Annotated in this window: 61 protein-coding genes, 1 tRNA gene and 1 pseudogene (2 of these 63 running past the window's edge); 41 read left to right on the top strand and 22 right to left on the bottom strand. The window is 70.1% G+C overall.

The genetic code is table 11. The annotated features are described in order from the left end of the window. The 6 genes from EDC02_RS38435 to EDC02_RS38410 all read left to right on the top strand — a co-directional run. Positions 1-806 carry the 3' portion of an APC family permease gene (locus tag EDC02_RS38435; RefSeq protein WP_305036232.1) on the top strand. The gene continues 715 nt to the left of window position 1, outside the view, so the window shows 806 of its 1521 coding nt (coding positions 716-1521); its start codon lies beyond the left edge, outside the window; the stop codon is at positions 804-806. Beyond that, entirely contained in the window at positions 803-1438 is a 636-nt protein-coding gene (locus tag EDC02_RS38430; RefSeq protein WP_123606973.1) for a GNAT family N-acetyltransferase, read from the top strand. Before EDC02_RS38435 ends, EDC02_RS38430 begins: the two co-directional genes overlap by 4 nt. A 62-nt stretch (positions 1439-1500) precedes the next feature. Then, positions 1501-2298, top strand: coding sequence for an SAM-dependent methyltransferase (locus EDC02_RS38425; protein WP_123606972.1), 798 nt, complete (start codon positions 1501-1503; stop codon positions 2296-2298). A gap of 118 nt (positions 2299-2416) precedes the next feature. Next, positions 2417-2716 carry a hypothetical protein gene (locus EDC02_RS38420; protein ID WP_123606971.1) on the top strand — a complete coding sequence of 100 codons (300 nt, stop codon included), beginning with the start codon at positions 2417-2419 and terminating at the stop codon, positions 2714-2716. A 226-nt stretch (positions 2717-2942) separates the two neighbouring features. Further along, positions 2943-3626: a hypothetical protein gene (locus tag EDC02_RS38415; RefSeq protein WP_123606970.1), complete on the top strand. Its 684-nt coding sequence runs from the start codon at positions 2943-2945 to the stop codon at positions 3624-3626. A gap of 109 nt (positions 3627-3735) precedes the next feature. Then, positions 3736-4353 (top strand): hypothetical protein, encoded by a 618-nt coding sequence (locus EDC02_RS38410; protein ID WP_148083819.1) that lies wholly within the window; start codon positions 3736-3738, stop codon positions 4351-4353. A gap of 765 nt (positions 4354-5118) precedes the next feature. On the opposite strand, the gene EDC02_RS38400 is transcribed toward EDC02_RS38410, so the two are convergent. The 5 genes from EDC02_RS38400 to EDC02_RS41155 all read right to left on the bottom strand — a co-directional run bounded on the left by EDC02_RS38400 (position 5119) and on the right by EDC02_RS41155 (position 10456). Beyond that, the gene (locus EDC02_RS38400) at positions 5119-6099 is read right to left on the bottom strand and encodes a hypothetical protein (RefSeq protein ID WP_148083818.1); all 981 of its coding nucleotides are present in this window, start codon (positions 6097-6099) and stop codon (positions 5119-5121) included. A 63-nt stretch (positions 6100-6162) separates the two neighbouring features. Next, positions 6163-6729 carry a DUF6262 family protein gene (locus tag EDC02_RS38395; RefSeq protein ID WP_123606966.1) on the bottom strand — a complete coding sequence of 189 codons (567 nt, stop codon included), beginning with the start codon at positions 6727-6729 and terminating at the stop codon, positions 6163-6165. Further along, the gene (locus EDC02_RS38390) at positions 6726-9287 is read right to left on the bottom strand and encodes a site-specific integrase (RefSeq protein ID WP_123606965.1); all 2562 of its coding nucleotides are present in this window, start codon (positions 9285-9287) and stop codon (positions 6726-6728) included. The genes EDC02_RS38395 and EDC02_RS38390 overlap by 4 nt, the downstream gene beginning before the upstream one ends. Continuing rightward, positions 9284-10114 (bottom strand): tyrosine-type recombinase/integrase, encoded by an 831-nt coding sequence (locus EDC02_RS38385; protein ID WP_199758065.1) that lies wholly within the window; start codon positions 10112-10114, stop codon positions 9284-9286. The genes EDC02_RS38390 and EDC02_RS38385 overlap by 4 nt, the downstream gene beginning before the upstream one ends. A gap of 27 nt (positions 10115-10141) precedes the next feature. Then, entirely contained in the window at positions 10142-10456 is a 315-nt protein-coding gene (locus EDC02_RS41155) for a hypothetical protein (protein WP_199758064.1), read from the bottom strand. Positions 10457-10681: 225 nt separating this feature from the next. Between EDC02_RS41155 and EDC02_RS38380 the strand changes: the two genes are divergently transcribed. The 3 genes from EDC02_RS38380 to EDC02_RS38370 all read left to right on the top strand — a co-directional run bounded on the left by EDC02_RS38380 (position 10682) and on the right by EDC02_RS38370 (position 12772). Further along, complete coding sequence (locus EDC02_RS38380; protein WP_148083817.1) at positions 10682-11395, top strand: hypothetical protein; 714 nt, start codon at positions 10682-10684, stop codon at positions 11393-11395. A gap of 400 nt (positions 11396-11795) precedes the next feature. Then, a complete protein-coding gene (locus EDC02_RS38375; RefSeq protein ID WP_123606963.1) occupies positions 11796-12083 on the top strand; it encodes a hypothetical protein in 288 nt (95 codons plus the stop codon). 296 nt (positions 12084-12379) lie between these two features. Beyond that, a complete protein-coding gene (locus EDC02_RS38370) occupies positions 12380-12772 on the top strand; it encodes an Imm1 family immunity protein (RefSeq protein WP_233606741.1) in 393 nt (130 codons plus the stop codon). Between the two features lie 169 nt (positions 12773-12941). On the opposite strand, the gene EDC02_RS40655 is transcribed toward EDC02_RS38370, so the two are convergent. The 6 genes from EDC02_RS40655 to EDC02_RS38340 form a co-directional block, all read right to left on the bottom strand. Continuing rightward, positions 12942-13211 carry a DUF4180 domain-containing protein gene (locus EDC02_RS40655; RefSeq protein ID WP_233606740.1) on the bottom strand — a complete coding sequence of 90 codons (270 nt, stop codon included), beginning with the start codon at positions 13209-13211 and terminating at the stop codon, positions 12942-12944. A gap of 193 nt (positions 13212-13404) precedes the next feature. Beyond that, a tRNA-Lys gene (locus tag EDC02_RS38360) sits at positions 13405-13480 on the bottom strand. A gap of 193 nt (positions 13481-13673) precedes the next feature. Beyond that, complete coding sequence (xerC, locus tag EDC02_RS38355) at positions 13674-15173, bottom strand: tyrosine recombinase XerC (protein WP_123606960.1); 1500 nt, start codon at positions 15171-15173, stop codon at positions 13674-13676. An 86-nt stretch (positions 15174-15259) separates the two neighbouring features. Beyond that, a complete protein-coding gene (locus EDC02_RS38350; protein WP_199758063.1) occupies positions 15260-15562 on the bottom strand; it encodes a helix-turn-helix domain-containing protein in 303 nt (100 codons plus the stop codon). A gap of 390 nt (positions 15563-15952) precedes the next feature. Beyond that, positions 15953-16672: a hypothetical protein gene (locus EDC02_RS38345; RefSeq protein ID WP_233606739.1), complete on the bottom strand. Its 720-nt coding sequence runs from the start codon at positions 16670-16672 to the stop codon at positions 15953-15955. Positions 16673-16709: 37 nt separating this feature from the next. Further along, on the bottom strand, positions 16710-17255 hold the full coding sequence (locus tag EDC02_RS38340; RefSeq protein ID WP_123606959.1) for a DNA cytosine methyltransferase: 546 nt from the start codon (positions 17253-17255) through the stop codon (positions 16710-16712). Positions 17256-17340: 85 nt separating this feature from the next. Between EDC02_RS38340 and EDC02_RS38335 the strand changes: the two genes are divergently transcribed. The 5 genes from EDC02_RS38335 (at position 17341) to EDC02_RS38320 (ending at position 20116) form a co-directional block, all read left to right on the top strand. Further along, positions 17341-17856 carry a DUF2199 domain-containing protein gene (locus EDC02_RS38335; RefSeq protein ID WP_123606958.1) on the top strand — a complete coding sequence of 172 codons (516 nt, stop codon included), beginning with the start codon at positions 17341-17343 and terminating at the stop codon, positions 17854-17856. A gap of 338 nt (positions 17857-18194) precedes the next feature. Next, on the top strand, positions 18195-18389 hold the full coding sequence (locus EDC02_RS42190; RefSeq protein ID WP_233606656.1) for a hypothetical protein: 195 nt from the start codon (positions 18195-18197) through the stop codon (positions 18387-18389). Between the two features lie 3 nt (positions 18390-18392). Continuing rightward, positions 18393-19268, top strand: a complete 876-nt coding sequence (locus tag EDC02_RS38330) for a site-specific integrase (protein WP_233606655.1) — start codon at positions 18393-18395, stop codon at positions 19266-19268. Between the two features lies 1 nt (position 19269). Then, positions 19270-19602, top strand: coding sequence for a helix-turn-helix transcriptional regulator (locus EDC02_RS38325; protein WP_123606957.1), 333 nt, complete (start codon positions 19270-19272; stop codon positions 19600-19602). A gap of 70 nt (positions 19603-19672) precedes the next feature. Beyond that, complete coding sequence (locus tag EDC02_RS38320) at positions 19673-20116, top strand: hypothetical protein (protein ID WP_148083816.1); 444 nt, start codon at positions 19673-19675, stop codon at positions 20114-20116. Between the two features lie 60 nt (positions 20117-20176). On the opposite strand, the gene EDC02_RS38315 is transcribed toward EDC02_RS38320, so the two are convergent. Both EDC02_RS38315 and EDC02_RS38310 read right to left on the bottom strand, forming a co-directional pair. Further along, a complete protein-coding gene (locus EDC02_RS38315; RefSeq protein WP_123606955.1) occupies positions 20177-21103 on the bottom strand; it encodes an IS3 family transposase in 927 nt (308 codons plus the stop codon). Continuing rightward, the gene (locus EDC02_RS38310) at positions 21100-21459 is read right to left on the bottom strand and encodes a transposase (protein ID WP_123606954.1); all 360 of its coding nucleotides are present in this window, start codon (positions 21457-21459) and stop codon (positions 21100-21102) included. Before EDC02_RS38310 ends, EDC02_RS38315 begins: the two co-directional genes overlap by 4 nt. A 437-nt stretch (positions 21460-21896) precedes the next feature. Here EDC02_RS38310 and EDC02_RS38305 point away from each other — a divergent pair, with 437 nt between their 5' ends. Further along, a complete protein-coding gene (locus EDC02_RS38305; RefSeq protein WP_123606953.1) occupies positions 21897-22589 on the top strand; it encodes an integrase in 693 nt (230 codons plus the stop codon). Between the two features lie 231 nt (positions 22590-22820). On the opposite strand, the gene EDC02_RS42185 is transcribed toward EDC02_RS38305, so the two are convergent. From EDC02_RS42185 to EDC02_RS42180, 5 genes are all read right to left on the bottom strand, one after another. Beyond that, entirely contained in the window at positions 22821-23000 is a 180-nt protein-coding gene (locus EDC02_RS42185) for a hypothetical protein (protein WP_233606654.1), read from the bottom strand. A 407-nt stretch (positions 23001-23407) separates the two neighbouring features. Continuing rightward, the gene (locus EDC02_RS38300) at positions 23408-24055 is read right to left on the bottom strand and encodes a hypothetical protein (RefSeq protein ID WP_148083815.1); all 648 of its coding nucleotides are present in this window, start codon (positions 24053-24055) and stop codon (positions 23408-23410) included. A gap of 98 nt (positions 24056-24153) precedes the next feature. Beyond that, positions 24154-25449: a hypothetical protein gene (locus EDC02_RS38295; RefSeq protein WP_123606951.1), complete on the bottom strand. Its 1296-nt coding sequence runs from the start codon at positions 25447-25449 to the stop codon at positions 24154-24156. 323 nt (positions 25450-25772) lie between these two features. Next, positions 25773-26000 (bottom strand): hypothetical protein, encoded by a 228-nt coding sequence (locus EDC02_RS38290; RefSeq protein WP_148083814.1) that lies wholly within the window; start codon positions 25998-26000, stop codon positions 25773-25775. A 93-nt stretch (positions 26001-26093) separates the two neighbouring features. Next, the gene (locus EDC02_RS42180) at positions 26094-26483 is read right to left on the bottom strand and encodes a hypothetical protein (RefSeq protein WP_233606653.1); all 390 of its coding nucleotides are present in this window, start codon (positions 26481-26483) and stop codon (positions 26094-26096) included. On the opposite strand from EDC02_RS42180, the gene EDC02_RS38285 reads away from it, so the two are divergent. Genes EDC02_RS38285 through EDC02_RS38270 form a run of 4 tightly spaced genes read left to right on the top strand, consistent with a single transcriptional unit; the run spans position 26475 to position 30293 of the window. Continuing rightward, the gene (locus EDC02_RS38285) at positions 26475-27386 is read left to right on the top strand and encodes a tyrosine-type recombinase/integrase (RefSeq protein ID WP_233606652.1); all 912 of its coding nucleotides are present in this window, start codon (positions 26475-26477) and stop codon (positions 27384-27386) included. The two genes, EDC02_RS42180 and EDC02_RS38285, sit on opposite strands and share 9 nt — an antisense overlap. Continuing rightward, the gene (locus EDC02_RS38280) at positions 27387-27713 is read left to right on the top strand and encodes a helix-turn-helix transcriptional regulator (protein WP_123606948.1); all 327 of its coding nucleotides are present in this window, start codon (positions 27387-27389) and stop codon (positions 27711-27713) included. It abuts the gene before it with no gap. Positions 27714-27719: 6 nt separating this feature from the next. Then, positions 27720-29333, top strand: coding sequence for an integrase (locus EDC02_RS38275; protein WP_233606651.1), 1614 nt, complete (start codon positions 27720-27722; stop codon positions 29331-29333). 54 nt (positions 29334-29387) lie between these two features. Further along, the gene (locus EDC02_RS38270; RefSeq protein WP_233606650.1) at positions 29388-30293 is read left to right on the top strand and encodes a DUF1768 domain-containing protein; all 906 of its coding nucleotides are present in this window, start codon (positions 29388-29390) and stop codon (positions 30291-30293) included. Here EDC02_RS38270 and EDC02_RS38265 read toward each other — a convergent pair. Next, positions 30198-31391 carry an ISAs1 family transposase gene (locus EDC02_RS38265; RefSeq protein ID WP_123606894.1) on the bottom strand — a complete coding sequence of 398 codons (1194 nt, stop codon included), beginning with the start codon at positions 31389-31391 and terminating at the stop codon, positions 30198-30200. The genes EDC02_RS38270 and EDC02_RS38265 overlap by 96 nt on opposite strands. Positions 31392-31529: 138 nt before the next feature. Here EDC02_RS38265 and EDC02_RS38260 point away from each other — a divergent pair, with 138 nt between their 5' ends. Continuing rightward, a complete protein-coding gene (locus EDC02_RS38260) occupies positions 31530-31949 on the top strand; it encodes an NADAR family protein (RefSeq protein WP_370461631.1) in 420 nt (139 codons plus the stop codon). On the opposite strand, the gene EDC02_RS38255 is transcribed toward EDC02_RS38260, so the two are convergent. Together EDC02_RS38255 and EDC02_RS38250 are read right to left on the bottom strand one after the other, a co-directional pair. Further along, positions 31865-32860: a TRM11 family methyltransferase gene (locus EDC02_RS38255; RefSeq protein WP_123607470.1), complete on the bottom strand. Its 996-nt coding sequence runs from the start codon at positions 32858-32860 to the stop codon at positions 31865-31867. The two genes, EDC02_RS38260 and EDC02_RS38255, sit on opposite strands and share 85 nt — an antisense overlap. A gap of 7 nt (positions 32861-32867) precedes the next feature. Continuing rightward, positions 32868-33722, bottom strand: coding sequence for a hypothetical protein (locus EDC02_RS38250; RefSeq protein WP_123606946.1), 855 nt, complete (start codon positions 33720-33722; stop codon positions 32868-32870). A 929-nt stretch (positions 33723-34651) separates the two neighbouring features. Between EDC02_RS38250 and EDC02_RS38240 the strand changes: the two are divergent. The 13 genes and pseudogenes from EDC02_RS38240 to EDC02_RS38180 form a co-directional block, all read left to right on the top strand. Further along, positions 34652-35533, top strand: a pseudogene (locus EDC02_RS38240) (hypothetical protein); the annotation flags it as partial. Positions 35534-36027: 494 nt separating this feature from the next. After that, positions 36028-36408, top strand: coding sequence for a pilin (locus tag EDC02_RS38235; protein WP_123606944.1), 381 nt, complete (start codon positions 36028-36030; stop codon positions 36406-36408). 12 nt (positions 36409-36420) lie between these two features. Continuing rightward, entirely contained in the window at positions 36421-37335 is a 915-nt protein-coding gene (locus EDC02_RS38230) for a conjugal transfer protein TrbL family protein (protein ID WP_123606943.1), read from the top strand. Continuing rightward, a complete protein-coding gene (locus EDC02_RS38225; protein ID WP_123606942.1) occupies positions 37332-38288 on the top strand; it encodes a PrgI family protein in 957 nt (318 codons plus the stop codon). The genes EDC02_RS38230 and EDC02_RS38225 overlap by 4 nt, the downstream gene beginning before the upstream one ends. A 15-nt stretch (positions 38289-38303) precedes the next feature. Then, positions 38304-40103 (top strand): VirB4 family type IV secretion system protein, encoded by a 1800-nt coding sequence (locus EDC02_RS38220; protein WP_233606649.1) that lies wholly within the window; start codon positions 38304-38306, stop codon positions 40101-40103. Positions 40104-40200: 97 nt separating this feature from the next. Then, the gene (locus tag EDC02_RS38215; protein ID WP_123606941.1) at positions 40201-42687 is read left to right on the top strand and encodes a type IV secretory system conjugative DNA transfer family protein; all 2487 of its coding nucleotides are present in this window, start codon (positions 40201-40203) and stop codon (positions 42685-42687) included. Positions 42688-42896: 209 nt separating this feature from the next. Next, positions 42897-43817, top strand: a complete 921-nt coding sequence (locus EDC02_RS38210) for a replication-relaxation family protein (protein ID WP_123606940.1) — start codon at positions 42897-42899, stop codon at positions 43815-43817. Positions 43818-44240: 423 nt separating this feature from the next. Next, a complete protein-coding gene (locus tag EDC02_RS38205; protein ID WP_123606939.1) occupies positions 44241-44993 on the top strand; it encodes a hypothetical protein in 753 nt (250 codons plus the stop codon). A 146-nt stretch (positions 44994-45139) separates the two neighbouring features. Further along, positions 45140-45649 carry a hypothetical protein gene (locus tag EDC02_RS38200; protein ID WP_233606648.1) on the top strand — a complete coding sequence of 170 codons (510 nt, stop codon included), beginning with the start codon at positions 45140-45142 and terminating at the stop codon, positions 45647-45649. Next, positions 45646-45954 (top strand): hypothetical protein, encoded by a 309-nt coding sequence (locus tag EDC02_RS38195; RefSeq protein ID WP_123606937.1) that lies wholly within the window; start codon positions 45646-45648, stop codon positions 45952-45954. Before EDC02_RS38200 ends, EDC02_RS38195 begins: the two co-directional genes overlap by 4 nt. Positions 45955-46111: 157 nt before the next feature. Continuing rightward, positions 46112-47269, top strand: coding sequence for an FAD-dependent monooxygenase (locus EDC02_RS38190; RefSeq protein WP_123606936.1), 1158 nt, complete (start codon positions 46112-46114; stop codon positions 47267-47269). A gap of 131 nt (positions 47270-47400) precedes the next feature. Further along, positions 47401-47751 (top strand): Lsr2 family protein, encoded by a 351-nt coding sequence (locus EDC02_RS38185; protein ID WP_123606935.1) that lies wholly within the window; start codon positions 47401-47403, stop codon positions 47749-47751. A 177-nt stretch (positions 47752-47928) separates the two neighbouring features. Next, positions 47929-48885, top strand: coding sequence for a MarR family winged helix-turn-helix transcriptional regulator (locus tag EDC02_RS38180; RefSeq protein ID WP_123606934.1), 957 nt, complete (start codon positions 47929-47931; stop codon positions 48883-48885). A gap of 155 nt (positions 48886-49040) precedes the next feature. Here the strand turns inward: EDC02_RS38180 and ltrA are convergent, their stop codons facing one another. Beyond that, complete coding sequence (ltrA, locus tag EDC02_RS38175; RefSeq protein WP_123603984.1) at positions 49041-50843, bottom strand: group II intron reverse transcriptase/maturase; 1803 nt, start codon at positions 50841-50843, stop codon at positions 49041-49043. 655 nt (positions 50844-51498) lie between these two features. Between ltrA and EDC02_RS38170 the strand changes: the two genes are divergently transcribed. From EDC02_RS38170 to EDC02_RS38135, 8 genes are all read left to right on the top strand, one after another. Then, entirely contained in the window at positions 51499-52236 is a 738-nt protein-coding gene (locus EDC02_RS38170) for a GGDEF domain-containing protein (RefSeq protein WP_123606933.1), read from the top strand. 162 nt (positions 52237-52398) lie between these two features. Beyond that, positions 52399-52791: a hypothetical protein gene (locus tag EDC02_RS38165; protein WP_148083813.1), complete on the top strand. Its 393-nt coding sequence runs from the start codon at positions 52399-52401 to the stop codon at positions 52789-52791. Continuing rightward, positions 52791-53066, top strand: coding sequence for a hypothetical protein (locus EDC02_RS38160; protein ID WP_123606931.1), 276 nt, complete (start codon positions 52791-52793; stop codon positions 53064-53066). Before EDC02_RS38165 ends, EDC02_RS38160 begins: the two co-directional genes overlap by 1 nt. Before the next feature lie 94 nt (positions 53067-53160). After that, positions 53161-53352, top strand: coding sequence for a hypothetical protein (locus EDC02_RS38155; RefSeq protein ID WP_123606930.1), 192 nt, complete (start codon positions 53161-53163; stop codon positions 53350-53352). Positions 53353-53546: 194 nt separating this feature from the next. Further along, entirely contained in the window at positions 53547-54074 is a 528-nt protein-coding gene (locus EDC02_RS38150; protein ID WP_123606929.1) for a hypothetical protein, read from the top strand. Positions 54075-54163: 89 nt separating this feature from the next. Then, complete coding sequence (locus EDC02_RS38145) at positions 54164-54577, top strand: hypothetical protein (protein WP_123606928.1); 414 nt, start codon at positions 54164-54166, stop codon at positions 54575-54577. A gap of 89 nt (positions 54578-54666) precedes the next feature. After that, positions 54667-55761, top strand: a complete 1095-nt coding sequence (locus EDC02_RS38140; protein WP_123606927.1) for a M23 family metallopeptidase — start codon at positions 54667-54669, stop codon at positions 55759-55761. 89 nt (positions 55762-55850) lie between these two features. Beyond that, positions 55851-56348, top strand: the beginning of a protein-coding gene (locus EDC02_RS38135) for a hypothetical protein (protein ID WP_123606926.1). It continues 597 nt past the right edge of the window; only the first 498 of its 1095 coding nucleotides appear in the window; it begins with the start codon at positions 55851-55853; the stop codon falls past the right edge of the window.

Raw genomic sequence — 56348 nt, 5'->3', positions numbered from 1 at the left:
GCCGTACGGTCGCGCACGCCACCTACACCGCGATCGCCGTCACCGCGATCCTGTACGCGGGGTCGGCGTGGGCGATGCAGACCGCCGCCGGCCCCGATCGGATCGTCGACGCCGCCGCCCGCCATGGGCCGGAGTTGATGTTCGTGCTGGTCGACGGCCACCTCCCACGCCTGATCGTCGACGTGGGCCGGTTGCTGCTGGTGACGAGCCTGTTCGCCGCGCTGCTGGCCTTCCACAACATGGTCGCCCGCTACCTGTTCGCGTTGGGCCGCGAACAGGTCCTCCCCACGAGCCTGGGGCGCACCCACGGCCGGACCGGGGCGCCGAGACTCGGCTCCCTCACCCAGACCAGCGTGGCCGGCCTCGTCATCGTGGTCTACGCGCTGGCCGGCCTGGATCCGATCGTTCATCTGTTCTTCTGGTTGACCGTCACCGGCGGGCTGGGTGTGTTGATCCTGATGACCGCGACCAGCCTCGCCGTCCTCGTCTACTTCCGTCACGACCGCCGGGGTGAGTCCCGCTGGTCAACCGCGTTCGCTCCCGGCGTCGCGCTCAACCTGCTGGTGTTCATCCTCGGCGGCACTCTCATCGGTTTCGGTGACCTCCTCGACGCCCCGCCCGGCTCCCCGGCCCGGTGGGCGCTGCCCGGCCTCTACGCCGCCGCCGTCACCGCCGGTCTGGTCTGGGCCGCCGTCCTGCACCGCACACGCCGCCATGTCTACGCCACCGTCGGCGCGGGCGCCGACGCCGCGACCCGACCCACCACCCACCCGACCCCCGCCGCACGTAAGGAGATCCGTCGGTGACCACCACCCCCACCACGACCGTGATCCGTGTCGCCGACCGCCACGACATCCCCGCACTCACCGCGACCCTGGTCGAGGCGTTCGTCGACACCCCCGACGCCGCCTGGCTCATCCCCGACCCCGGCGAACGCCGACACGTCTACCAGCGACTCTGCCCGGCGATCCTCACCCACACGATGACCTCGGGCACCGTGTACACCAGCGACGACCACGCCGGCGCCGCAGTCTGGCTGCCCCACACCGCCGCCGGCACCCCCGACCCCCACCACACCGCACTGGTGGACCGGGTTGCGGGCCCGCACGCCGGACGGTTCGCCCACCTCGCCGCGCTCCTGCACGAACACGCCCCGCGCCGCCCGCACACCTACCTGGCGTACCTCGGCGTCGCTTCCGACCGGCGGCGTCAGGGTGTCGGCACCGCCCTGCTCGCGCACCGGCACGCCACCTGCGACACCGCCGGCACCCCCGTGCACCTGGTCGCCACCAGCGGCGACGCCCGCCGCCTTTATCAACGGCACGGCTACTACGACACCGCTCCGACGCCGGTGCACCTGCCCGACGGTGGCCCGCCCCTGTGGCCGATGTGGCGTCAACCCCGCACCCGCGGTGTCGGCTCCGGCCGGGAGTCGTGACAGCCGTGCCCGCCAGCGCCGTACGCAACCCGTTCGACCCATCCGGAGAGGCAAGCCCGGTCATGAGCGACACCGCGCCCACCACGAGGCTGGGCATCGACACCAGCGTCCCGCAGTCCGCCCGGGTCTGGAACTACTGGCTCGGCGGCAAGGACAACTTCGCCGCCGACCGCCAGATCGGAGACCGGATCAGAGCGGCGAACCCGCACATCGCCGAGATCGCGCTGGCGCAACGCGCGTTCCTCGTCCGGGCCGTCACCCACCTCGCCCACGCCGGTGTCCGCCAGTTCCTCGACATCGGCACTGGCCTGCCCACCGCCGACAACACCCATCAGGTCGCCCAGACACTCGCACCCGAATCCCGCATCGTCTACGTCGACCACGACCCCCTCGTTCTCGCCCACGCCCGCGCCCTACTCACCAGCACCGCCGACGGTGCCACCGACTACATCGACGCCGACCTGACCGACCCCGAGTCGATCCTGTCCCGGGCCGCCGACACCCTCGACTTCGACCAACCCGTCGCCCTGATCCTGCTCGGCGTCACCGCCCACCTCACCGACGACATCCAGGCGTACGCCATCGTGCGCCGCCTCGTCGACGCCGTCCCCGCCGGCAGCTACCTCGCCCTGTGCGACGACACCAACGTCATCCACCCCGCACCGATGGACGACATGGTCCGCCAATGGAACGCCAGCGGCGAAAACCCCCGCGTCAACCGCACCCCCGACACCATCGCCGGCTTCTTCCACGGACTCGAACTCCTGGAACCCGGCGTCGTGTCCGTCACCCGCTGGCGACCCGACACCGCCCACACCGTCGACGTCGACGACTTCGGAGGACTCGCCCGTAAACCCTGACCAACATCGACCCACCCGGGCCCTCACGCACCCTTCCCCCGTACCCGTACCCGTACCCCGCCCCGCCAAGCCCATCCGCCGAACCGCAGACCCCATCAGCAAGGACGGAGCACCACCCGTGACCATCACACCCATCTACCCGCCCGTACCAGCACGGGCCCACCCGTCAGCGAGCCTCACCGCCGACGCCATCCTGGCCCTGCACACCCCCGACGACACGCTCATGTGCGCGCAGTGCCGCTTCGAGGGACGACTCACCCCACACCCCTGCACCCACCGTCGATGGGCCGACGCCGTCGACCGCTCCACACCCACCCGCGACACCCTCATCGTCCTCGGACTCCTCGGCCGGCCACCGCAGTTGGCCGGCACCACGCCCACACCGGACCCGCCGACGGAAGGCACCCGTGATGGCTGACGAAACTCCGCCTGATCCGCGCCGCCGCCATCGCCCCGGCCGAGGCGCTGGAGATCGTCCGGCCGCCGCTCGGGGCCGAGCCCGTCAACGGGGGACCCGCCCGCGACCGCCACCGGCTCACCGCCGACGCCGGGACCGTCACCGACTTTCGCGTTCCCGACGCCCGGCTGACGCTGGTAGCCCGCTTCACCCCCACCGCCGGCAACGGCCACCCGACGACAACACCTTGAACACCTTGCGCGACATCCTCGCCCTGTCCCACGTCGGCCGCGCGGCCCTGCCTCGCCGCAGCATCTGGCCCGGCTCCCTGCTGATCAGGAGTTTTTCACCCGTGCCCAGTTTCATCTTCGACCTTGCCGGCACCGCGCCGCTGCTCATGCACAACGCACGCCTGGTCGATCCCCTCGACACCATCGTGCGGCAGATCCGGCCCATCTCGGCGAAGACGAAGAAGACTGACGACGACCACGCCGAGATCGCCCAGCTGGAATGGCTCGGCGGCCTCTACCACGACCCCGACGTCGGTCCGTTCATCCCCGCGCCGAACCTGACCAAGTGCCTGGTCGAGGGCGCCCGCCTGTCACGCGACGGCAAGAAGGTCGAACGCGGTGTGCTGATCGAAACGATGAAGGTCCCGGTGCTGTACGAGGGTCCCCGGGAACCCGCCGCCCTCTACGCCGACACCCGCCACGTCCACCGCGCCCCCGTCAAGGTCGGCAACGCCCGCGTCATGCGCACCCGACCGGTGTTTCCCCACTGGCGGTTACAGGCCCGCGGCGTCTACGACCCCGCCGTCATCAACCTGGCCGATCTGCGTAACGCCGCCCACACCGCCGGCGCGTTGATCGGACTCGGCGACGGACGACCCACCTACGGCCGTTTCGTCGGCACCCTCGACGGCACGGACTGACATGGACACCACCCGCCCAACCCCACCCCCGGACGATGACCGCCGACCCACTCGCCGACCCGGCCAGCCGGTGGGCTCAGCCCCCCGATGGCAGATCCTCGCCACCGCCATGTCGCGGCTCCAGCCCGGAGACATCCTCAGCTACGACGAGATGGGACAACTGCTCGACCTCGACCCCGCCGACCACACCGGTGGCCGGCAGGCCATCCACGCCGCCGCACGCAAGGCCGCGGAGGTCCTGCTCACCCAGCGCCGCACGGTGTTCACCGTCGCGCGGGGGCGGGGCTACCAGCACGCCCGCCCCGACCAGGTCCTCGACCTCGCGCACCGCCACCAGGCCCGCGCCGTCGCCGAGGTCACCGACGCCCACACCAAGGTCGACACCATCGACCTCACCAGCGTCGACGTGACCACCGCCCGGCTGGTCCAGGCCACCGCCACCGGCCTCGCCCACCAGGCCGCGATGATGCGCCAACTCGACGTCCGCCAGAACCGGCTCGACACCGCGATGGCCGCCCTGCAGCAAATCCCCCGCACCGGTGACGCCGAGACCGAACCCCACCAACCCCGGCACACCCCCGGCGTGTGGGATCGCCGCGACGGCCCCGCCCCCTACCGGCAGCCTTCCGTCGTGTCCCGGGCCGACCCGCGGGTCACCGAACTCGACACCGGCCAGCGCGGCACCCCGCCGCCACTGAACTCCCCACACCCCGAACCAGGGGCGTAGAGGGGGAACCCATGGCACGCCTGCGTCGCGGCGCGCCGAGCCAAGCCGCCCGCTCGGCTCGGCAGGGCAGCGCACGGCATGCCAGGGCCATCCAGGGAGGAACACCTCCGGGGTCCGACCCGACACCGGGCCGGACCCCGGAGCACCCACCAGCCACGACGACACGAACCAGCGCAACCCAGCCCGCCCACACTCTCCCCGGCCGGCCGCCCGCAGAGGTGATGCCGCCGGCATCAGAATCCGGCACCCCCGACGAGGTACCAGTGACTCCACACCAGCCGGCGACAGCAGATGCGCCGTAGCGCCCTGACCGCCCGGCTCGACCGCATGCGCGACAGCCAGGTCCGTGTCCGGGTCGGCGACCACCAGGGCGAGATCGTCGACGTCGACCGCATCGTCATCGGTGGCGACCCGGCGGCGACCGCCACCGGAGCAGACACGACACCCGGCCATCACGGCCAATACGCACGAGAGGAGCGAGCAGTGATCGACATCGCCCTGTTCAACTACCACAACGGCGGCCGGACACCGGACGGCCGCTACGACTTCTCCCCGCTCCAACAAGCGTTCGCCGACGTCACCGCGGCGCCCGCCCTGATTCTGTTCTGCTTTTCCGACCGGCGGCGGCACCTCGAGCCTCTGACCTGGGATTACGCCCGGCGTACATGTTCGCCACGACATATCGGGCAATGGCGCTCCGGTGTCAGCGGATCGGGTGGGTTGAGTGCCGGTGCTGGGGCGTCGGCGTGCTGCCGGATTGCGACGTCATGGCGTCTTGAGGGCTGCGATGGCCGCGCACAGGTGTCGTGTGTCCTCGATTGCCTGACGGCACTCTCGGTCGCTGATCCTGAGTCGCTGTCCGAGCTTCGCGCTTCCCGTCGGGTCGTTCTCCAGGTACGAGGAGTCAACCACGCCGTCGTTGTGGACGAGCAGATGGCGCTGCTGCCAGGTGACCTTCAGCCGCTGCCATATTGCTTCGTTGACGCGTTGTCGCAGGTCAGCAAACCCGGCGTCGACGAACCGGTCCGCCATGGGTTCGAGACGCTGGAAGACGTTGCGGTCACGCCTTGGAACCGGCCTGCCGTCGATAGCCTTGGCCAGCGTTTCCACCAGACTGACCAGAGCGATCAGGATGTCCGTCCGAGTCTGGTCGAACACCCCTTGCTCGCGCAGCGCCTTCGCTTCGGCCCCTGTCCGTCGGGTCAGATCGTCGAGGCGATCGGTCGCGGCGTCGAGCGCGTCAGCCGCGACGATGTGGGCGGGCAACTGGCCGCATGCCGGACAGTATCGATGTTGGCCGAACACGGCGTAGCGGAGGCGGCAGCTACCGCAGTTCCGCACGCGGACCAGGCGTTCCTCGTCGATGGGAGGAAGCGGCTGCGGACGGTACGGACGTCCACCGAACAGGATTTCGCCGTCAGGCGACAGGCCGTTCGTCATGCGCAGCGCCACCTGCGCCCCGAAGTCCCGGACAGCCACTAGGAAACGATCATGCTGTTGGACGGTCTCGAACCAACCCTTGTGGCTGCTCAGGCCGCAGTACACACACCAGATGCTCTCGGGCAGGCCCTCGTAGTCGTCGTTGTGGAGACGGAAGTCTTCGCCACACTTCGGACACCGCATGCCGATGAAGCCGTCCTCGTCGGCCGGCAGGCTGACCCACAGCCGAGGCATACCGCCGACTTGCCCGACGATCTCTGCCCCGTCCGGCACTCGGATTCCTTCGCCGCCTTGCATGGCGGTCATTGTGCCCCCGTTGGACGCTGGCGGTCATCGAGATTCAGCCGGGCCAGGGGCGGGCAGTCGATGTCATCGCCGCGAGTGTTCGGCGAGTTGCGCTTCGAGGTCGGCGACGTGCTTGTCCAGGAACCGGTTGTTGGTGCGGGCTGCGGTCAGCTTGTCGTCGAGTTGCCGGTTGGCCGCCGACAGTTGCCGGATCTGCTGTTTGAGCTGGGTGTTGGCGGAGCTGACCGCTTGGACGCTGTCGACGGTGTGGGCCTGGGTGAGGTCGTCGAGCTGGCCCATCAGCTCGCCGATGCGGGCGCGCAGGGCGCGGATCTCGCTATGGCTGCGGTGGAGTTGGTCTTCGGCGTTGAGCGCGCGTTCACGCCAGGACGCTTCCTGCTGGCCGCTGGTGTACTCGACCTGCCGGCTGACGCGTCGTTGGTCGCGGTTGGTGGCGGTGGCCTCGGCGAGCAGACGCCGCGCGTCGGGGTTCTGGTAGAGGAAGGTGCGGGAGACTCCGGCGAGATGCGCGACGCCGCGCACCGTGATACGGCTGCCGTCGCGCTGCATGCGGCGCACCGCGGTGCGGACGGTGTCCAGGAGGCGCTGGACGTGGGCGCGACGGGCGGCGACCGCCGCTTCGGTGCTCACAGTTCGGCCTCCTTCGCGGGGTGTTCGTCATGAGCATCGGCGAGCTGAGCGACGCGGAACGCGGTGCTCCAGATGCGATGGAAGTAGTCCTGGGGGCGGCGCAGGTCCAAGGCGAGCGCGTCGTCGAGCAGGCCGAGGCCGGCGAGGGCTTTTTCCAGGCCGTCGATGGCGCGGGCGGTGGGTGCGAACACCTGGTGCAGGTAATCGGCGGTGGCGTCGTCGGGGGCGCGTTCCGCGATGGCCATCCACTGCTCACGTTTGCGGCGCCAGTAGAGCAGGTCGGCGCCGGACATGACGAACTTGGCGCAGCCCTCGCAGTTCAGTTTCCATGGGCAGGCGCCGCCGTCGACGACGGGTTGGAAGGTGCAGAAGCCGCCCTCAGTGGGGGTGCTGCGGCGGGACAGGTCGATCGCGAGGGCTTCGGCCCGCTCCCGGCTCAACCCGGCCGCGCCGTTGGTGAGCAGCTCGCCGGGGTTGGGCGCGCCGGGGCCGGCGACCCACACGCGGCCGAGGACGTCGTCGATCTCCGACAGGGCGATCTTGGCGTAGTGCTCGGTCATCCGGGTGGAGACGTGGCCGAGGTAGCGGCGGATGTGGTGCAGCGCGGCGCCGTTGGCCAACAGTCTGGTGGCCAGGGTGTGCCGGGCCTGGTGCGGCACCCACGCGCCGAGTTCCAGCCCGTCGACCCAGGCTCGGAAGTGCCTGTGGAACCAGGTGTAGGTGGCCGGGCGGGTCAGGTACGGGTTGCGCTGCGGGGACGGGAACAGCGCCATCCGGGCGCGTTCGGCGTCGGTGGGTGGCCGGCCGTGGCGGTACTCGAACCGCTCGATCGTGATGCGTTGTCGTTCACGAAGCTTGTCGTAGAGGACTTCGGGGATGCGGATGGCCTCGTCGTAGTTGCCGACCTTGGTCTGGTCGTGCCACAGCATCGGCAGCCCGCTGTAGCGGGCGACGCAGTCCAGCGAGAGCCGGATGACCTCGCTGGGCCGACGGCCGGTGTAGACGAGGGCTTCCCAGATCAACCGGATACCGCCGTCGTGTCGGTCGTGGACCTCGGCCAGCACGGCCAGGCTGGCCTCGTCGGCCAGCGCCCTGGCGACGTCGTCGGGGAACGGGCGCCGGGTGCGGTTGGGTTCCACGCCACCAGCGGGTGCGGCCACGACGAACTCGCGGGCCAGCCCGATCCGCGCGACCTCCCCGCTGTCCAGGGATTGACGCAGGATCTTGCGGATGTAGTTGGCGCCGATGCTGCGGCTGATGTCGCTGGCCGGGGCGGCTGTGCCGTCGCGGCGGCGGATCCCCAACGAGGGCAGGCCGTTGCGGGCTCGGTGCCGCTGGTCGGCGACGAAGGCGTGCATGTGCTCGGCCCGCAGCCGGGTCGGGTCGTGGCCGCCTTCGGGTGCTTCGAGTTCGAGGTAGGCGCTCAGCTCTGCGCAGGCGCGGCGTGCCCCGTCGTACGAGGTATCGCTACGCGGCGGCTTCGGCCGGCGCATCAGGCCGGCGAAGTAGTCCCACAGCGCATCGCGCAGCCACCGCTGGGACACCATCGTGAGGTCCCAGAAGCTACCCCGGGCGGGCAGCCGGGCGCCGAAATGGTCGAACTCGATGAAGCCGGCGTCCCTGGTGTCGGCCGGGCTGTAGTAGACCAGCCGAACCTGGTTGCGGATCTCGGTGACGATCATCCGGTCGGTGTTGGGGCATCCCGCCGGCTCCACCGCCATCACCGAATCCACATCGTGGGCGCGGCAGCGGTTGGCGAAGCCCTGCAACCAGCGCAGCGGCCACATCGAGTGGTGCGGCTGCTGCCCGTGTACGAACATGCCGTACTTGACCTCGGCCGCCAGCAGCGGGGACAGCCCGACCAGGTTGAGCCGGCCTGGCCGCCAGACCGCATCGACGCGTGCGCACCACGACCGGAACGCGGCCTCGTCGTCGAATCGCACGGCTCGGCCTTTGCCTCGCTGGCGGCCCGGGCAGCCTGCGCGGCGGTACCGGTTCTCGTGGCCAGAGCACAGTCCCAGCGACGACGCCGCGAGCGAGGTGCACACCCGCACCTGGCATTCGCCGAACCCGGGCGCGGGTTGCTGGCCGGCCAGCCAGGACTCGAAGTCGCGCACGGGCTGCCGATGTTGCAGCGTCGCCCAGGCGTCGCCGTGGCGTCCGCACAGCCGCAGCCTGATGTTGCGCGATGGCCGGACCTGGCAGATCCGGCACGGTGGTGGTTCGACGTTCTCGCTCTCGTCCAACGGCTGCGCGCCGCGCAGGAACGCCGCACGGTCAAGCCCTCCTGCGCGTGCCTCGGCGAGCAGCTCCGTATGGCCGTTGCACAGGTCCTTGTTGTCCTGGCGGGCGCGCAAGCAGCCGGCGACCCGGCAGCCCCAGCCGAACACCGGGTGCTCGCGGGGCAGCACGATCAGGTCCGGGCGCAGCAGCGGATCGAAGCGTGGCCCGCCGATCAGGGCGGCCAGCAGCTCCAGGCGGTCCCGGCCCACCCGAGTGTCCCGGCCGCCGTGCGGCGGGGTGAGGACCCGCAGCGTCGGCGCAATGGCGGCGGTCATCCCGGGTCACCCCACACCCTGCGCAGGGCGGCGCTGAACGCCGGGTCGGTGATGTCGACATGCGCGTAGATCTCGTCGACCACCGCCGTGGAGGCCCAGCCACCAGCATCCCGGGCGATCATCAGATTTCCGCCAGCGGCGTCCAGGACCGCCGTGGCGAACGAGTGCCGGAAGGCGTGGGGCAGCACCGTGCCGAGCCCCGCACGGTGCCCGGCCCGGCGCAGCATCCGCCGTGCGGCGACCGCAGCCCACGGTTGGCCAGCGGCCGGTCCAGTCAGTTGCACCAACAGCATCCCGTGCTGCGCGCCGGCCGGGTACTCGGTGGTCACGTACTCGAAGTAGGTGTGGATCATCGCCGGGCTGACCCGCTTGATCAGCCCGCCCCGCACCGTGCCGTCCTCCAGCGACCACGGCCACTTCGTCTTGGCCGCGGCCCGGTTCGGGTTGTTCTCCCGATGACAGATGTGCGAGTGCGGTGTTCGGCACTCGCCGCACGGCGCGCCTTCGCGCAGATGGAGGTCCGAAAGATGCAGTCCACACAACTCGCCGATGCGGTACCCGGCATCGGCCAGCCAGGTCACCACCATCCGATCTCTCGCCGTGCGCGCCGCGGCGAGCAGACGGACCTTGGCACCGTCGGGCAGCATCTTCGGGTGCCGGCGACGCACCCGATGCGGCGCCAGCGGGTTGGCCGGCATCGCCAGCCTGAGGTGACCCAGCAGCGCCCACTCGCGGTCGGCCCGCGACGGCAGCCGGGTCAGGTTCAACTGCCCGCCGAGCCGCTCGTTGATCCCCAACCCGGCCTGGTGCAGGTAGAACCCCTTCACACACGACGCCGCCGTGCCCAGCGTGCTCTACCCCAACGGCCGGTCCCGCCATGGCTCGCCGAACGGGCCGGCGAACTTCGCGCCGATCGCGGCCATGTACCGCTTCAGATCGTCCAGGGACACCGCTTCCGGCGACAGTCCCTCCCTGTCCAGCCACCGCAGGTGATCGACCAGCAGGTACGCGTACGTCCGCTGCGTACCAGAACCGTCGAACTCGGCGAGGAACCGATCGGCCTGCCGATACACGATGCCGTCGGGCCACACGATCGTGTACGACCGGCGGCCACCGCGCCGACGGACTTCCTGCACCCGAAGGTCACCAACAACCGGCGTACCACTCACTCGTCCTCCGACCGACGATGGGAACCGACGTCCCAGACCAGTCGGTTAGAACGCACGCGAGGTCAAACGACAACGCCCGTACGGACGTCGCGTACACCCCACGACCAGATCGGAAAATTCTGCGAGGCGAGCCGCTACCGCGACAACGCCGGCGCGGCGAAGTACGCCGCCGCCGAGGCCCTGTCGGACCAACTCGGTGTCCCGTACGTCGCCGAGCTGGGCTCGATGCGACGCGGACCGATGCCACCCGCCATCTTCTACAACCCGGACCTGCTGATACTGCGCCGCTGGTGGAACCCCGACGACCCCGGCGTGTTCGACGACCAACGCAACGTCGCCCGGTTCGCCCTCCGCGACAGCGGACCCGTACGCGACAACCGGCGGGAGTTCCTGGCCTTCGTGCACCACTTCGAACCGCTGTCCGGTGACGCCCGGCTCGAGGAAGCCCGCCGCGTCAGCCGCTACGGCAGCACCGAACCGCTACCGGTCATCGGCGGCGGCGACCTCAACGGCACCGCGTCCGGCGACCACCTGCCGCAGCGGGACTGGACGGCCGTCACACCTCACCAGCGCACCCACAAAGGCACACTCGGGCCTGACGGCACATGGGGGCCGGACACCCGCGCACTCGACCACCTCATCGGCGAATGGGACACCACCACCCGGCAGCGCACCAACGGCTGCGGCCTGCACTCCGTCGCCGAAATGGCCTGGCATGCCGACACCACCCAGCCGATCGCGCCGACCGTCAACCCCGGCATCGACCCCGGCGGCGGTCTGCTCATCGACTGGCTCCTGGCCAACGACGCCATGACACCCCACGTCCTGCCCGACACCTACCGCGTCCACCTACCCGACCCCGGCCAGCAGCCGCCATCGGACCACCGACTGATCACCTGCTCCCTCACCCTCGACACCCCTCGCGAGGAGCGGCGATGAACCCCACCGCCAGCGGACGGGGCATCCTCGCCGCGTGTCTAGCCGCCGTACTCATGAGCGTCGCCGGCGCGTGCGGGACCGACACCGAGGACCCGCGGCCCGACCCCACACCGCCGTATGACGAGATGCCCCAGAACCTGTGCAACCGGCTGCGGTCGGAGGACCTGTTCCGGCGATTCGGGCTCACCCTCGCTCCCGCCCTGGACCACCACACGACCTACAGCGTGGTACGGACCCACTGGTCGGCGGACTGCACCTTCGTCGCCCACGCCACCGACGGGCGTTTCACCACCAAACCCGGCGGCTTCGAACCCGTCGGCGGAATACAGGTCCGGGTCTACGACGACGTGCCAGGAGCGGTCGAGGCGTACAACCAGGACGCCGCCCGCTACGTCGACCTGTGGAGGACACCACACCCGGCACCACCACCGCCGACCTCACCGTCTGGTGGGAAGACAGCGGCCTATCATTCGAAACCGTCGAAGACCTGGACGCGAACAGCACCACCGGCGGCGGCCTCGGAGCCACCCAGATCGACATCACTCACCTCATCCGCGACGAGAACCTGGTCGTGACGGCGTACGCGCAGGCGCTGACACCCACCGCGGAGACGGACACGGCGCTCGCATTCCTGCACGACCTCACCGACACGCTGACCGACCAGACAGCCAGACGCCTCGGCCGCTAGCCAGACGGGCCAACCCGACCGGACCGGAAGGCAACCCAATCGCACCCGGGCCACAGCCATGGACACAGCCCAGGTTGGAGGTGAGTTCATGACGGCAGGAACACGACCTGTACCCGCGGGATCCCTGGAGCGGCCATCCGCGCTCGGCAGCACTCAGGCAGAAGACCGATGCCGGGACGCGCCGCCGCCGCCACCGCGATCGCGCCCACCAGCCCACCAGCCTCCCGCGCCGGTATCACCCCCGCCGTCGGCCACGTGGACCGACCGACATAGGGGAAGGAGGACCTTTGACCGCGGTGATGATGGACTACCACGGCCACCGCGAGCCGTTGCCCGACCCCGGCCGCGCCGCCGAGTCGTTCGCCGATCAGGCTGAGTCGATCATGGCCCACGGTGGAACCGGCCAGACCATCTGGATCGGCCCCATGGGCGGGCCAGCTCAGCTCCGGATCGACATCGACACGCGCGTCAACCGGGCCGCGGTGTGCTGGCTCCCGGACGGCACCCGGGGCATCGAGCGCGAACCCGGCGGCCCGATCACGGTTGTCGAATCGCCCGATTCCGGCCTGGTCACCGTGCCCGCCATCCTGGCCCGGGCCAGTGTCGCCGCCGCCGGCCGCGCCGTCGCCGAGTACGCCGCCACGGGCCGCCGGCCCACCTGCCTCACCTGGCAGTCAGAGCACCAATGACCCGGGGTGATGCCGGGCAGGGTCGGGGCGGCGCGATCGACTCTTGCGGGAGATCGACATGGAGATGGTGCCGCGCCGCCCGAGCGCAGCATAACGGCAGGCTACGTTGCGCACCCCGGGCTCACAGCCGGTCGGGTCCACCAGTCCTAGTACGCGGGGTTGTGGGCGGTCAGGCCCAGGCCGCACGCCGACGGCCGACCCGTCCCGTACCTGGGTGGGGCGTTCTTCTACCACGGCCGTCGATGGCATCGCTGACCCGAACGCCGCGCCGATCTCCGACGCGCAGGTCGCCAACCGGCTCCGACTGGGGCCAGCGGACAAGGCGCGCGCCGGCGGTGCGGCCCGTGATGTCGCCGACCACGACCCACCGCAGCCGGTAGTTGACGAACTTCTGCATGATGCCGCCGAGAATGGCCGGGTTGCAATCGGCGGCGAGCATGGTCACCCGGCCCGGCCTTCCCCGCTCTGCGTACCACACCCTGCAGTCCGGGCCTGCAGCCGTCGACGCCGACGCGGTCGTGGGCGTCTTGGGTGTTCGCTGGGTGCTCCCCGCATAACGGGTCACATCCGACAAATTTGGCCGGATAAAGGGTAGATCAGCCATCGACTGGTGACTATTTTCCCAGGTCATGTGGTGGGCCGCCTGGGACTCGAACCCAGAACCTAAGGATTAAAAGTCCTCAGCTCTGCCGATTGAGCTAACGGCCCGTCAAGGGCCAACCCTACTCTGCCTGGCCGCGGCTTCTACATCCGCCCGTCTGCTGCCCGGGGTGGGGCTGTTGCGGCTGACGGGTGACGGCGGGTGACCCGTCGGGCGATCTGATGTCCTCAGTCCCAGGTTGGGGTCGTCGGGGGTGGGTGTGGTCGCAGACCGGGAGGTGGTGTCGGCGGTTCGGATCGGTCAGGCGGCCTGTGTGCGTCGGCGGCGGGGAACCAGCGCGGCGGCGGCCTCCGCCTTGTCCCGCTCGACCTGGAGTTCGACGATGACGGAGGTGTATTCGACGATGACGGAGGTGTAGATGTTGCTGGTGATGGTGATGGTGGAGTGGCCGAGGAGTTCCTTGACGTCGGTGAGATCGGCACCGGAGGCTTTCAGGTAGGTGGCGGCGCAGTGTCGTAGGTCGTGCAGCCGGACCGGGGGCAGTCCGGCGTCACGGACGAGGCTGTCGAAGCGTTTGCTGACGGTGTCCGGGTGCCACTTCTCGCCGTCGGGTTGGACGAAGAACCATCCGGTGTCCGGCCAGCTGCCGCCGCTGGCCAACTTCCAGCGGGCGCGGCGGGCGAGGTAGGCGCGCCACGCGGCGGCGGTGAAGCTGTCGAGGGCGAAGGTGCGGTTACCCGCCTCGGACTTGACTTTCTTGTCGACCGCTTCGTAGCCGACGGTGGTGCGTTGCAGGTCGACGGTGACGAGGGCGGCGTCCAGGTCGACGGTGCTGTCACGCAGGCCGAGTGCCTCGCCGCGGCGCATTCCTCGGTGCATGATGCCCACGAACACCGGGTAGAGGGCGATGTCGTGGTCCTGGGCGTAGTCGAGGAAGGCTCCGGCCTGTTGCGGGGTCCACACCATGACCGGGCTGGGCTTTGTTCCGGTCTCGCGCCACCGTGCGACGGCTCTGTCCGTCCACACCCGGGGTTTGGGCTGCTTCGCCGATGTGAGTTCGACGTGCTTGGCCGGGTTGAAGTCGATCAGCCGGTTGTTGGACCGGGCCATCGCGTCGTTGAGTGCCTTGCGCAGGGTGGCGCGGATGCGTTGCATGGTCGACGGGCCGGTGGTGCGTGCTCCCCGGACGGTGGTGCGGATCTGCGGGTCCTCGCTCTGCCGGGCGATCTCGATGGCGGTGTTGTGGTCGGTGATCGCGGTGAACATGGCCGAGATGTGCTCGACCCGCAGTTTCACCAGTGGGACGGTGCCGAGGTGCGGGATGAGGTGGTTCTGGATGTGGCTGGCGTAGATGCGTTTGGTGCTCGGTTCGATGGTGCGCCGGGACTCGAGCCACTGCCGCAGATATTCGGCGACGGTCATGTCGACGCTGGCCGGGAGGCCGGTGTTGACCCGTTTGGCGATGGTGTCGCGGTTGGGCATCGGTTCGCCGGCCTTGACCTTTTTGAGCAGGTCGGCGATCTCGGTGGCGAGGGCGGTGTCGTCGCCGGCGAGCGCCAGTAGCGCGATGGCGTTGCCGCGGTCCTTGACCGCTTCGTCGCGGCTGTCGAAGGTGTAGCGGCGCAGCGGTGACCGGCGGGAACCGTCGACTCTTCTCGGTAGTTCGAGTTGGTATCCCCACTTGCCGTGGTGGGAGCTCCATGCGCCTCCGGCGCGGCGCAGGTGGGGGCACCGTTTGCCGAGTTTCTTACCGTCGGGGTCGCGGCAGGTGCAGGTCTTGTGGATGGATCCTTCGGCCATGGTGGGTGTGGCTCCTCGGGGTTGGGGGTGCGGCCGGTGGCTGCGGATTTCGTACGGGGTGATCGACGCGTGCGTCGGCGTTCGGGTCAAGTCGCCGGTGGTGGCGGGTCGGGCGGCTGCTCGTCGGCGACGGGTAGGTGCAGGGCGTGGAGGATCGCCGCGACCGGTATCCGGTAGCGGCTGCCGAAGCGCAGCACGGCGACCGGGAACTGGCCGCGTTTGGCGAGTTCGTAGGCGGCGGCGCGGGACAGGCCGAAGATCCGCGCCGCGGTGGCGATGTCGGTGACCGGGCCGAGGGCGCGAATACGGTCGACGGTCCAGACGGTGTCGTCGGGCTGCTCGCTGTCCGGGCCGGGGCGGTCGGCGAAGTGGTGGTCGGAGCTGGCCATGGCAGGGGTGGTCCTTCCGGGGACGTGAGGTGGAGGGAATCCACCGGCCGCAGGGGGGAGGCCGGCGGGTCGGCACGGCGGGCCGCAGCGGGTCAGCGCGCCTGCGGATAGTCAGGGGCGGATGCGCGGCCTCGCAGGCCCAGATCGGCGGCGAACAGTCCTTTCCTTGGCGTCGCCCAGGTGCCGCTCGGCCGGTCCACGCCTGCGGTACCGGTGGTCGTCGGGTGGGGACGGTTCTTGTCGCATGGGTGGTGGAGGGCCCGCCACCGTGGTGATGGCGGGCCCTCTGCGGGTGGGTTGGGTCGTGTGAGGTGGCGCGGCGAAGGGGAAGGCGGGCGTCACCGAGACGCGACCCTGGTCGGAGCCGGGGCGCCGGTTCGGTCGGTGTGGTCAGGGAGTTCGACTGGGCCGGTTGGGTGCGGCCCACCGGTGCGGGCACAGCAGCAGCCGTAGCGCGGCGGCGGCTTGTTGGGGGACGACGCCGTTGCCGAGGATCCGCAGCGCGCCGGTGCGGGGTATCGCGAGGGTCGGGTCGGTGACGTGACCGTCGTTGAGGCCCATGAGCCATTCGACGAACGGCGGGGCCAGGACGGGTTTGTCGTGCCGGCCGGGTTGGGTGGGTTCGGGGACGCGGCGGCCGAGCAGCAGTTCCCAGCGGGCCACCGCTGTCGCGTAGGCACCCCACCGGTCGGTGTCGGGCTGGCCCAACCGGGCGACGGTGGTGCGCAGGTCGGCGCCGCCGTCGCCGTGTCGGCCCGGCCCTCGTGCGTCGGAGGCGCGCGGGGTGGGCAGGGTCCGGTCCGGCACCCGTACGGCCGCCGAGGGCAGGGTGAGGTCGCCGCGTGATCCGCGTTGTCGCGGGCTGCCCTTGGTGCCGTCGGAGGCGCGTGGGGTGGGGAGCAGGATCTGTGACAGTGGTGGTCGCCATCCGGTTCCGGCCCGCCGGCCGGGGGTGCCGGTGTCGCTGGCCCTGGGTGTCGGCAGCAGCCGCGGGGCGGCGCCGGACTGGCGGTCGGTGCCGGCCGGCGGCGGGGACGCGTTGGGCCGGTGTGCCGTGGCGGTCGGATCCGGGACGAGGAGGCGGTGGCGGGTTCCGGTCGGTTCGATCAGGTCGGGTAGTCCGTACTGGTGGCCGGGGCCTTTGCCGTCACGGGCGCACGGGGTGGGCAGCGTCGGTGCCTCCTCGTTCGGTGGGTGTGGCCAGCAGGAACAGGCGGTCTCTGCGGTGGGGTGCGCCGATGTCGGACGCGCGTAGGCATAGCCAGCGCGTGTCGTACCCGATCTCGGCCAGGTCGGCGTGGACGACGTCAAGCCCTCGGCGGAGGAGGGCGGCGACGTTCTCCACGAAGACGAGCTGCGGTCGTAGTACGCGAACGGCGGCGGCGATGGTTGTCCACAGGCTGCTGTGGATACCGGTGATGCCGGCGCGTCGGCCGGCGTTGGAGATGTCCTGGCAGGGGAAGCCGGCGGTGACGATGTCGACGGGTGCGACGGTGTTCCAGTCGATGGTGCGGATGTCGCCGAGGTTCGGCACGTCGGGCCAGTGGCGGTTAAGGATGGTGGTGGCGTGGCGGTCGGTTTCGGCGTACCAGGTGAGGCGGCCGCCGAGCACCAGCTCGACGGCCAGGTCGAGGCCGCCGTAGCCGGTGCACAGCGAGCCGATCCGCGCTGCGGCGGGAGGATCAACGGCCACCCCACCTCCCGGCCGGGCCGGTACCGGCCCGGGTCCGGCGTGTGGTGTCGGCGGCTGGCTGCCGCGTCGGCGGTACCGTCGCGCCGTGACCGACCAGACGACGAGTTACACGTGCCGCCACTGCGGCCAGCGCCACGACGGGCCGCCGTTGTCCTACGGCAGCGACGCTCCCGTCTACTGGAGCGACACCCTCGCCGGCGAGGACCACAGCGGCCTCACCGACGAGCAGTGCGTCATCCAGGGACAGCACTTCTTCGTCCGCGCGCGCATCGTCGTCCCGGTCACCGACGCTGACACCGACTTCGACTGGGGTGTCTGGGTGTCGCTGAGCCAGGCCAACTTCGACCGGATGAACGAGGTGTGGACCACGCCTGGGCGGGAGCGGGAGCCGTCCTACTTCGGCTGGCTGTCCACGGAGATCCCGATCTACCAGCCGACGACGGTGAACCTGAAGACCCGGGTCCGCAGCCAGCCGGTGGGACACCGGCCGCTGGTCGAGCTCGAACCCACCGCGCACCCGCTCGCCGTGGAACAACGCAGCGGGATCACCCTGGCCCGGGTACGGCAGATCGCCGAGGAGCTGCGCCACGCCCAACCCTGAGGACACGGCGGTCTCCCCGGCGGCAGACCGCGGTGGACGTCGCCGGTCGGACACGTCGCCGCCACCGGACGGCGGGGGACGGCGCAGGCGGGTGGCTGTGGTCACGCCACCACCCCGCTTCCCGGATCCGGATGCGGGCGCCCGGGCTCGTCGGAACCCGCTGTGCTCAGTACGACATCGCTGGAGTTCCTGTTAGGAACGTGGTGAGTGTGGTTGCTTGAAGTGCAAGTTCTCAGCTTGTGGATCACGGTGCTCCTTGTGACAGATATTCAGTAATCTCGAAGTCATGTCAGCCCATCCGGCCCGACTTCAGGCATGGCGAACCCGGGAGGCTGGGGTTGGGGCTGGCAGTGGTACGCGATCTGCGCGAGCGGCGTGCTCCGGCGTCGGCCGAGGAGCTGGCGAATTTGGAGGTCGACGTGCTCGCCGGGTTCGTGCTCGCGCGGGCGTCGGCCGGCGTGACGGACGAGACCGTGCGCGGCGAGGTGCGCCAGCTCGAACAGGTTCGGGGCTGGTTCGGGCGGCCGTTATAGGAGATGCAGCCGGCGGACGCTGACGACTACTTCGGCCGGGTGCTGCGTGGGTCGGCGTCGGGGACGCGGTTGGCCCGTTCGCAGGCATTGCGGGTCTGCTTCGCGTTCCTCGAGCTACGGCACCAGGCGGAGTTGCACGCGTTGACCGGCATGGTCGTGGCGTGCCCGATCGATGAGATGAATCAGCCTCGCGGCACGAAGGACGCGAGGCTGCGGGTTCCGCCCACCGATGCCGAGGTCACGGCCTTGTTCGCCGGGTGGGCTCAGGAGTTTGCGACGTGCCGCAAGTACGCGCCGATGGCGCGCAACTACGCGGCCGCCCGGTTGATGGCCGATATCGGGTTACGCGTCCGCGAGGCGCGGCTGCTGGACCTGGATGACGTCAAGTGGCATCTCGGGCCGTTCGGTAAGGTCCACGTCCGGTTCGGCAAAGGCGCCCGGGGTTCCGGACCGCGAGAGCGGATGGTGCCCCTGCTCAACGGCGGCGACCGGACGTTGCGGTGGCACGTCGAGGACGTGTGGGCACAGTTCGGCGGCGAACGCACCCGCCCCGCGGCTCCGCTGTTCCCGTCCGAACGCCTCGGCGCCGACCGGAACGGGACACGAGTGGGTTATGAAGCGCTGCGCGTCGGTCTCGCTGACGCTGTCCGCACTCATCTCCCTAAGTGGGCGGATCGGCTTTCCCCGCATGTGCTAAGGCACTACTGCGCCTCCCGGCTCTACCTGAGCGGAGTGGATCTGGTAGCGATCCAGGAGATGCTCGGTCATCGCTGGGTAGCCACGACCATGAAATACGTGCATGTTTATCGGGACCACATCGAGAAGGCGTGGCTGGCCGGTCAGCAGCGCGCCGCCGGCCGGCTGGAAGGACTTGGTTGACATGCGGTGGAACTTGCGGCTGGCGGCGGCACAGCGCGGCATCTGGAAGGCGTCGGAGATGCAGCGCATGCTCGCCGATCACGGTCTGGTGATCTCCGCCGGGAAGATGTCGGGCCTGTGGTCCGGGCAGCCGGTGACGGTGCGGCTGTCCGACCTCGACGTGATCTGCGTGGTGCTGGGCTGCCAGATCGGTGATCTGCTCATTCCCGAGCCCGACACGGTGCGCCGCAAGGAGTCGGAGTCGGCTGCTCCGACGGCGGACGCCACGCTGCCCGGCCCGCCACCGACGGTGATACCGCGCCGGCGTGACGGCCGGTCACTGCCCCCGGCCTGACGGTGGGAGCCCGCGACCGCGACGGCAGCGCGATCCGTCGCAGCGTCACCAGCTGCGAGGAGTGTTTGGCGTGGGGCCTGACCTACGCCCAGGGGTGTGCCTGGCCTGCTACAACTTCGCCGCCGCTCGCTACGGCCATCACGTGGGTGACTGCGGCGCGTGCGGACTCGCCCGTCGGCTGAAGAGGGGCTTCTGCCGGTTGTGCTGGTGCCAGGCCCGCCTCGATCGGCTCGCTCTGGCTGGCAACGCCCGCGATGCGGTCGTCCTCGGGCCGTATCTGCCCGAGATGCGCCACCATCAGCTGTTCCTCACCGGCTTCGACCGGCGTTACGCGCCGCCGCGGACCATGTCGCGGCGCTATGGGGCCAAGGGACGCCCGCTCAAGGCGCCACCACAGGTCGCCGGTACGCCGGTGACCGGCTGGGTGCAGCCCGCCTTGTTCGATGCCGGGCCCCGTACCTACCGCTACAGCAGCATCGATCTGCGAACCCAGCCGCCGCCGGACAACCCGTAGCTCGCCTGAGGGCTGCACCTGGCACATGCCTGAGTTTCCCCCGCTTTGTTGGAGCGGTGGTTACCTGCTGCCGGCTGGCGCAGGGGTGGTGACAGGTGGCTCGTCTGGTGCGGTCTGGCGGCTGTGCCAGGTCGCCTCGTACTCGTTGGGGCTGAGGTAGCCAAGTTCCTTCTGGATGCGGCGGGTGTTGTACCAGCCGTCGATGTAGGCGAAGATCGCGTTCTCGGCCTCGTCGCGGGTCCTCCAGCTCGTGCGGTAGACGAGCTCGATCTTCAGGGTTGACCAGAAGTTCTCCATGAGGGCGTTGTCGTAGCTGTCGCCGACGGAGCCCATGGAGGGCAGGATTCCGTTGTCCCGCAGGCGTTGCGCGAAGCGGAAGGACGTGTAGTTCGACCCGCGGTCGGAGTGGTGGATCAACTGGCCGTCGCGGACGTCGCGGGACCAGATTCCGTATTCGAGGGCGGCGAGGATCAGGTCGGTGTCGCAGCGGTCGGAGGTCTTCCAGCCGACGATCCGGCGGGAGAACGCGTCGCGGACGGCGGCGAGCCAGAACACGCCCTCGCCGCAGGGTATGCGAGTGGCGTCGGCGACCCAGAGCCGGTTCGGCCCGTCGGCGGTGAACCGCCGGTTGACCAGATCCGGCGACGGCGTGTGTCGCGGGTCCTGCTTCGTGGAGCCGCCGCGCCAGCCGCGCCGCAGGAAAGCCCCCTGCCAGCCCTGGCCGGCCATCAGCCGCTCCACCCGTTTGCGGCCCACGCGGATGCCGTCGCGGCGTAGCTGCCGGTGGACCCGGTCCGCGCCGTAGGTACGCCCCGAAGTCTCCCAGATCTCGTGGATGTTGGAGATCAACCCCAGGTCGACCACATCGCGGTCGCAGGGCTGATCGGTCTGCTTGACCCAGGCGTAGTAGGTCGAGGCGCCGATGTCGAGGACCCGTAGCAGGAGCGCGACCGCGAACTGGTCACGATGTTCATGGATGAACCTCATGACCGTCGCCGGGTCGGGTCGAGCTCCGCCGCGAAATACGCGCTCGCGGCTTTCAGGATCTCGTTCGCCCGCCGCAGCTCGGCGACCTCCCTGCGCAGCCGGCGGTTCTCCTCCGCCATCTCGCTGGTCGGCCGGTCGTGACGCTCGTCGGCGTCGGCCTCGGCCTGGCGGATCCAGTTCCGCAGCGCTTCGTGATGCACGCCGAGTTGCTCGGCCAGACGCCGGATCACCGGCTTCGGCTCCGACTCGCGATACAGACGCACAGCGCGCTGACGTAGCTCGTCGGGGTACTTCTTCGGTGCTGCCACGGACAACTTCCTTTCCACGGCCATCAGACCATGATCAAGAAGCTCCATCAAAACGGGGGTAGCTCATGCCATCGCCGAGGCGCGCGGCTGGCCGGGAACGGTTCGCCGCTCGATGCAACGCGTACTGGTGATGCTGCTCGCCGGACACCAGAACGGCGAACGGATCCGGGCAGCGACTTCCAGCGGATCGCTACCCGGCGCGGCACCGACGTCGACTACGTGGTCGAGATCCTCACCCTCATGGACGTCGTGGACGATGACCGTCCGGCCGCTCTGGACGGTTGGCTGACCAGAAAACTCGACGGGTTACCGGAGGCGTGGCGACGCGACCTGCACGCCTGGGCCTTGGTACCGCGCGACGGAACGCCCAGAACGCGGGCGCGCAGCCTCGCCACCGTGCGGACCTACGTCTCCGCCGCATCGCTGGCCGTCGCGGCCCGGTCGGCCCGGTACGCCCATCTGCGGAAGTCGTCCGCGAGGACGTCGTGGCCCACCTGGGCACCCTGCACGGCGAGGCACGACGGACGGCCCTGTACGCGCTACGGTCGCTGTTCGGCTGGGCCAGACGCACCGGCACGATCTTCCGGAACCCCACGGTGCGCATCCAAGGGCCACGACGCGAACATCCGGTCTGGCAGCCGCTAACGGACGTCGAGATCGACGCCGCCATCGCTGCCGCCGACACAGTGCAGGCCCGCGTGTTCGTCGCATTGACCGCCGCCCACGCGGCCCGCCCCATCCAGATCCGGGCTATGCAGCTGATCGACCTCGACCTCGCGGGACGGTCACTGATCATCGACGGCAACACCCGACCGCTCGACGACCTGACCTACCGGGTACTGCTGGAATGGCTCGAACACCGGCGCCGCACCTGGCCCCGGACCGCGAACCCGCACCTGCTGGTCAACCAGATCACCGCGCTGCGGCTCGGAGCGGTCGGCCATACCTGGATCCTGAACCTGCGGCGACTTCCCGCCACGCTCGAGCGTCTACGTATCGACCGCCAACTGGAGGAGGCCATCGCGACCGGCGGCGATCCGCTGCATCTGGTCAAGGTCTTCGCGATCAGCGAGCGCGCCGCCGTGCGGTACGCCGCCAACGCCCACGCGCTACTTCAACCCGAGCCCGAACACAGCCGGCACCCCACGCCACCTGCCGGACAACATCTGCAGGAATGAGCCCCGGCCACGACGACGAGATGGGCAACAGGGCCGGCACCGCCACCACGATCAGCCGACTCGGCAACCCCCACGCCGAAACCGGCAACCCCGCTCAACACTGACTCTCTCCAAGTTGATCTCGCAAGCTCAGGGCGGGAGCAGCGATGCAGGAGATCGATGAGGAAAAGGGTTCCAGGTAAGACAGTAAGCGACCAAGATCTCTGCCCGTTACCCGCTGCCGACGTCTGATCAGCGGTTCGGCAAAGTGGTGCTGGGCTTTGGTTGTGGTGCCTGCCGGGAGGATCGGTGGGCCTGGAAGTATGCTGCATTCACCTTCCAGCGCCCGTCTTCGACGACAAGATGAACGGTGAGGATGCCGGTGTCGGCCGGCGCGGTGTAGGTACGCAGGCCGGGGTTGTGGTCAATCATTGTGGGGGGTCCGGTTGGCCGGCCGTCAGGGTTGGTGGTGTGGTCATGTGTTCCTAGCAGTGTGGCATGTCTTTTGGTGCAGAGCGGCGTGAGGCGTGTCATCCACTGGCGGCGCGGGAGGTCGGGGCGTAGCCAGGTAGCGGCGTAGGCGGCGACGGTGGCCAGGTCCTGGGCCGCCGGTGGGCTGTTCTGGTCGGCGACGGGTGTGGGGGTTTGTATGGTCACGTTGAGTTCGGCGGTCGCCTGGGCGGGTTGGGGCTGCGGGTGGCGGGATTGGCCGGACCCGCACCCTGTCAGGCTCATCAGACCGAGGAGTAGGGGCAGCGTGACAGAAGCGGCTTTGATGGCTGCTGGGCCTGGTCGGGGTGGACCGGACCGCGGTTGGGCCGCTACTGGTGATGGGCTGGTCATTGACGGCTCGGGCGGTGGGCTTGCTGACGCGCGTGCATCAGCCGTTGGTGTGCTAGCTCGTCTGCTGGATCGGGTCCCGGTGGCGGGCCGAGCGTCGAGGCATCCGTTGGCCGGTGCAGCCAGGACAGTCGCATGCCGTAACCGCAGCGGTCAGTGGCGCGGATGACGAGTGGCGGCAGGGGCGGTGCGGGCCAGACGGTTAGCAGGTAGCGCTCGGTGGGTTCGGTGCAAGCCAGGTCGTAGTGCAGGTCGCGGTCGCGGGCGTGGACGCGGATCCGGTAGCTGCCGGGTCCGGCGGGGCTGAGGATCGGTAGCGGCGGTGGCCTGTCAGTTGGCCCGTATTCCAGGCTGTGCACCCGCAGTTGACCGTGGGGGGCGTTGACGGTGGCCTCAACGATGTCGTCCCAGCCGTCGGTGACGACTTCGTCTGGTGGCTCGGTCCGCACGTCAACGCTGACGTGTACCGGACCACGGTCGACACCGGTGTAGATCATCGCTCCGGCGGCAAGTGGGCCCAGTAGGCCGGTCGTCCAGTCCACAGCTTCGATCGGCATCTCGTCGGTGTCGAACACGCCGAACGAGTGGTCGGTGACATACACGGTCGCCGTCGCCATCGCACCCCCCGGATGGGATCTGCTGGCCATCGCCCTAATGGTGCAGGCCGTCCGGTCCTGGCCCCAGATGACGGTACCAGGACCGGATCGGCCCGTCAGCGGTGTGACGGCTTGGCCGTCCGCCGCCGTTATGCCCCGACGAGGACCAGGAACGGGTCGCCGTGCAGGATGCGCCAGTCATAGTAGAACCTGGCGTGCAATCCGCCTTGGGCGTTGTTCTCCGATGCAGTGATCATGCAGGCACTAGCGCCGGTCGGGCCAGTGGCCTGCGGCGCGTTGATGTTGCAACCCGTGAACGACCGGCGACTTCCGCCGGCTGCCAGGCCTTGCTGAGTGCTGGCCAACGGATACTCGTCGCAGCTGCGCCCGGCGATGCTGGGCGCGTCGCCGCAGGCAAGGTTCCGATTGGCGGTGATCGTGGCCTGGTTGGTGGTGCGGACCAGCGGCGCGTTGAAACTGTTGCCCGGCAGGCCGGAACCCTGAGCCAGCGACACGTGCGCCGCCAACGACGGGTACTGAGACTGGCTGTAGGTGATTTGCGAGGCGTACCAGTAGATCACGCAACCGGGCCGTGCCGGCCGGGAACCGTTGGCCCCTGTAGCGTTGTCGCACCGCACGTCGTCCATCGCAATGTCATCGACCGACCCGGACGAGTGTCCCGGTATAGAGAAGACCAGGTCCCAGTCGGAATCGCAGTATGCGACGATGCCAGACGCAGTCGAAGACATGGTGAAAAACGACTCACCGACCTTCCAGCTGTCCATCGGCAGCAGCGGCTGGGCCGGGAAGCTGGACGAATCCATCGAGCACGGACCGCCGCCGTCGGCGAAGCCGCTGACCACGGCGCTGGTCGCCGCTCCCCAGCCGTCCCACATGACCAAGCCCAACTGATGGCCGAAGGTCTCGATGCTGGTCGAGGTGTACGACAGGCTGAACCCGTCCAGGAATGCCTGACCGGTGATCGTGGTCTGGCCGTTGACCGTCTGCCTGCTCGTGACCGTGACTCCGAAGTAGTAGCACGCCTGGGTACGAGTGCCGAGAGTGCTGCTGCTCGTACACCAGGTCGGGAACGGAATCGGCGCAAGGGTGCCGTTGCGGTGCAGCCGGCCCGGCGTCGCCTTGGTTGCCGCACCGATCGTCACGCAGGTCTGCGCGCCGTTCACGGCCGGTCCACAGCTCTGCTTCGCGGCCTGCTGACCGATAGTGCGCTCGACACCGCGAGAGTTGAGCGACGTGGTCTCCTGCGCCGGTCCACGCACCGGCTGTGGCTGCGCCGAAACCGAATCCAGCAGCGCAGTCCTGCGCTGCTCGGCCGTCGGCGCCGCGCCATCTTCGGCGACAGCCGGTCCGCTGACCAGCGTCACTCCGAGCAGCGTCACGGCGCCGATCACGACGCCTTTGAGTCGATTCCCTCGGACGGGCATGGGCGTTCCTCCCCTATGAGACGCTTACGCCACAGATCGGGTTCTGCGACTCCAGCATTGTGTCGACCATCTTCGATCATCTACTACCCCCGACACGAAGCGTCACGAGGTCAAGCGGCAGGTGCGCTGAGTCTCCGCTCGAACACGGACGGCAACCATCCTGGCGGCAGCCGGTTGACCGGTTGATGCCGATTGGATGCAGCGGTTCGATTCGTGACGGTTATCACGCAATGCCATCACTGTGAGTGCACTCATCCGTTACGCACGTGGCCAAACGGTGTAATGCTGGTCGTACATCGTCCTCTTTACCCAGTGACATGACCTCAGTAGCCGAACTGTCGCGCCGCCCACCGGCGCAGCCGCAGCAGCTTCCGCAGGCCGGGCAGGCCGCCGAGCCGCCAGCAAGTTTCCCACCAAGATCCGGACGTCGAAGTCCGCTGCGCCGGCTCCGAACCCGCCGGCCAGATCAACCCAGTCGCTGCGGCGACGCCCTGTCCCGCCGTGCGCGACGACATCCCGCCCGCGTTCAGGCCCTTGTCCGACGAACTCACCGGTAGGACCGAATCTCTGCAGGGGCCACGCCCTGTCCCCTCGCCGACTTCGGTCCCCAGGGTTCCCACCAACCCGGAATCCGTGTTCGAGACTCAGCCCAAAGTTTGCTGCGGTTCCGGCAATGAACCCTCGGGTTCGCCTGAACTGCCGGAGATCAGTCCGACATCACTTGGGTTTCGGTAGCGATCTGATCGCGCAGCCTTCTGGGTGAGCGTGATCTGGGTGATTTTGGTCGGGGCGGGTGTGATGACGTCACCTCGGGATTTCTGAAGCGTTATCAAGGCATCCGGGGAAATCTCGGACAGCTCGAACGTGAGGGGCTTGGGTTGGGCCTGGCGGCAGTCCGTGATCTGCGCGAGCGACGTGGTCTGGCGTCGGCCGAGGAGTTGGAACGGTTCGAGACGGATGCGCTGGCCGGATTCGTTCTGGCGCGGGCGTCGGCCGGACTCACCGACGGGACGATCCGCGGCGACGTGGGCCATCTCGAGCAGGTACGGTCGTGGTTCGGCCGCCCGTTGTGGGAGATGGAAGCGGCGGACGCGGACGCCTACTTCGGGCGGGTGATGCGCCGCGCGCCGAGCGGCACCCGCCTGGCCCGGTCGCAGGCGCTGCGCACCTACTTCACGTTCCTTGAGCTGCGTTACCAGACCGAGTTGCATGCCATGACCGGCCGAGTGGTGACCTGCCCGGTAGACGAAATGAACCGCCCGCGCGGTAGCAAGGACGCCATGCTGCGCATCCCGCCCAGCGAGGCCGAGGTCACCGCCCTGTTCACCGGCTGGGCGCAGGAACTGGCCAGCTGCCGCAAGTTCGCCCCGTCCGCTCGTAACTACACGGCGGCCCGTCTGATGGCCGAGGCCGGACTGCGGGTCAACGAGGCCCGCCGGCTCGACCTGGCCGACATCAAATGGGACCTCGGTCGGTTCGGCAAGCTGCATGTTCGCCACGGCAAGGGCTCGCGTGGCTCGGGTCCTCGAGAGCGGATGGTGCCACTGATCAACCACGCTGGCCGGACTTTGCACTGGTTCATCGAGGACGTGTGGGGCCAGTTCGGTGACGACCACACCCGGCCGTGCGCCCCGCTGTTCCCCTCCGAACGGGCCGGCGGCCGGGTCGGCTACGACGCCGTCCGGGCCGCGCTCGCGGCGGCGGTCGCCGTGCACCTGCCGGTGTGGACCGACCGGCTCACCCCGCACGTGCTGCGACACTTCTGCGCATCGCAGCTCTACCTGAACGGAGTGGACCTCATCTCGATCCAGGAGATGCTCGGACACGCCTGGGTCGCCACCACGATGCGCTACGTCCACGTGCACCGCACGCGGATCGAAGAGGCGTGGCTGGCTGCGCAGCAACGGGCCGCGCAGCGGCTTGAAGGAGTCACGTGAATGCGGTGGAACCTGCGGCTGGTCGCCGCCCAGCGTGGTATCTGGAAGGCTTCTGACCTGCAACGCCAGCTCGCCGAGCATGGCTTGGTCATCTCGGCCGGCAAGATGTCCGGCCTGTGGTCGGGGCAGCCGGTCACCGTCAAGCTCGCCGACCTGGACGTCATCTGCGTGGTGCTCGGCTGCCAGGTCGGTGATCTGCTCCTCCCCGAACCGGACACGGTGGCCCGTCCTACGGACGCCGGTCAGGTGGCCTCCCGGGCAGCCGGCGCCACACCGCTCGCGGTGGTGCCCCGACGCCGAGACGGCCGTTCCCTGCCACCGGCCTGAACCGTGGTGGCGAGAGCGCGCGACGGCAGCACTGTCCGCAGAGCCGTCACCACCTGCGCCGCGTGTCTGGCCTGGGGGCTGACCTTCGCCCAAGGCGTCTGCATGGCCTGTTACAACTTCGCCGCGCCCCGACACGGGCATCAGGCGGGCGAGTGCGGCGCCTGCCTGCGGCGGGAACGGCTGAAGAAGGGCTACTGCCGGCTGTGCTGGTGCCAAGCCCGCACCGATCGCACTGTCCTGGCCGAGGACGCCCGATCGGCGGTAGTGCTGGCGCCATACCTGCGCGACATCCGGCACCAGCAGTTGTTCTTCGCCGACATGGACCGGCGGACGGCCCCGCCCCGGGCTGCGCCGCGACGCTACGGAGCCAGGGGCCGGCCTCTCAAACCGCCACCACCGCCGGCCGCCCGGCCGGTCACTGGATGTATCCAGCCGCCGCTGCTCGACGCCGGAGTGCGCAGCTACCGCTACGCCGCAATCGATCTGCGGCACGGCCCCGCGCCGGACAACCCCTGGCTGGCCTGGGCACTGCACCTGGCCCACACCAACGCGGAGGCCCGTGGCTGGGCCCCGGTCACACGCCGGGGAATGCAACGGGTCCTGGTGATGCTGCTCGCCAACTACCAGGAAGGCGATCTGATCCGGGTCAGCGACTTCGCGGACATCGTCGTGCGCCGCTGCACCAACCTCGACTACGTCATCGAGATCCTCGCCGCCATGGCCGTCGTCGACGATGACCGACCGGCCGCCCTCGAACCATGGCTGCACGCCAAACTCGCCGACCTTGCCCCGCCCATTCAGCGCGATGTGCTGCGGTGGGCCCGGGTCCTGCGCGATGGCGGACCACGCACCCGCGCCCGGCGCGTCGAGACCGTTCGCGGCTATGTCGCCGCTACCGTGCCCGCGTTGACCGACTGGGCGCGGCATCGCGAGCACCTGCGGGAGGTCACCCGTGACGACGTCAGCACGTATCTGGACACGCTGCACGGCAACCCACGCCAGACCGCGACCACCGCCCTGCGGTCGCTGTTCGGCTGGGCCAAGCACAGCAACCTGATCTTTCGTAATCCGACCGCCCGGGTCAGAGGGCCACGCGTCGAGGACGCCATCTGGCAGCCGCTGCGTCCCGACGAGCTGAACCAGGCCGTCACAGCCGCGACAACCCCGCAGGCCCGGCTCTTCCTCGTACTGGCCGCTGTCCACGCGGCGCGCCCCGGCCAGATCCGCGCGATGCACCTCGACGACGTCGACCTGCCCGGCCGGCGCATCACCATCGCCGGCCACGACCGCCCGCTCGACGAGCTGACCCACCACGCACTGCTCGACTGGCTCGACTACCGGCACCGCCGCTGGCCGAACACCACCAACCCGCACCTGCTCGTCAGCACCGAAAGCGCCCTGCGGCACGGCCCGGTCAGCCACACCTGGATCCTGAACATGCGCGGACTGGCCGCCACCATCGAACGACTGCGCATCGACCGCCAGCTCGAGGAGGCCATCGCCACCGGCGGCGACCCGCTGCACATCGCCGCGGTCTTCGCCGTCAGCGAGGACACGGCCATCCGGTACGCCACCAACGCCCGAATCCTCCTGCAGACCCCACCCCGGCCGCCGCACTGAGCAGCCCGCGAGGGCAGAACAACCGTCCCGGCACGGTTGGACTACGGTGCGCCGGTGACCAGATATCGCCGCACCTACCGCAATGTGGACGGCCAACGAGTCGAAGGCACCTGGCGGCACATCTTCACCCGCAACATGGACACGTACTTCCTGACCGACCTGGTCATCTACGCCGACGGCGCGATCGACTGCGGCACCGGCGGACTCACCGACCTCGACGGACTGGCCGAACAACTCCGCCGTGGCCAAGTCGCGACCACCCTCGAAGACGGCGCGTGGGCATCGGCGCACCACCTGGCGGGGTGGCGGTTCACCGAGCCCCGCTCCGCCATCAACGCCGAGATGCTTCTCGGCGAGGCCTCCGACGAAATCGACCGGCTCAACGGACGGCCCGATTCCACCGATCGATGCCTGCAAGCAGCAACGACCTACCTGGCCGACCCCACCGAGGACAACCGACGCACGCTTCGCGAGCGCTACCTGGCAATCCCCGAGCACCTGCGCACCTACGCCCTCGGCGACATGGACCGCAAGGACGCTCCACTGCGGATCCTGATCACCGACCTGGGCGAACCACTGCACGGCTGGCCAGACGGCCCGGTCGTCACCGAGCAGAAGCGGGCCAAGGCAGTCGCGTACTTCCGCGAGCGCGAGATCGCGATCGAGACATGGGACGCGCGGGTCCCAGCCGATGGCCCCGAACACCCGATGCGGCCCACGCTGACGATCCCGAAGACGGTCTACCCGCGCGGCTGGCCGGATCCCCCCGGCGTCGAAGTCCTGCAGAACGACTACCCGGCAGCCATCACCGTCGGCGCCAACAGCTACCCCAGCGTCACACACGCCTACACGGCCGTTTCAAGATCATCTGGTGAGGTTGAGGATGGCGAATGGCCTGGTCATGTCGCGGGCGGCCCATCTGGTGGCTTCCGTGATGTCGGTTCGGCCGGCCAGGCGTAGGGCGTTGATCGCTAGGTTGCGTAGCGAGGCCAGGACGCGGGGCCCGGACCGGGTACGCGTGGTCGACCGGTCTTCCCGGTAGCAGGTGTCCCTGATCCAGTGCAACGACTCGATGGCCCAGTGGCTCCGGTTGTAGGCGGCCAGTTCGGCGGGGCCGGCCTGGTCGGGAGTGTGGCTGGCGACGCCGAGCTGCGCGGCGGCGGACTGTTTCCCGGTGGCGGTGTGCGTGACGTAGCGTTCGATCAGCCAGACCTGGTTGACGTGCGGGAACGGCAGATCGGGCGGGGCGGGCAGGACACGGATGGTGCGGCGGGTCCGGCGGCCATGTCCCATGTCGACGCTTTCCAGGTCAGGCGGTGTGTCGGCCCAGGGCAGCGCGTTGAGTGCGTCGAACAGGGTCCGCCGGTTCTCCTTGACCGGGAACATGAACTGGCCGCCGTGGTGGTGGATGAGTTCGGCGGTCGCCCTGACGGTGTGCAACGCGTCCGCGGTGACGGTCATGCCTGGCAGGTCGAGGGTCTGCAGCAGGGCGCGGGCGGTGGCCGGCTCCGTGGTCTTCGCGCCGTCGGTCGGTGCCTGGGCGAGCACGACGCCGACCGCGCCCGGTCGCGGGTCCCCGGCGAGAGCGGACAGCAGGTGCAGTTGGTTCCCGTCGTCGCCGACGGCGCCGCCCACGGTCTTGCCGTCCAGGCGTAGCTGGGTCGGCGCGCCGGCTCTGACGTGGGCGTGTCGCGTCGTTGTCCATTCGGCGATGACGGCGTCGAGCACGTCGGTGTCGGTGTCGGTGCAGACCCGCCAGATCGTCGACCGGGACGGCGGTCCCGCCGGTCTGGCCCCGACCCGTTCGTAGAGGCTGTCCATGACCTCGGCCGGTACGTCGGCGACCCAGCCCGCGATCGCGGTGTAGCCGGTCGCCCCGGCCACGGTCGCGGCCGCCACCAGCGTCAGGACGACCGCGACCGGATGGTCACGGCCCTGTGCCGACCGGCCGTCGGACACCGCCAACAACAGCTCCAGCAGGTCGTGACACGACGACGCGACGTCCCCGACGACCGGCGTCGACACCGGATCGACAGCGGGGGTGACAGAATGCGACATGACGAAGCTCCGGGTGGACAAGATCCTTGAGAAGACCTCGTCCTAACGGAGCTTCGTCCCTACTCGACACGTCACCACAGCAACTGTCACCCACCGTCATAATGATCTTGAAACGGCCGTGCACACGCCTATTGGGCGCTGTCGACTCCCGACCCGCACTGGCACGACCAGATCGCTGCGGCGGCGCGCGGATACGACGCCGGCAAACTCGCCGAGCAGGCACCCCGCCGCGCCGACTGGGCCTCGGCACGTCTGGCCGTCATGACCATCCTGCTGCGTGCCAAGTACACCCAGCACACGCAGATGGCACAGACATTGCTCGCCAGCGGCGACGCCCGCGTCATCTACGTCGACTTCGACTCCGCCTACTGGTCCGTCGGTAGCGAACGAGCCACCAACTGGATCGGCCGTCTGCTGGAAGTGATTCGCTCCGAACTCGCAGCTGCCGAGGCCGGGATCCCCCTTCCTGCGATTCATGGCAACGGCTCCTCAGCTTCGCCAGGAACACAAGGGCCGACATGCGAGGATGGGGCACCAGGGCCCTCCGGTTCCCCGTGAGAACACTTGGGTTCGCGGGAACTTCCGGACCTTTGCGGCTTGCCGAGCACCAGCACGTCCTCGTGCGCGATCAGGTGCATCGGCACCCCGGACGAGCGGGCCTTGCGAACCTGCTGAAGCTGGAAAAACGACGGCCGGGCGACGAGCTGCCCACCGCGGACGGCGGCGAGCAGGGCGACGCACCGCTCGAGCGGCACGAAGCCTGCGGCGGTGCCAGCGGCCAGGACCGCCGAGGGCAGGTCGACCAGCTCGCCTCGCTTGCGCCACGGCCGGGCGGTCACCACGACCACCCCGCCGGGGCGCAGCAGGGCGTGGCAGCCGCGCAGGATTTCGGTGAACCCGTCGACCAGCCCAGCCAGGGACGAGCGGTAGGCCAGGTTGCCCTTGTCCTCGCCGTAGCGGTTGTCGAACTTGGCGACCCCGCCGGTGCCGGGGCGGACGAGGCCGTGCACGGTCGGCCCGTACGGTGGCGAGGTCACCACGAGGGAGACCTGCCCCTGCAGGGCGGCGGGCAGCAGCGCGGTCAGCCGGGTGGCGTCGCCGCGGATCACCGAGCCGCGGCCGGTCGCGCCGTGCCGGTGGGCGTGGGCGATGTTGAGGTCGGCGATGTCAGACCAGCGGGACTCGTACTCCACGCCGACCGCGTCACGGCCGGCGTGGATGGCCTCTACGATCGTGGTGCCGATCCCGCACATGGGGTCGAACACTAGGTCGCCGGGTTGGGTGTAGGAGCGCACGGCATGGGCGGCGATCGCGGGCAGCATCCTCGCCGGGTGCTTGACCGACTGGGGAACGTACCGGCCGCGCCGCTGGACCGGGCCGGTGGACTGGGCGGTTGCCCAGACCGACAGGTCCAGCGGCCACGCAGCGGTCGTCTCGTTCGGGCCCGCCGTGCCGGTGGTGTTGTTCATCGAGGGATCAGGCACGCCGGTCACCGCCCTTGTGGGTGAAGACGAGGAGGTCGGCGTGGACCTTGACGTGGAGCACGAACTCCTGCGCGCCGGTGGCCCGGGCCAACGACAGGAGTTCCTCGTCGGTGGCGTGGTAGGTGAACCGGTCGCCGTCGGCGTCGGCGGCGACCGCGACGATGTGCTGCAGGTAGCCGAGCCCGGCACCGGCGGCGGCGTCGACGACGGGCGTGAAGTCCTCCGGCGTCGCGACCGCACCGGCCGGGACCCCGACGACGAGGACCAGGCACCCGCCGGGGCGCAGCAGCCTGGTGCAGGCGGCAAGCAGCCAGGCCAGGCGGACCCGGTTGGCCGCGTCGCTGCTGGCGTCGAGCGGCCAGGTGGCCACGACGAGGCTGGTCCGGCCCTGCAGGTCGTCGCCGTCGCTCAGCACGACGGCCGGGTCGTCGCCGGGGAGTGGGTCGGAGTCGCGCAGGTCGTCGCCGAACCATGCCCGCATCTCGTCCGGACCGTCGGAGTCCAGGTTGTCGTCGGGCTCGTCGAGGTGCTGCGGCGTCTGCGGCCCGACGACCAGCGCGGAGGTGCCGGTGAACCAGGCCGGGTGGTGCCGGCGACCGCCGCGCAGGCAGGCGATGTCCAGCACGTGCTCGTCAGTGAGGTCGACGACCGCCTCGCCGGACCGGCTGTAGGCGGCGATCAGCCGGTACGCCAGCCGGTTGGAGATGGTCGTGCTCTGGTCGTCGCCGCCTCGGGCGGTACGCCAGACGGTGACCGGTACCGGCGGGTCGCCGGAAACCAGATCCATCGAAGGGATGTGGGGGGTGCCGCCCTGACGGGCGGGCTGCGGCGTGGAGTGCTCGCTCATGTGGTGTCGGCTCCGCGCCGCGCCGTGATGCGCTGACGTCTACCAATCGGCGTTTGTCAGCCGTGGCGAACACTTGGCGATCTGACAGCGACCTCGTCCCGTCTGACAGTCCACATTTCGCCCGATTTGTTCGACGCCGCCTCATGCGCGGCCGGATACCGCACGTGCGTTGACAGGCACGATCCGCATTTGTCAACGCTTCCGTTGTCAGATCGGGCGGGGCCGCGCTGCCGGCAGCGGCAAATCGAGACCGCTTGTCAGACACTCTCCGTGTCTGTCATGACGCCGACGGACGGGCCGCCATCCCAAGAGTGGACGCCCTTCCGCCAGCCGGTCTCCGCTTTTGTGACATCGGGGGGTCGCCACGCCGAACACCTGAATCCGAGATGACATCGACAGTTGTCGTTGACGCGGACGCGCGAACAACACCCTTACATCGACGAGAGTCGTTGACATTGACATGTCCGGCGAGGGCATGACATTGGCGCGCTTCGTTGACACCACGGGCAGGGGCATGTCGATGTCATCGGCGTTCGCCGTTGACACTGGCGGCGCGGACACCACGGTCGGGCATGCGCGGAGCCTGTCAGTGAGGCGTGTCAGAGTCGTCAGGTCTGACAGTTGTGGACGGCGGGGTCGGCTCGCGAGCATCGCCTTGGGGTGGCCGCGCTCGATGCTCCCGCGTGGAGTCCGCTGCCCGTAGTCGAACTGACAGCGCAGCTCAAGGCGATCTGTCAGAGGTTGACGGGGCGTTCGCCGGGCGCGACTGGGCGAGCTGTCAGATCACGGTGAGCGCGGGTCTGAGGAGCCCGTTCCGCGCTTGTCATGCCCGTGTCAGATGCCGGTGGCGTACTGCCCCTACGGGAATCGGCCGATGTCCGTCGGCGACGTTCCCGCTCTGATGTCCCTCTGTCATTTGGAGTTCTGACATGTCCGTGTCCGACACCCCGGACTGGCCAACCTCTCATCTGCTCGCCGCGGACGCGGCGTTCGCGGCGCTGACATCCGATCCGGCGTCGCTGACACTCGACTGTGACAGCCTGGCTCATGACACCGGCAAGGATCCCGACCTGCCGTCCGGTGTTGTTCCCCTGCCGCTGCTGCGGGACTGGCTGCTCAAGCATCCGGGCGACTACGGCGGCCGTGACGCTGTGTGGCGGGAACTGGTTCTCCGCGCCCGGCTGCGGGGCGCGGAGTGGACGATCGCCGCAGTCGGGATGGCGATGCCCGCGCTCGTCCGGATCGCCGGGCAGCTGTCCGCCGGCTACCGGGGCGACCCGGCCGACATCGACAGCGAGGTGCTGACCGGGTTCCTGGAGGCGCTGCGCGACCACCTCGACCTCACCCGGCCAGCGTTGTACGCGTCGCTGACCATGGCCGCGTGGCGGGCCGGGCGGCGGCTACGGCTGACCGACGACCAGGCAATGCCAGTGGAGGACATCGAGCACGTAGCGGCTGGGTCCCGCACGCCGAAGATGCCGTACGGCCACCCAGATCTGCTGGTCCGGCGCGCCGGCACCCTGCGGATCATCGACGAGGCGGACGTGCAGCCGTGGATCGAGGTTCGGCTGGGCCGGCGGGCACCGGAGCCGATCGCCGCCCGGCTCGGCATCACCGTGGACGCGCTGCGGATGCGGCTGGCACGCGCCGACGAACGGCTCGCACAGGCCGTCGCCGAGGGCGGACTCACCGAGGTCGCGTCGACCGACGCCGTCGCGGCGACCACAGCGCAGGCGAAACGTCGGACCAGCATCCGCGCCGGCCGGGCCGGCGCACGCGGCCCAGCCGGTACCCGCGGGGTTGCGGTAGCCGCTAGACCGAAGACCCATGCTCCACCTGACGGTTGTGGGCCCGGCGCCGATGCGCCCACAACCGTTCTGGTCGTCCAAGGCGGACTTCGCAAGCCCGGAGAGGCCCTGGCCTGCGCCAGCCGATGGCCTGCCTGCCGTGTCAGGTGCCCGGCCCCGCCCTGTCAGACCGCTGTCAGATCGGCAAGTGTTCGCCACGTCTGACAAACGCCGATTGGTGGGTGCGGGACAAGCGAGAGCAGCCACGCAGCGCTGGTCCGGTCCCGTCCGCCGTCGAGCAGCGGGGTGACGCCTGCCGTGTCGCCCCGGGTGCCGCGCCATCGCATGCGCTGACACCTCATCGATTACCGCAACCACCCAGAAAAGGGAGGACGAGCTCCTCCCGGAGTGGTGCGGCATGCCGACCTCGCGCTCGGCGGCGGTCCCTCGACCGTCTCTGGCAATCGCCCCGCCCGGCACCCACTCGGTGATCGACGGCGGGCGGGAGGTGACCCCCCATGCTCCGCATCCGCATCAACAAGTCTGTCCACCTGTCCCCGGTCGGTCGAGTCGGCCGCGTGTGCGCGGCGGTCGGCGTCGTCGTCCTTGTCCTCGCCGTTCCGGCCGCCGCACAGGCGGATCCCGGCGAGGGCGCCTACCTGGCGGCGAACAGCCTGCCGGTCGTCATCACCAAACTCCAGAATCTGATCATGGGTCTGCTGGCCGGACTCGCGACCCTGTTCCTGGTCCTCGCCGGGGTGTACTGGGCCACCGCCGGCGGGGATCCCGGCCAGGTCGAGAAGGCCAAGGGCGCGTTGCGTAACGCGTTGATCGGCTACGGCCTGGCGGTGCTGGCCCCGATCCTGCTGCAGCTGCTGCAGGGCGTTGTCGGGGGCTGACCGATGTTTCTGATGGGTCCGGTCCTCGACCAGGTCATCGACTGGCTGATCGAAGCGGTCCTGGCCTGCCTGGCCGTGATCTTCGGTCTGATCACCGATGTCCTGCTCACCACCCCGCAGGTCACGGCGCTGCCCCAGGTACAGGCGCTGACCGGCCGGTCGATCTGGATCGTCGACACCGCGTTCGTCCTGGTGTTCGTCGCCGCCGGCGTGATGATGATGGTCTCCGGCGGCGACGAACGGTCCCGGTACACGGTCAAGGACCTCACGCCCCGGCTGGTCGTCGGGTTCGTCGCCGCGCACTTCTCCCAGCTGCTGTGCCGGGAGCTCATCACCCTCGCCAACGCCGTGACCGGGGCGATCAGCGACGGCAACTACGACGGCGACACCACGTTCGCCGCAGTACGCAACCACATCGAGACCGGTAGGGATCCGACCGCACCGCTGCTGTTCCTGATCCTCGTGCTGGTCATCGCCGTGCTGATCGTGATGACCGCGTTCCAGCTCATCGGCCGGTTCATCGCCCTGCTGGTGATGACCGCGATCGCGCCGCTGCCCCTGGCCTGCCACGCCGTGCCCGCACTCGAGGGCGTCGCCCGGATGTGGTGGCGCGGCTACGGCGCATGCCTGGCGATCCCGTCCGCGCAGGCGTTCACCCTGACCGCCGGCCAGTGGATGCTGCTCGACGCCTCCCACATGCTGCCCGTGCTGGGCCTGCCGTTCGAACCGGGCGGCGTGCTGAACCTGATCATCGTGATCGTCCTGCTGTGGACGACGGTGAAGATCCCCGGCCTGGTCGGCCGGTGGGTCGGTCAGGGCGGACGCGGCGGCACCAACGTTCTCGGCGCGGTCGCGCGGATCGTCGTCGTCCCGCAGCTCGCGGGCGCCGTCCCCGGGCTCACCGCCATCCGAAAGGTGACGAAATGATCAAAGACGATGCGATCGACGCCGCCGGGCGGGCACGGATGCCCGCCGACGTCGACGCCCCCGACAAGGTCGCATACGGGCTGACCTGGCGGCAGTTAGCCATCCTCGCGGTCGCCGGCCTGCTGTTCTACGGCGCCTGGAACGGCCTGCGCACCGTTGTCCCGCCGCAGGCCATCGTCTTCGCCGGCGTGGTCGTCGGCGGTGTCGTGTTCGGACTGGTCGTCGGACGCCGCGACGGGCTGCCGATGGACGTGTGGCTGCTGCACGCGATCCGCCACTCCCGCAGCCACAAGGCGCTGTCATCCTCTGGAGAATCCGCCGCGGCGGGGGTGCCGGAGTGGGTCCAGCAGCCGAAGGGACGGATCCCGCTGCCGGCGCCACTGCGGCTGCCCGCCGACGCGATCGGCGCCGACGGTGAGATCACCGTCGGCGGTGACCGGGCGGCGATCGTCGCGGCCACGAACATCAACCTGACGCTGCGTACCGCCGCCGAGCAGGCTGCCCTGATCGAGGGGTTCGGCCGCTGGCTCAACAGCTTGTCGGCGCCGACGCAGGTCGTCGTGTCCGCCCAGCCGGTCGACCTCGCCTCCCACGCCCGCGCGGTTTCCGACGCCGCCCGAACCCAGCCGCACCCCGCGTTGGAGGCGGCGTGCGCGGACCACGCCGCGTTCCTGGCCGACCTGGCGCAACACCGGGACCCGCTGCGCCGCCAGGTCCTCGTGGTCACCCGCACCGCGCCAGGTGAACACGGCAGCCATGCGGCGCGGCGGCGCGCCGACGACAGCGTCCGGGCGTTGTCCGGCCTCGGGGTGACCGCCCGAACGCTCGACGGCGCGGCAGCCACCGCGGCGCTCGTCGCCGCCGCCGACCCCTACCGGCCGCCGCGTCCCGGCGGCCTGGCCGCCCCGGACACGGTCATCACCGTCACCCCGACCAACAGCAAGAAGCCCTGAGAGGAGAACACTGCGATGGGCATTCAACGCTCCCGTGCTCGCCCAAACGAAACTACTCCATTCGGCCGCGCCTCGGCCGGGCTGGCCAGCGCTGTCGCCCCCGCCTCCGTCGAGGTGACCCCGCGCTGGCTGCGGGTCGGCGACGGCTATACCGCCACTCTCGTGGTCACCGGGTACCCGGCCGAAGTCGGGCCGGCGTGGCTGGAGCCGCTGCTGTCCTACCCCGGCCGGGTCGACGTCACCCTGCACATCGACCCGCTGCCCGCCCCTATCGCCGCCGCCCGCCTGCGTAAGCAGCGGGCACGGCTGGAGTCGTCGCGGCGGGCCGACGCCGAGCGGGGCAAGCTGATCGACCCCTACACCGAGGCCGCCGCAACCGACGCCACCGACCTGGCCGACCGGCTCGCCCGCGGCGCCGCCAAGCTGTTCCGGGTCGCGTTGTACGTGACGGTGCACGCCCGTTCCGAGGAGGAACTGCTGCAGGCGTGTGCCCGGGTCAAGGCCGCCGCCGCCTCCACGTTGTTGGAGGTGCAGCCGGCGACCTGGCGTCAGCTCGCCGGCTGGACCACGACCCTGCCGCTGGCGTCCGACGGACTGCGGATGCTGCGAACCATGGACACCGCAGCCTTGGCCGCCGCGTTTCCCCTGGCCAGCCCCGACCTGCCGGCGCCGCTGCCGGGCGAACCGGCGGCGACCGGGGGCGTGCTCTACGGCACGAACCCGGCCGGTAACGGTGTGGTCTGGTGGGACCGCTTCGCTCAGGACAACTACAACAGCGTCGTCCTCGCGCGCAGCGGCGCCGGCAAGAGCTACCTCGTGAAGCTGGAGACGCTGCGGCACCTGTACGCCGGCGTCCAGGTGTCGATCATCGATCCAGAGGACGAGTACGGGCGTCTGGCCGACGCGGTCGGCGGGACGGTCGTGCGGCTCGGCGCTGCCGGCGTGCGGGTCAATCCGCTTGAGCTTCCGGTCGGTGACACCCGGCCGGACGTGCTCACCCGCCGTGGATTGTTCCTCCACACCCTCATCTCGGTGCTGATCGGACATCTGCCACCGCCGGCCGAGCGGGCCGCGCTGGACCGCGCCGTCCTCGCCGTCTACCGGCAGGCGGGGATCACCGCCGATCCACGCACCCACCGCCGGCCCGCGCCGCTGCTGCGGGACCTGGCCGCGACCCTGGCCGCGGACACGGATCCGGCCGCGGCCCAGCTCGCCGCCCGACTCTCCCCGTGGGTCGACGGGTCGTTCAAGGACCTGTTCGACGGGCCCAGCACATCCCGGCCGGACGGTCACCTCGTCGTGTGGTCGCTGCGGCAGCTGCCGGACGAGCTGCGCACTGTCGCAACCCTGCTCGCCCTCGACTCGATCTGGCGGCAGGTCGACGCGCCCCCGGTCGGCGGCCGGCCACCGCGACGCATCGTCGTGGTCGACGAGGCGTGGCTGCTCATGCGCGACGGCGAGGGCGCGAAGTTCCTCTTCCGGCTGTCCAAGGCGGGCCGCAAGCGGCACACCGGGCTGACCGTGGTCACCCAGGACGCCGCCGACGTGCTCGGCACCGACCTCGGCCAAGCGGTGGTCGCCAACGCCGCCACGCAAATCCTGCTTCGCCAGGCCCCCCAGGCGATCGACGCCGTCGGGGACGCCTTCGGCCTGACCGCCGGTGAACGACGGCTGCTGCTCGCGGCCAGACGGGGTCACGGGCTTCTGATCAGCGGCTCCAACCGGACTGCATTCGAGGCGATCTCCAGCGACGCGGAGCACGCCCTCGCGACGACCAACCCGCTCGACCTGATCGACGACGCCGACAGCGTCTAGCCAAACCCTGTCGACACGCAGGCGGCGGTGCCGCACCCGAGCGCGGGTGCGGCACCGCCGCCTTGCCGTGCGCGCGTAACCGCGAAGGACACACGTCATGGTCACCCTCCTGTTCTCCCCGTCGCCCACCCCCGTCGGCATCGATCCCGGCTCGACCATCCCCCCGCCGCAGGCAACCCAGTGGCTCCTGCGGGCATCGGACTGGGCCATCGACCGGCCCTGGCTGCTGGGCGTCGCCGCCGGCCTGTTCTGCGTCTGGATCGCCGGCCGCAACCTCGTCGCGGGCTGGCGCCACCGGTATCACGCCACGGGTGCCCGGCTGGTCACCGTCGCCCCGCCGCCCGAGGTCGACGCGCACGGTGCCGCCGCCCTGTGGGCGAACCTGGCCGGCATCCTCACTCCGTCCCGCCGTCGACGGCTGCTGCACGGCACCCCGCACGTTGTCTGGCAGTACGCCTGGACCGGCCGGCAGCTGATCATCTCCCTGTGGGTGCCCGGCACCGTCCCGAACGGGGCGGTCGAGGCCGCCGTCCGCGCGGCGTGGCCCGGCGCGGCCACCACCAGCGAACCCGCCCCGGACCCCATCCCGGCGCAGACGGCCGCCGCGGTGGGTGGTCACCTGCTGCCCGTGGCCGCCGACTGGCTGCCGCTGAACGCCGACCACGACGCCGACCCGCTGCGCGCCCTGATGGCCGCAGGCGCCCAGTTGCACGACGGCGAGTACGCCTGCGTGCAACTCCTCGCCCGACCAGCCGCGCCCCGCCGGGCGGGGCGGGCCCGGCGCGCCGCCGGGCGGCTGCGTCAGGGCAAGACCGCCGTCCCGTCGGTCAACCTGGCCGGGCCGCTGACCGAGATGATCGACATCTTCCTGCCCGGCCGCTCCCGCGGCCCTGCCGGCGCGGCGCCGGCCAGCCGCCGGGACCCAACGGTCGAGCGGGACGTGCGGGCGATCCTCGACAAGACCTCCCACCAGTTGTGGGAGACCGGCATCCGGTACGCGGTCGCCTCCCGTGCCCACCGCGACGGCACCCTGCCCCATCACCGGCTGCGGGGCGTCGCCGACGCGGTCGCCTCCTCGTTCGCCGTCTACGCCGGCCGTAACCGGCTCGCCCACCGAACCCGGATGCCTCGACCCGTCGCGGTCCTGGCCACCCGGCGGCTCGGCGCCGGATTCCTCACCTCGGCCCCGGAACTCGCCGCGATGGCGGGGCTGCCTCGCGACCTCGCCGTGCCCGGCCTGGACCGCGCCCGCGCCAAGTCGATGCCGGTCCCGGTCGCCGTACCGACGGGTGGCCGGGGCCGCAAGGTCCTCGGCGACGCCGAGGTCGGCGGCCACGCCGTCGCCTTGTCCGTGCCGGACGCCCGCTACCACACCCACATGGTCGGCCAGACCGGCTCCGGCAAGACCACCCTGCTCGCCAACCTGATCCTCGACGACATCAAGGCCGGCCGCGGCACCATCGTGCTCGACCCGCACGGCGACCTCGTGCTCGACGTCCTCGACCGGCTCCCCGCGACCATGGCCGACCGGGTGGTGCTGTTCGACCCCGCCCAGCCCAACCCGCCAGCGATGAACCCCCTCGAAGGCGACGACCCGGACCTCGTCGTGGACAACCTGGTCAGCATCTTCGGGTCAATCTTCTCCAAGGCGTGGGGACCCCGGATGGACGACGTGATGCGGGTGTCCTGCCTGACCCTGCTGCGGCACGCCAACGTCACCCTCCAACACATCCCGCCACTGCTCAACAGCGCCCAGTTCCGGTCGGCGATGACCGTGGACCTGGACGATCCGGACGGGCTGCACGGGTTCTGGCAGTGGTACGACGAGCTGTCCCCGGCGTTGCGCTCCCAGATCATCGGCCCCGTGTTGGCCCGACTACGCGCCTTCCTCCTGCGGGATTTCGTCCGCAAGACGATGCGCTACCCCAAGTCGAGCTTCGACATGTCGAAGATCCTCGACGGCGGGGTGCTGTTGGTGCGAATCCCGAAGGGGGAGTTGGGCGAGGACACCAGCCGGCTGCTCGGCTCGCTGATCCTGGCCCGGGTGTGGCAGGCGGCGACCGCCCGCGCCAGCATCCCCGCCGACCGGCGCAAGGACTGCTCGATCTATCTCGACGAGGCCCAGAACTTCTTGACCTTGGCCGCGAGTCTGGACACGATGCTGGCCGAGGCCCGCAAGTACCGCCTCGCGATGACCCTCGCGCACCAGGACCTCGCCCAGTTCCCCCGCGAACTCCTGGCCGCGGTCAGCGCGAACGCCCGCAACAAGATCTACTTCAGTGTGGCGCCGGAGGACGCCCGCGTGCTGGCCCGGCACACCCTGCCGGAACTCGACGAGCACGACCTGGCCCACCTCGACGCGTACACCGCGGTCGGTCGCCTGGTGGTGGACGGCCGGCAGACCGCCGCGTTCACCATGCGGACCCGCCCGCCGCTGCCGGTGGTCGGCGAGGCCACCGCGATCCGTCAGCAGGTCGCCAAGGCAGTCCCCGCCCAGGACCCCTCCGCCATCGACGCCCTGGTCAAGCAGCACAGCCAGAAACCGGACGACCGGCGCCGCAGAAGCGGCAAGGCCTCGTCGTGACCGATCTGTCACAGCGACAGACGTCGGCTTCCGTAGCGGGATCCCCATGGGCATCCACCACCCCTTCCACCCTCATCTCCGACACCGGCTGACAGATCACCGGTGACGTTCTGTTCCTGCCGCACCGCGGCGTGTCAACCAACCACTGTGGTCGAACCCCACCCAGACACCCTCCGTATGGAGGGCTCTCGTCCCTAGGAGCACCTGCCGTGTCCAGCCGTCTTCCGCCTCGCTCGCCCTCATCCGACCCGTATCTGCACACCCGTCGTCTCACTTCCCGTGACCGGCTGTTGCTGTCCTGGCTCGCCGAGCATTACCTGCTGTCCACCCGCCAGGTCGCCAAGGCACTGTTCCCCTCCGGCCGCAGCGCCCGTCTGCGGCTGACCCTGCTTCACCGCATCGAGGCCGTCGACCGGTTCGTCGACGAAGCCGCCGCCGACTCGACCCAGTACCTGTACGCGCTCGGACCGCTCGGCCTGCGGCTCAACCGCGACGCCTACCACGACCCCGACAACCCCGCCGCGAAACCACCGCGCAGCAACCGCGACCGCGCCGACCGCATCGTCGGCAGCCGCAAACTGCGCCACCTGCTCGGCGTCAACGACTTCTTCACCGACCTGCTCGCCCACGCCCGAACCGACTCGCGGGCGCGGCTGGAGCGGTGGTGGTCCGAACAGCACGCGACCGACGCCTACGGCGGCGCCGGGGTCCAGCCCGACGGCCACGGCGTCTGGACCGTCGGCGACGCCACCGTCGGGTTCTTCCTCGAGCATGACAACGGCACTGAACCCCTCGGCAGGGTGCTGGCCAAGCTACGCGCCTACGAGCGGGTGACCGAGTTCGGACCCCGGTACCCGGTCCTGTTCTGGGTTCCCAGCCGAGGACGCGAGCGCAATCTCCTCGACGCGCTCGCCGGTACGTCCGCCGCGATGCCGATGGCCACCGCCGTGCGCGGCACCAACCCCGCAGGGCCCGTCTGGACCCTGACCAGCGACCCCGACCGGCGTCGTCACCTGCACGAACTCCCCAGCGACCACGGCCCGTACGCGGCCACGAACCCGAACCGGTTCGTCCGCCGCGACCTCGAGCCCGAGCCGGGCACCGAACCGATCACCCAGACGCCCCTCTGACAGACAGGCACCGTATCTGTCAGACCACATACTCCCCGCTGTCAGATCACGGTGATCTGTCAAGGCCCGGCGGATTGCCGCCCTCGACCGCCGCCCACGTCTGACAGCGCAGGTCACCGGCCCCTTTTCGGGATCTGCGGCGCTCCGCGCGCTGACAGATCAGGCCGCTACGGTTCTCGGCACTACAACACACCCATATATCCCCACCCCGGTAGGTCCCACCCTCGGACCCCTCGCCGCTCCCGGCACCTGACGTCCACCCGCCCCCTGCGGCCGGTCGGCCCAGCAGCCCGCGACGAACCCGACGGTCGCACCCACCACCTCGCACCAACCCCACCCACCTCCAGCCGTCGCCCACGCACCCAGTGGACCGGCTATCTCCGCGTGCCCCCGGCACGCCCAACCCACAAAGGAGAACCCCGCATGACCAAGAAGACGGCCCCCGCGGCCACCACGACCACGACGGTCGCCCCGGCCGTCGTGGCCATCCCGGAGGCAGTCGTTCACACCATGATCGTCTGCGTCTCCGACGAACTGGCCCGAGTGCTGGACAGCACCCGGCAACTCGAACGCCACCTCGGCGTCTCGGGCACGAGCTGCCCCCGGTACTGGGCCTCCCCGGCCATCTACCCGTGGCAGCGCCGCCAGCTCATCGACCTGCGTAAGGCCAAGACCGGACCCCGGTACTGCGCCGGCGGACCCGTCCGCCTGCTCGATCTGGCCGGCATGCGTCACGGCGCCTACGTCGGGGCCAGCGTGCGACACGCGCACTGGGCCCGCGTCGTCGCGGGAACGAAGGCGGCCACCCCGTGGCCGAGCTTCCTGCGCAAGCACCTGTCCGACCCGTCGGCGTATCCGATGGACACCGCGACCGCCGAGTTCAACCGGCAGCCGCAGGTGCAGGCCATGCGCATGTACAACGCCGCCACGTACGGTCCGGGTCACCTCGACCTGGGCGACCTGGAGATGTTCCAGGCCGGTGCCAGCGCGTACGCCAACTACCACGCCCTCTGGGCGTTGTGCACCGACGCCTTCCTCACCGAGGCCGGCGACCGGCTGCAACCGGCCAGCGCGTTCTTCGCCGACCGGATCACCTACCTGGAGCAGGCGGCCCGCTACCTGGACTCGCTCGACGGGTCCCAGCGGCTGTTCGCCGTCACCCTGCACCACTCGTGACCGCAGACCGGTCGGGCCAGCCACACCTCCCTCGTACCCAAAGGGGACCCGTGTTGCTGCCCGGCCGGCTCCACCCCACCAATGCCCCACGACACCCGAAGGGATGAATCTGCGTGCCCCTACGGCTCTGGTTCGACCTGGCCACGGTGCTGCACCTGGCCGAAACCGCGATCAACACCCGCCACCGGCTCGACATCGACGGCAACGTCGTGACCCACACACCGCCCGCGCTGCACCTCATGCGCGACTGCGGCGGAGACCTCGACGATCGCCTCTACATTGATGGGAACTTCCACCCAAGCCTGTCTGCGGACGACATCAACACGGAACCGTTCCGCAGCACGTACCGCGGTCGCCACTACGGCCACGGCATCACCTGGACCGAGTGGCTCGGCAGCCCACCACGCCGCTGCCGGCCGATACAGGCGCAGATCGCCCTCCTCAACGATGCCAGGCTGCTCGACCTGCTCCGCGCCGGCCACGCCGCCGGCTTCGACATGTTCGCCATCGACGCCGACGGCCTGCGGCCCGCCATCGCGCGACGCCGACGCCGCGCACGGCGGTCCCGCCAGGCGCCCCGGGCTGGGGCATCCCACCACGCCCGGCCCGCGCAAGGGCCGCCCTATACCTCTTCCAGGGGAGTGGATCAGCTTTGATCGTCGACAAGAGCTTCGACGCGGACGAGTTGAGTCGCTACATCCTCACGCGCGTCCATCACGTCGACGGGCAGGTGCTGTGGGCGCGGATCCGCCGCGACCACGCTGTCTATCAGTATGCCGCCGCCGTGGAGGTTCTGACCCCGAACCTGACCTGGACCACCCTGGCCATCGAGCCCCGCGCCACCTGGTACCCGAACACACCCGAGTACGCCGACGACGAGGACCCCCTCACCGACGTGGCCGACCGGCTCCTCGCCCACGCCCGCACCATTCTCGCCGGGCTTCCCAGCCCCGGCTGCTGACCACCTCCGGCCGCCGACGGAAACCGGCCCGCCGGACTCTCGCACCACCGCACTCGCACGACCTGGCCGTTGCCCGGCCGACCCGCGCACACCGCGCAGCCCCGGGCACGGCCGTACGGCCGTGCCCGGGTTCCCACCTCCTCAGAAGGGAACCCCCATGGACTCGAACCCCGCCCTGGCCGCCCGCACTACGGGCGCCGGACTCCGCCGGCTGACCATCGCCGTGATCGGCGGCAGCCTGACCGGCCCCGTCACCGCCCTGCTGTTGCTGCGGGCCGGCTTCGACGTCATGGTCTACGAGGCCACACCGGCGTCCGCCCCGCTGGGCGGCGGGCTCATCGGCCTGGAACACACCGCCCTCGACGTGCTCGACCGCCTCGACATCCCCCAGCGCGAGTTCATCGCCTACGACTCCGAGACGATCCGGCAGGTCGCGATCCGCGACCGCCAGCCGGAACAGACCGTCCTGCGCACCTACCCCGGCCGGAACACCACCTGGACCCTGCTGCACCGCGCGTTGGCCGCCCGGGTCCCGGCGGGCGTCCTGCGCAAAGGAACGCGGGTCACCGGCCTGACCGAGGATGCCGGCCGGCCCGTCCTGCGGTTCACCGACGGGAACACCGAGACGGCCGACCTGGTCGTGTTCGCCGACGGCCGATCCTCGATCGGCCGCCGCCTCCTCGACCCGGACCGCAAACTGCGCTACGCCGGCTACGTCGCCCACCGCGGGATCGCCACCAGCACCCCACAGCCCGACCTGCGGGACTTCGTCCGGCTGGAGCCCTGCCCCGGCGCCCAGTTCACCATCGCGCCGGTGCCCGGCGGCTGCGACTGGACGTTCTACCTCGGCTGCACCGCCGCCGAGTACGAGCAGCGTTTCGGCGCGACACCCACCCGCCGGGTCTTCGCCCTGCCGCGGCACATCACCCCGGCCGCTCGTACCCACGTCGACGAGCACGCCGACTACCTGCTTCCGTCCGACCACGCGGCGGTCGTGCGGGCCACCACCACCCGCATGGCCGTGCCGGTGCTGGACATCGACCCGCCCACTCGCATGGTGTGGCCCGTCGGCGACGGGCACGCTGTCCTGCTCGGCGACGCCCTCGCCCCGGTCCGCCCACACACGGCCCGGGGCGCCAACAACGGCATCGAACAGGCCGCCGGCCTGGCCGTCGCGCTCACCCAGCACTACCGGTGGGGCGCCGACCTGCCCACCGCCCTGAACGGGTGGCAGCGCCGGCACCTGCCCACCGCGGTCGCCGCCGTACGGCAAGGGCCCGTCATCGGCGACAAGCTCGGCCTCGGCGCCCGATAGCCCGCCGTCTCCTGTGGCCAGAGCCCCACCGAACGGCGAGCGCCTTGGCCGGAAACCCCCACGTCCCACCACCCCCGCCGCCGTACCGGCCGGGCGCTCTTTTGCATCCCAGATCGAAAGGACACGGCCCGATGGCCACCAGAACCACCAGCGTCGTCTACGACGACTTCGACGGATCCACCGACGACATTGGGACCTACCGGTTCGCTTTCAACGGCGTGCTGTACGAGATCGACCTGTCCCGCCCCAACTTCGACCGGATGGCCGCAGCCTTCCAGCCCTTCATCACCGCCGCCCGCCGCCTGCCGAAGTCGACGGTGAGAAAGCAGACCCGGCACGACACCAACACCGATCGCCGCGCCCTCAACGCCCGCATCCGGCAGTGGTGGGCCACGCACCGGCAGAAGCACAACCTGCCCGAGCCCAGGACCCGAGGGGCGATCCCTCCGGCCGTCCGTGACGCCTACAACAGCGCCCACTAGCCCTGCGCAGCGCGTACGCAGCCCCAACAGCCAGGGCGCATAACGACCGCCCTGGCTGTCGCGGCCCGGTACGCGCGAGTCCACCCACACGACTTGATCGCGCCCCGATTCGAAGCGTGCATGAGTGCACGCCTCGTCCTCACCCCATTGGTAGCAGGAAGAAACGGAACCCGTCGCATGACCGACAGCACCAAGAAAACATCCACCCTGGAGCGGGTGCTGACCGCGCTCGCCGAACTCGGCCCGGCCACCGCCGCAAACATCGGCAAGTCCACCGGCATCGCCTACCCCACGACCACCCCCAAACTGCGAGAGCTGGAAAACGCGGGCCACGCCGAGCGGATTCGCACCGAGCAGCGCACGACGCTGTGGCAGTTGACCGACACCGGCAAAGCGGCAGCCGCGGCGGTCGCAGCCTGCAGCACCAGCACGCAGACGCCATCCGCTGCCTCAACGGATGACGACGACCAGGCCGGGGGCGAGTCACAGCAGCGAGCCAACCTCCGCCCGGAGGTGGAACCGGAACTCGGCGCGGGAGTACCCGCCGAGGACCAGGTACCTGGTGAACCGCCAGCCGACCAACAGACCCGCGACTCCGCAGCGGAGACCGACCAGCCCAGCCCAACGCCAGCGGAAGCGGCAGGCCCAGTCGGGACGGCCGAGCAGGTCGCCGCACCGCAGGCCGAGCCCGACCCGGATCCGACGCCCGAGCTGGAGACCGCACCAGCGCCGAAAACCGAACCAGGGGCGTCACGCAGCGGGGCTACTCAGGACCAGCCGACCCGTGAACCGCGCGCCGACGACCGTATCGGCGAATCGGAGACCGAATCGACGGAGGACATCGAACACCAGGGATCTGGAGCCAGCACACAGGAGCGCGACGGCCGTCGGAAGCCGGCCCAGCCCCGACGCCGCAAGGGGGAACTCCGCGACGAGGTGCTGGCGCTGCTGCAACGCAACCCGGACACCGCCTACAAGGTCGGGGAGATCTGCAAGCTGATCAACCAGGCCCACGACGGCACCCAGGTCAACCCGGCCAGCGCGGGGGCAGTGGCCAACGCCCTCGACAAGCTCGTCATCGCCGGCAACGTCACGCGACTCGACACCAAGGTCGCGACCTACCAGGCCGATTAGCGGCGCCCTCACCCCACGCAGCCCGGGGCGGGCGTTTGACGTTGGCGCGCTCACGCCCGTCCCCGGTGCTCCTTCACACACAGTCGGGTAGCCCCGCCACGTTGCCGTGGCAGGGCCCCCTCAGAACCGTGCGTGCGACTTTCACCGCACACGGCTCAAGCAAGCCCAACGGGCTCGCGGGTCTCTCGCGGTGCTGGGCTCACGTCGGCGGCGGGCGTTCGCCGCCGCCGGCAGTAAGCGTGGACGAGACGCGGTTGATCGTCCGGACCGCCGTCTCCTGCGACGATGGCCTTGCGGCTGATCGCCTTGCGGAATCCGCGTAGCCATTGTTCCCACTGTTGTGGGCTCTGTGGCTGCCGGTCGGCGTGTAACAGCAGGTCATCGCAGTAGCCGCACCGCCCGTCCTGTGCCTGTAGCAGGTTCAGGGTGAGGCGGTTGACCGGGAGCGACGATCGACTGCGGCGACGCCGGGCGTTCCAGTAGTCGGTCAGGGCCGGGTCGTCGATGGACGCCGATCCAATGACCATCTGGTGCCGGACAATCTTCGTCCAGCGGAACTTGAGCAGGTAGACGCCGCTGTCGCGGTCGCCGAACACCCACCGCGTTCCGCGGGACGGGTTGAACCTGCCGAAGTAGCGGGCAACGATCCAGCGCTTCGGCTTGTTCGGGTGGCGGCGTAGCGCCCACCTGTAGGTCAACTGCCACAGGTAGTGGTCCAGCCGGCGGAAAACCTCACTGGACACCGCCGTCCGGTAGTAGGCCGCCCAGCCGCGCACGATCGGGTTGATCGCGCAGACGATCACCGCGACGTTGGCTCCTCGCAGAGCCCTCATCTCGGTGCGCAGCCTGCCCCGGATGCGTCTCACGGCCGCGTCGCTGGGTTTGATCAGCAGCTTGCCGCGATAGCGGCGGACGTTGAATCCGAGAAAGTCGAAACCGTCTTCGAGGCGGACAATCGCCGTTTTGTCCTCGTTGAAAGCCAACCCTCTCGGCGTCAGCCATGCGGCCAGCCGCGCCTTGACTTCTTCCGCCTCACCACGTGTATGGCATAAGACGACGAAGTCATCGGCATATCTGACCACCAGCGGGTGCCCCATCAACACTTCCGCGTTCGAGCGGACTTGACGATATCGGACACCTGCGGCTTGCTCTAACCCGTGCAGCGCGATATTCAGCAGCAATGGGCTGACAACCCCGCCTTGGGGAGTGCCTTCCCCGGTCGGGGACCATCGCCCCTTATCCACCACTCCGGCTTTCAGCCACCCGGCAATTGCTTTCCTCGCTGGGAAATCGCCGAGAGACGTCAGCAGGTGCTGGTGGTCGATGCGATCGAACGCCGCCTTGAGGTCCGCGTCCAGCGCCCACAGCCGCTTGGCTCGGGGCCCTCGCACGGACTGGTATATGGCGCCGATCGCGTCGTGGCAACCGCGTCCGGGCCGAAAGCCGTACGACTTCGGCTCGAACTTGGCTTCCCACTCGGGTTCCAGCGCATTGACGACCTGCGCTTGGAGCACCCGGTCAACGATGACCGGGATGCCGAGTGGGCGCTGCCGGCCATCGGCCTTCGGGATGAACACCCGCTTGACCGGCCGGGCTGTCCACAAGGCCGCCTCATGGTGCACCCACCGCGCCAGATCGGCGCGGTCTTCCGGGTGCAACGCGACGCGCCCGTCGATCCCGGCGGTCTTGCGGCCAGCGTTGACCTGCGTCGTGCGCCGCACGCTCAACAGCGTGTTCGCCCACGACCGCAGCATCAACTTCTGCAAGTTGCGGACCTTCTTGAGGTCCCCTGCCCGCGACGCCGTGAAGATCCGTTGTCGCAGACGCCGTACGGACGCCTCGACCGAGGACCAGTCAACGGTCTCCCAGTCGAAGCGCTCGCCCTCAGGTCCGTTCACCACCGTGCCCGCAGGCACAACGGTGTCCAACTTGCCCGTCGGTGCGGTTGTCGTCGTCATCGGTCCTTCACAGGCTCACCTGGCCCACGTCGGCACCCTTTCGGGTCCGGGCATCGCCCGTATCCGGCCAGTTATCCAGGAAGGCCGGCGGAGGAGCCAGTCACTGTTTCCCGGTTTCCTGCTGCCTTTCGGCTGCCGGCATTTGCTTCTTGGGCCATCCTCAGCCCGCTGAGGAATTCAGCCTTCCTCACGGTCGGCTTACCGGGCCTGGCACCGGCCCGGACCTCAACGGGATTACCTCGTTCCACACGACCAAGACACGGCCGGGGAGGGTGCCTCCTTTACCCCGAGGGCGGCGGTGTCCCAACGGCTGGCGCTCCTTCACCAACCGCCGCCTGCCGCATTCTCAACGGCCAGCCCTTATCCCCAGGTCACACGATCCGTCACACCGGGGCTTGTAGTCACGGGGCATCGTCGAAGGTTCACTTGCGTTCACCCGTCCGGCCTTCTCCTCGCCTGTTGCCCCCGGACGGCACGGGAGCCCTTGGGCTTCTACCCCGAGCTTCGCACCCCGCCGTTGCCAGCGACGCACGTCGGAGCGGAGACGGGCCATCGGACACAAGCCCGGAACTACACCATCAGACGAACCTCCTGATCCTCCCTGGTGCGTCCACTTGGAATCGTGCGACCGCGAATCGCACAGGAGCGACAACCAGTGTCTCAGACAGCGAACTCCCTCCTCACCGCCGCTGGCGGGCTCCTCGCCGGGCTGACCATCGCCGGCCTGTGGGCACTGCGCCTGTGGACCCTGCTGACCCGCGCCCGGCTCCGGCTGCGAAAGCTGGACCGCGTCGTCCTGAACGCGCACGAACTGGTCGAGACCCTGCGAGCCGAACGCGACAGGTACCACCGACAGGCGACCGAGGACGACACCACCCGCCTGCCCAACCGCCGCGCCGCGATCGAGCGGCTGACGCACGCACTCAAGACCCACAGCGAGGTCGGCGTCATCGTCCTCGACCTCGTCGGGTTCAAGCTGATCAACGACCGACTCGGGCACCGAGCCGGCAACATCCTGCTGTCCCAGGTCGCCGAACGTCTCCGCCGCCTGGGGCAGTCCGACATCGTCGCGGCCCGACTCTCCGGCGACGAGTTCACCCTCATCGTGCAGGGCGATCTCGACAAAACGATCTCGGTGGCGCACCGCGCATGGCGGCACATCAGCCAGCTTCCGTTCGCCCTCGACGGCAGGCAGATCGACATCGTCGCCAGCGTCGGCTACACGACCACCGACCAAACCGGTCACGATCCCGAATCCCTACTGCACCTGGCCGACATCGCCATGTACTGGGCCAAGGCCAACGGCGGCGTCGTGCACGGCTACGCCGAGCACATGGGCGACGTCCCCAGCGACGGTCGCCCCCGCGACTGGCCGCCGCCCTACGAGGGCTGACACCGCCATGGCCGGGCCCGGCTCGCAAGGCAACAGCCACCTGCACCGGGCCCGACCTTCCCCGGCCCACGCGCCCACCGCGCGCTCGGCCGCCGCGTCAACTCCCCTTGCGCGCCGGCGTAGGCGGATTCCACCATCCCACACCCCATTTTGGAGAAATCCGTGACAGACATCATCGTCGTCCTGCGGCATCTCGCCCGCCTCGACAGTGCCGCACTCGACATGGAGCAAATCGGCGTCACCACCGCGCAGAACACGACCGACGTCTGTGACTTCGTCACCGCGGGTTGCGCTCTCGTCGCCGCCAACGTTCAGGAGGAACTGCTCGTCGAGGCCGCGCAGGTGCTCTGGAACGTCTACGACGGGGCAAACGGCCCCGAACTCGTCACCGCCGGTGAGCGTGTGCGGGCTGTCGGGCTCGCGCTCACCCGGGTGCGGGAGGAACGAGAAAAGGCACTCGTGCGGTTCCACGAGGCGTGCGCCGTCCTCCGGCACAACGGCGCGCTCATCGAACCGGTTTCGAAGCCGGCAACCCCGCAGGGCGGTCTCCGCTGATGGGACACATGCTGCTCGCCGTCCTCGTGCCGGCAACCGCGACCGTCGACACCGTCGACGCTGACCTGGACCGGATCATCGAGCCACAACTGGAGACACTCGGCATCGATGACTACCGCCTCGGCGGCGGCTTCACCGGCGCCCGCGACCCGGCCAACCATGAACCCTTGCCCGCGGTGCCACGGCACGCTGCGCGACCCGGACGGCAACACCTGTCACGGCTGCACGGACGCGGTCAGCCAAGGCCCGCAGCACCGGGACGATCCTTAAGCTGACGTACGTCTGTGCCCGGCACACCGGCGATCTGGTCCCGCCAGCCCGGCTTCCGGATCCCGGCTGGCGGTTCCCGCCGCACCGCACCCCGCACGCGTGGGCGAACCCAGCCGGCGTGCGCTGGCTCGGCACCGATACCCCTACCACACCGACACCGACATCCCGCCTCGGCTCCGCCGGGTCTTCGCCAGCCTGCGCGCCGGACGCCGCGACGTGGACGGTTCGGGCCGACGCATCTCCGTCGACCCGGCCGAATGGCTCGTCGCCGTCGTGGACGCCCACCACTGATCCGCAGCCGGACTCACTCATCGGCCTGCTCTCCGACGCCTCCGCCATCGGCTACCGCTGGCCACGCCTGGCCGCCACCACCGACCGTGCGCGTCGCCCATGCCCGCCACCAACCACTGACCCACCCGTCACCGCCGTCCGCGCCCTTCCTGCTCGGGAGCGGGGCTGGCGCCTGTCTTCCTCGGGAGATCGACATGCCCACCTTCGACAGCGATCCGCAACCAGCGGCTCTGGAATCGGTCCTGCGTGACGCCTGGGACGCCTTCCACCCCGGCCAGCCCGCCCCGCTGGGCTGGCTCACCCACACCGCCACCCGCGTCCACGACTACCTCGGCACCCACCAACCCGCACCAACTCCGCCCGCCGCCCCGCCTCCCACCGTCAACGAACAGGTGGCACGGCTGCGCCGACAGGTGTGGCGCGCCGTTCGCGACGCCGTCGGCGATGACGACATCGACCCCGATGCCGCCAACAGGCTCCTGAACCTCCTGGACCTGCCCGGCCTGCCACGCCACTGGCAGGTCCGACTCACCATCCCGTTGACGATCACCGTCACCGCCACCGACCCCGACGACGCGTTCGGCACCGCCGAGTCCGTCATCGACGACGCCCTCGACGCCAGCGGCCACGACAGCCACATCGACTGGACCGCCTCCGGCCGCGACGACGCAACCCCCGGCGACCTCGATCCCACCACCGACGATCCGCGCGGCCTGCGATGACCTGACGCCGATGTCCGCGCGGCCGGCCACGCCCCGCGGTCGTCGCCATACCCCGCGCCCATCCAGCGATTCACGAGGAGACACCGCCCGTGGGAACCCCCTGTTACGTCGGCGCCGCCGACCCCGCCCGGCCGACCATCGTCCGCGCCCGCTACGTCCACTTCGACGGCAACCCCTCATCGGTCATCCCGCAGCTGCGCGGCATCTGGGCCACCACCACACGACGCGACACCCGCGCCCTCATCGATGCCGTCCTCGCCCACGACTGGGACTACCTCGGACCCGACCTCGCCCCGGACCCGCGGCCGGTTACCGGCCAGCACCACGTCGCGGGGGTCGGCATGACGCTCGACGACACCGATCCGGAGCCGCTCACCGTCTTCCCGCTCAGCCGCGCCGTCGACCTCGTCGCGACGTGGATCTACGTGATCAACCCCGTCGACGACACGGTCACCGTGCACAGCGGCGACGGCGAGCCGGTCGGCGTCCACCACCTCGGCTGACCGCGAACCAGGAAGGAACCCGCCATGCCCGGCTTCGCCGCGCCGCCCCACCGAACCCGTCACCCCGGTCCCGACGGCAGGGGGCCGGGATGACGCTCCGATCCCTGGTATCACTCGCCGTGGCGCTCATCGCCGTGTTCATCCTCTGCGCCGGTGGTCTCGGCGGCATCGTCGGTGGCGGCACCGCCGCCGCCGGCTGTGTCACCGTGGCCACCTCGCCCGGTCCCTCGTCACCTGCCACCGTGGCGCCGATCGCCGGACCGACCCTGTGGCCAGCCAAGGGTGACTGGGACAGCGGCCAGGTCGGCAACGCCGCCGCGATCGTCACCACCGGCGCCCGTCTAGGGGTACCCGGACGCGGGTGGGTGATCGCGGTCGCCACCGCCATGCAGGAAAGCGCCCTGAGGAACCTGCCGGGTGGCGACCGCGACTCCGTCGGCCTGTTCCAGCAGCGTCCCAGCCAAGGCTGGGGCACCCCCGCCCAGCTCCGCGACCCCGTCTACGCGTCGGAGAAGTTCTTCGGCACGTTGGTCACGATCGACGGCTGGCAGACGATGCCGCTGGCCGAGGCGGCGCAGGCGGTGCAGATCTCCGCCTACCCCGACGCGTACGCGAAGTGGGAGGGGCCAGCCGCCGATCTGGTCGCCGCGATCGCCGCCACCGCAGGCCTCCCCGCCGACGGGCTGGCCGGCTGCGGTGCCGTCGGCCCGTGGACCCAGCCGGTGCTCGCCCCGGTCGGATCCGCCTTCCGCAGCTCGGACCGGCCGGGCCACGACGGCGTCGACCTCAGCGCCCCCCGTGGCACGGTCATCCGCGCCGCGTCGGCCGGCACCGTGCGCACCGTGCGCTGCAACGCGGTCCACGCCAGCACAGGCGCCGAGTGGGGCTGTCACCGCGACGGCCACCCCACGCTGACCCGCGGCTGCGGCTGGTACGTCGACATCGACCACGCCGAGGGCCTGCTCACCCGCTACTGCCACATGGACCGGCCGCCGACCGTCAGCGTCGGGCAGCAGGTCGCCGTCGGCCAACCCATCGGCGTCGTCGGCTCCACCGGCAACAGCTCCGGCCCGCACCTGCACTACGAGGTACACCACAACGGCGACGCGAGCGCGAACGGGGCCATCGACCCCGTGCCGTTCATGGCCGCGCAAGGTGCCCCGCTCGGCGTGCCGCCCACCTGAAATCCGTCACCCACCCCAGCGGCGGTGGCGGAATCCACACCGCAATCAACCCACCCATGAGCGCCAGCCTCGACAAAGGGAGAGAGTCAGTGCCTGACCACACCACCCCACCGACCCGCGGCCAGCACCCCGCCGATCCCACGGTCGGCGGCCATCTCGCCGCCACCCACATCATGATCGGCGACATCGGCGTCTTCGCCGGGGACTGGACCGCCTACGACCACCACGGCCGGACCCGCCACCCGGTCGGCTTCGTCGGACGCCTCGACGCCCAACGTGGATACGACGGCCAGTACGCCGTGTTCTCCTGCGAACGCGACGTCGCCGAAGCGATCGTCGCCGACCAGGAACGCCTGCGCGATGAGACCCGCCGGCGGCTGCACGGCGACGGTCTGCGCGGGCCGGCTCTCGACGCCGAACTCGACCTTGTGTGCGCGCCGCTGTACTTCGACGGCGACGAGATCATCCTGGACGAACGGCGCGTCCACGGCGATGCCGACGGGATCTCCCGGATCTGCCCCGACGCCGACGGCCGGTACACGATCTGCGGCTGGGTGTGGGATTGGCGCGCCGTCGACCCCGCCGAC

It is taken from the genome of Micromonospora sp. Llam0, assembly GCF_003751085.1.
In the GTDB taxonomy this organism is placed as follows: Bacteria; Actinomycetota; Actinomycetes; order Mycobacteriales; family Micromonosporaceae; genus Micromonospora_E.
The sequence above is the reverse complement of the archived record's forward strand: the minus strand, read 5'-3'. Positions and strand labels throughout refer to the sequence as shown.

What these genes read in the sequence shown, in the direction of transcription:
- EDC02_RS38425 (WP_123606972.1), top strand. Translation starts at nt 1,501, where the DNA reads ATGAGCGACACCGCGCCCACCACGAGGCTGGGCATCGACACCAGCGTC.
- EDC02_RS38410 (WP_148083819.1), top strand. Translation starts at nt 3,736, where the DNA reads ATGTCGCGGCTCCAGCCCGGAGACATCCTCAGCTACGACGAGATGGGA.
- EDC02_RS38400 (WP_148083818.1), bottom strand. Translation starts at nt 6,099, where the DNA reads ATGACCGCCATGCAAGGCGGCGAAGGAATCCGAGTGCCGGACGGGGCA.
- EDC02_RS38390 (WP_123606965.1), bottom strand. Translation starts at nt 9,287, where the DNA reads ATGACCGCCGCCATTGCGCCGACGCTGCGGGTCCTCACCCCGCCGCAC.
- EDC02_RS38380 (WP_148083817.1), top strand. Translation starts at nt 10,682, where the DNA reads ATGCGACGCGGACCGATGCCACCCGCCATCTTCTACAACCCGGACCTG.
- EDC02_RS40655 (WP_233606740.1), bottom strand. Translation starts at nt 13,211, where the DNA reads ATGCTCGCCGCCGATTGCAACCCGGCCATTCTCGGCGGCATCATGCAG.
- xerC (WP_123606960.1), bottom strand. Translation starts at nt 15,173, where the DNA reads ATGGCCGAAGGATCCATCCACAAGACCTGCACCTGCCGCGACCCCGAC.
- EDC02_RS38350 (WP_199758063.1), bottom strand. Translation starts at nt 15,562, where the DNA reads ATGGCCAGCTCCGACCACCACTTCGCCGACCGCCCCGGCCCGGACAGC.
- EDC02_RS38330 (WP_233606655.1), top strand. Translation starts at nt 18,393, where the DNA reads ATGCAGCCGGCGGACGCTGACGACTACTTCGGCCGGGTGCTGCGTGGG.
- EDC02_RS38325 (WP_123606957.1), top strand. Translation starts at nt 19,270, where the DNA reads ATGCGGTGGAACTTGCGGCTGGCGGCGGCACAGCGCGGCATCTGGAAG.
- EDC02_RS38315 (WP_123606955.1), bottom strand. Translation starts at nt 21,103, where the DNA reads ATGAGGTTCATCCATGAACATCGTGACCAGTTCGCGGTCGCGCTCCTG.
- EDC02_RS38310 (WP_123606954.1), bottom strand. Translation starts at nt 21,459, where the DNA reads ATGGAGCTTCTTGATCATGGTCTGATGGCCGTGGAAAGGAAGTTGTCC.
- EDC02_RS42185 (WP_233606654.1), bottom strand. Translation starts at nt 23,000, where the DNA reads ATGATTGACCACAACCCCGGCCTGCGTACCTACACCGCGCCGGCCGAC.
- EDC02_RS38300 (WP_148083815.1), bottom strand. Translation starts at nt 24,055, where the DNA reads ATGGCCAGCAGATCCCATCCGGGGGGTGCGATGGCGACGGCGACCGTG.
- EDC02_RS38295 (WP_123606951.1), bottom strand. Translation starts at nt 25,449, where the DNA reads ATGCCCGTCCGAGGGAATCGACTCAAAGGCGTCGTGATCGGCGCCGTG.
- EDC02_RS42180 (WP_233606653.1), bottom strand. Translation starts at nt 26,483, where the DNA reads ATGGCCCACGTCGCCGCGGATCGTCCCGTCGGTGAGTCCGGCCGACGC.
- EDC02_RS38280 (WP_123606948.1), top strand. Translation starts at nt 27,387, where the DNA reads ATGCGGTGGAACCTGCGGCTGGTCGCCGCCCAGCGTGGTATCTGGAAG.
- EDC02_RS38265 (WP_123606894.1), bottom strand. Translation starts at nt 31,391, where the DNA reads ATGTCGCATTCTGTCACCCCCGCTGTCGATCCGGTGTCGACGCCGGTC.
- EDC02_RS38255 (WP_123607470.1), bottom strand. Translation starts at nt 32,860, where the DNA reads ATGAACAACACCACCGGCACGGCGGGCCCGAACGAGACGACCGCTGCG.
- EDC02_RS38250 (WP_123606946.1), bottom strand. Translation starts at nt 33,722, where the DNA reads ATGAGCGAGCACTCCACGCCGCAGCCCGCCCGTCAGGGCGGCACCCCC.
- EDC02_RS38235 (WP_123606944.1), top strand. Translation starts at nt 36,028, where the DNA reads ATGCTCCGCATCCGCATCAACAAGTCTGTCCACCTGTCCCCGGTCGGT.
- EDC02_RS38230 (WP_123606943.1), top strand. Translation starts at nt 36,421, where the DNA reads ATGGGTCCGGTCCTCGACCAGGTCATCGACTGGCTGATCGAAGCGGTC.
- EDC02_RS38225 (WP_123606942.1), top strand. Translation starts at nt 37,332, where the DNA reads ATGATCAAAGACGATGCGATCGACGCCGCCGGGCGGGCACGGATGCCC.
- EDC02_RS38220 (WP_233606649.1), top strand. Translation starts at nt 38,304, where the DNA reads ATGGGCATTCAACGCTCCCGTGCTCGCCCAAACGAAACTACTCCATTC.
- EDC02_RS38215 (WP_123606941.1), top strand. Translation starts at nt 40,201, where the DNA reads ATGGTCACCCTCCTGTTCTCCCCGTCGCCCACCCCCGTCGGCATCGAT.
- EDC02_RS38205 (WP_123606939.1), top strand. Translation starts at nt 44,241, where the DNA reads ATGACCAAGAAGACGGCCCCCGCGGCCACCACGACCACGACGGTCGCC.
- EDC02_RS38190 (WP_123606936.1), top strand. Translation starts at nt 46,112, where the DNA reads ATGGACTCGAACCCCGCCCTGGCCGCCCGCACTACGGGCGCCGGACTC.
- EDC02_RS38185 (WP_123606935.1), top strand. Translation starts at nt 47,401, where the DNA reads ATGGCCACCAGAACCACCAGCGTCGTCTACGACGACTTCGACGGATCC.
- EDC02_RS38180 (WP_123606934.1), top strand. Translation starts at nt 47,929, where the DNA reads ATGACCGACAGCACCAAGAAAACATCCACCCTGGAGCGGGTGCTGACC.
- ltrA (WP_123603984.1), bottom strand. Translation starts at nt 50,843, where the DNA reads ATGACGACGACAACCGCACCGACGGGCAAGTTGGACACCGTTGTGCCT.
- EDC02_RS38160 (WP_123606931.1), top strand. Translation starts at nt 52,791, where the DNA reads ATGGGACACATGCTGCTCGCCGTCCTCGTGCCGGCAACCGCGACCGTC.
- EDC02_RS38150 (WP_123606929.1), top strand. Translation starts at nt 53,547, where the DNA reads ATGCCCACCTTCGACAGCGATCCGCAACCAGCGGCTCTGGAATCGGTC.
- EDC02_RS38140 (WP_123606927.1), top strand. Translation starts at nt 54,667, where the DNA reads ATGACGCTCCGATCCCTGGTATCACTCGCCGTGGCGCTCATCGCCGTG.